Below are 57,014 nucleotides of genomic sequence, written 5' to 3'. Positions count from 1 at the left end.
CCGGCGGCGAAGGGAGAAGCGCGGGAGTCCTCGCCGGAGGACGAGCTCGCCGGAGGCGCTGCCAAGGGGGCGCTCGTCGGAGGCCTCCTCGGAGGCGCCAGCGGCGCGGCCGTGGGCGGCGCGGCCGGCCTGATCGGCGGCGCGCTCGGCGAGGACGAGGGGTCCGGCTGGTGACCGGCGTCAGCCGCCCGCGTCGGTCGCGGGCGGCGAGCCGTGCGCCATTTCGCCCCACCCCGGGCCGTCGATGAGGCGCGCCACCACCATGCAGCTCACGTTGTCGCCCACGGCGTTGACCAGCGTGGCGGGCGGGTCCACGAGGGCGCCGACGGTGGAGATGATCGGCAGCGCCTCCATCGGGAAGCCGAACAGCGACACGATCACCAGCTCTCCGATGAACCCGCCGCCGGGGATCCCGCTCATCACGGTCCCGCTCAGGATGGCGACCCCCAGCACGGCCAGGTAGGTGTCCACCCCGCCAAACTCGCGGCCGAAGAGCCCGAACAAGAGCGAGGTCTTGAGCACCGCCGACAGGCACGATCCCTCCATGTGGATCGTCGCGCCGATCGGGACGATCACCTCCGCGATGTCGTCGGGCACCCCGGCGCGCCGCGCCGCCTCGAGGTTCGACGGGATCGCCGCCATGCTGCTCGACGTCGCGAGCGCGGTGAGCGCCGGCGGCGGGATGTTCCTCCAGAACGCCCTCACCCCGCGCCCCCGGCCGGCGAGCCACGCGTACAGCGTGAAGGCGACGAAGAAGTACGCGATCGCGATCGGGTAGAAGAGCCCGAGCGCGCGGACGTACGACGTCAGCAGCGCCGGGCCGAAGCTCCCGACCAGGTGGGCGAAGTAGGCGCCGAGGCCGATCGGCGCGTAGACCATCACGAGGTCGACCACCTTGAGCATCACCTCGTTGGCCGAGGCGAGCAGCCGCGCGAACGGCTGGCCGCGCTCGCCGGCCGCCGTGGTCCCGAGGCCGACGAGGAACGCCATCACGATGAGCGGCAGCACGTTCTTCCGCGAGAGCAGCTCGCCGAAGTCGCCGACGCTGATCGCGCCCACGAGCTGGTCGCCCAGGCGGACCGGCGCGACCTCCGGCGCGCCGGGCAGCGTGGCCGTGAGCCCCTCCGCGGGCGGGTAGAGCTTCACCGCCACGAGCATCAGCGACGACGCGACCAGGCCGGTCGCGACGAAGACGCCCAGCATCGCGGTCACGATGCGCCCGAGGCGCCGCAGGCTGCCCATGCCCGCGACCGCCGACGAGATGGAGAAGAAGATCAGCGGCACCACGAGGGTGAACAGCAGGTTGAGGAAGAGATCGCCGAGCGGCTTGATCACCGCCGCGCGCTCGCCCAGCGCGAGGCCGAGCCCCGCGCCGGCGGCGATCGACCCGAGCAGGATCAACGTGAAGCGGTAGGTCGTGAGCAGGGTCCGGAGCGTCCTAGCCATCGCGCCGGCCAGCATGCCGCGACGGGCCCGCGGCCGCCGCTGCCCGCCGCGAGCCCCGCGGCGCGGCGAGGGCCGAGATCACCCCGACGCCGTGCGCGACGACACGTCGGTCGAGCCGAGCCGCCCCGCCGGCCGCGTCACTCGGGCCGCAGCGCGGAGAGCGTGGCGCGCGTGAAGATCTCCGCGATGAGCCCGATCGCGCGCTCGTCGAGGTCGAAGGCGTGGTGGTGGTGCGGCGCCGCGGTCGGCCCGCCCGCGCCCACCGTGAAGAGACAGCCCGGGACGCGGTCCGTGAACTCCGAGAAATCCTCGCTGACGGTCAGCGGGCCCGGATCCATGACGTCGGCGCGGCCCGTCTCGCGGGCGGCGGTCGTGATCAGGTCCACGGGCGCGGCGGCGTTCGCCGTCACGGGCGAGGTCGACACCACCTTGAACTCGCACCCGGCGCGCAGCGCCGAGCACACGCCCGAGGCGATCGCCTGGACGCGCTCGAGCGCGTGCTCGCGGCTCTCGCGCGAGAACCAGCGCACCGTGCCCTGGAGCGTCACGCGCTCCACGACGACGTTGGCCGCGTTCCCGCCGGAGATGGCCGAGATGCTCACGACGACCGGCTCGCCCGGCTTCACCTCGCGCGCGACGATCGACTGGAGCGCGGTCACGACCTGCGCGGCGGCGTAGATGGGGTCGACCGACATGTGCGGCAGCCCGCCGTGCCCCGCCTTGCCGACGACGGCGATCTCGAAGGCGTCGTACCCCGCGAAGAACGGCCCGGTCCGCGTCGCCACCACGCCGAAGGGGAGGGGCGATATCACGTGGGCGCCGAGCGCCTGGTCGACGCCGTCGAGCGCGCCTGCCTCGATCATCCCCAGCGCGCCGCCGGAGAGCTCCTCCGCGGGCTGGAAGACGAAGCGGACCCTGCCGGCGAGGCGGCCCCGGCGCGCTGACAGCAGCGTGGCCGCGCCGAGGAGCGCGCTGACGTGGGCGTCGTGGCCGCACGCGTGCATCACCCCCCGCGTCTCGGACGGGAAATCGTGGCCCGACTGCTCGACGACGGGGAGCGCATCCATGTCGGCGCGCAGCAGCACGGTGCGGCCGGGGCGCTCGCCCTCGAGATCGGCGATGACGCCTGTCCCGGCCACGCCCGTGCGCACCGAGAGGCCGAGCGCGCGCAGGCGCTCCGCGACGAGCTGCGACGTGCGCAGCTCCTCGTAGCCGAGCTCGGGATGGCGGTGCAGGTCGCGCCGCACGGCGACGAGATCGCGATCGAGGAGCGAGACGTCCTTGCTGAGATCATCGGCCATGCGGCGATGCTAGAACACCGATCACGTTAAAACCCGGAGAATTTTCACAGGGAGGCGGGGAGGCGGGGAGGAAGAAGAAAAATGAAGTTCTTTCTCTTGCCGTCTCTCGCTCCCCGCCTCCCCGCCTCCCCGCCTCCCTGTGAAATTCCTGCTTTCTCTCGTGGTTTCAACCCGTTTGTCGGTCTAGCACCCGGCGTCGCGCCCCGGCGCGTGAAGGTCGGAGCCGCTCTGGACTCGACATGTCCAGGCGAAGATCGATGTTCGCGAGGTCGCGTCGATTGACCGTCGGTGGTCGTGAAGCAGGATGTTCGATCCGGTGCAACAGAGCCGATGGGGTAAACGTGAGAGTCGATTCTGCGTCGAGGCGGCCCCGCCGCCCTCGGCGGCGATCTCGCGCCCGGTGACGATTTCCTGAATCCTCCGCCCCCCGCCGGGGCTTCTCCGCGTGAATGATGCGAGAACGATGGAGGACCCCATGACCCCCGACGACACCGTGCTCACGGCGGCGGCGCGCGGCGACGACGGCGCGCTCGAGCTGCTCGTCCGCGCCTACCACGACCGCGTCTACCGCTTCGGGCTGCGCGCGTGCCGCGACGCCTTCGACGCGGACGACGCCGTCCAGGAGGCCTTCACGAAGCTCGCGCGCCGCCCGGACGTGGCGCGCGACCCTGGCGCGCTCTCGTGGCTCATGACGGTGGTGCGGAACGCGTGCCTGCGCATGCTGCGCCCGTTCGCGCGGGAGCGCGCGCGCGCGTCCCGAGGCGCGCGGCTCGACGACGCCGACGCGGCGCCCTCGGCCGAGCTCGACCCGCACGCGGCGCTCGAGCGCTGGCGGCTCGTGCGCGCCGTGCACGAGGCGATCGCCGCGCTGGAGCGGCCCTACCGGGAGGTGCTCGTGCTGCGCGACGTCGAGGGGATGACGGGCGAGGAGGTGTGCCAGGCGCTCGGGCTCGGCGAGGCGGCCATGAAGAGCCGGCTCCACCGCGCGCGGCAGCTCGTGCGCGGGGAGATCCTCCGGCGCGAGGGCGCGCCCCGGGCGCGGTCAGCGCGGGAAGGGGGCTGAGCGCCATGTTCGCCAGCAAGAGCCTCCTCGAGCACGTCGCCCGCGGGATCGTCGGCCTCGGGGCCCTCGTGGCCGCGGCGCTCCTCGCGCCGGCGCACCCCTGGGCGGCGCTCGCGCTGCTGCCCGTCGCGCTCGTGGCGCTGCGCGGCTGCCCCATGTGCTGGACGCTGGGGCTGATCCAGACGGTCAGGGCAAGGGCGGCCCGGGCGCGCGGGGAGGAGCCCCCCGAGGGGTCGTGTCGGTCGTGCGAGCCCGGCAGCGCCGCGCCGCCCGCCCGGTCGCGTTGACAGCCCGGGGAGCCCGCACTAGTAGCCGACATGGCATTCATCTACGATGAGCCGAGCAGGACGTTTGGCGAGTACCTGCTCGTCCCGAACCTGACGACCAAGGACTGCGTCCCTGCGAACGTCGACCTCACGGCCCCCGTGGCCCGGTTCAAGGCCGATCCGGGCGTGAGCCCGCCGGACCCGAAGCAGGCGCCGCTCACGATCAGCGTCCCCATCACCAGCGCGATGATGCAGTCGGTGTCGGGCGCCGATCTCGCGATCGCGCTCGCGCGCTGCGGCGGCCTGTCGTTCGTGTACGGCTCGCAGGGCATCGAAGAGGAAGCCGCCATGGTGCGGCGCGTGAAGAACTACAAGGCCGGGTTCGTCGTGAGCGACTCGAACCTGCGCCCCGACGCGACCCTGGGCGACGTGCTCGAGCTGACCGACCGCACGGGCCACTCCACGATCGCGATCACCGAGGACGGCACGCCCACGGGCCGGTTCGTCGGCATCATCACGAGCCGCGACTACCGGATCGGCAAGACGCCGCTCAGCACGCCGGTGCGCGAGATCATGACGCCGTTCAAGTCGATCCACTGCGGCAAGGTCGGCCTGGATCTCCAGGAGGCCAACGAGCTCATCTGGCGTTACAAGCTCAACACCCTGCCGGTGATCGACGAGCGGCAGCACCTGCAATACCTGGTCTTCCGCAAGGACTACGAGTCGCACCAGGCGCACCCGCTCGAGAACGTGGATCGCGAGAAGCGGCTGATCGTCGGGGCGGGCATCAACTCGCGCGATCACCGCGAGCGCGTGCCGGCGCTGATGGAGGCGGGCGCCGACGTGCTCTGCATCGACTCGTCGGACGGCTACTCGGAGTGGCAGCGCGAGACCATCGCGTTCGTGAAGTCGAACTACAAACACGGCTACATCGGCGCCGGCAACGTGGTCGATCGCGAGGGGTTCCTCTACCTGGTCGAGTCGGGCGCCGACTTCGTGAAGGTCGGCATCGGCGGCGGCTCGATCTGCATCACGCGCGAGCAGAAGGGCATCGGCCGCGGCCAGGCGTCGGCGGTGATCGAGGTGGCCAAGGCGCGCGACGAGTACTTCCAGAAGACCGGCATCTACGTGCCGATCTGCTCCGACGGCGGTATCAGCCAGGACTACCACATCACGATCGCGCTCGCGATGGGCGCCGACTTCGTGATGATGGGCCGTTACTTCGCGCGCTTCGACGAGTCGCCCGGGCGCAAGGTCCGCGTGAACAACCAGTTCATGAAGGAGTACTGGGGCGAGGGGAGCAACCGCGCGCGCAACTGGCAGCGCTACGACCACGGCGACTCCAGCAAGAAGAAGGATCAGCTCGAGTTCGAGGAGGGGGTCGACAGCTACGTGCCGTACGCCGGCAAGCTGAAGGACACCCTCGACGTCACGCTCGCCAAGGTGCGCTCGACGATGTGCAACTGCGGCGCCCTCTCGCTGCGCGAGCTGTACATGCGCGCGCGCCTGACGGTCGCCTCCGCGGTCAGCATCCACGAGGGCGGCGTCCACGACGTGATGCTGAAGGACACGCGCAGCAGCCCGCGCGAGGCCTGATCGCCGGGGCGCTGTCGCGGGGACGCGCGAGGCGCTGGTCCCGGCGGCGCGCCCGGCGTATGGACACGGCCATCATGCATCGGGTGTTCATCGACGGGCAGGAAGGGACCACGGGGCTCCAGATCCGCGAGCGGCTGCAAGGCCGCCGCGACCTCCAGGTGCTCGAGATCGACCCGGAGCGCCGCAAGGACCCGGCGGCCCGCCGCGCGCTGATCAACGAGGCCGATGTCCTGATCACGTGTCTTCCCGACGACGCCGCGCGGGAGTCCATCGGGATGATCGAGAACCCGAGGACGCGCGTCATCGACCCGAGCACCGCGCACCGTACGGCCGACGGATGGGTGTACGGTTTCCCGGAGCTGCGCGCCGGGCAGCGCGACGCGATCCGGGGCGCGCGGCGCGTCGCCGTGCCCGGGTGCCACGCGACCGGGTTCCTCGCCCTCGTCGCGCCGCTCGTCGCGCAGGGCCTCCTGCCCAGGGACGCCCGCGTCGTCGCCCACTCGCTCACCGGCTACAGCGGCGCCGGCCGCAAGACGATTCAGGCCTACGAGCAGGCCGACGCCGCGCGCCGCCGGCAGATGAGCGGCCCGCGCCCGTACGCGCTCACCCTCCAGCACAAGCACCTGCCGGAGATGCGCGCCCTCGCCGGGCTCGACAGGGCGCCGTTCTTCGAGCCGGTCATCGGCGACTTCTACAAGGGCATGCTCGTCTCGGTGCCCCTGTTCGCCGACGCGCTGAGCCGCCCGGCGACGCCCGCCGCGGTGCACGAGCTCTATGCGTCCTGTTACGCGGGCGAGCCGTTCATCCGGGTGATGCCGCTCGGCGGCCAGGGCGCGCTCGACGAGGGGTACCTGAGCGCCCAGGAGTGCAACGACACGAACCGCCTCGACGTGTTCGTGTTCGGCAACGCGGACCAGATCCTCGTCGTGGCGCGCCTCGACAACCTGGGCAAGGGCGCCTCCGGCGCGGCGGTGCAGAACATGAACCTGATGCTCGGCGCGCCGGAGAACACCGGCCTGGACTGACCGGCGCGCGCGCCCCGACGGGAGGCGCCGCCCCCGACGGGAGGCGCCGCGGCGCTCACCTCTTCGCCCGCTCCAGCTCGGCCTCCGCGGCCAGGAACACGGGGGATCGCAGGAGCGCGCCCATCAGCCGCAGCGTCTCGCGGGCGTGAGCCGCGGAGACGTCCACCTCGTCCGGATCCGGCGCGGCCAGATCGTACAGCTCGGGGGCGCCCCACTCGAGCGGCAAGACGAGCTTGTAGCGCCCATCGAGCACGCCCACGCGCGCGATCTGCTGCTCCGAGACCGCCGCCGCGAGCAAGGGCAGCCGGCGCGGGGGAGGCTCGGGATCGAGGAAGCCGAGCAGATCCTCGCCGTGGTAGCCGTTCATGGGCGGATCGGGGGTGAGCAGGCGGGCCATCGTCGGCGCCACGTCGATGAGCGAGACGACCTCCTCGACGGCCATGGGCGGGACGCCGGGGACGCGCAGGACCAGCGGCACCCGCAGGAGCGACTCCCACAGGAACGTCGAGTGCGGCCAGTACCCGCGGTAGCCGAGCGCCTCGCCGTGATCCGACACGAAGAGCACGACGGTGCGGTCGGCGAGATCGAGCTCCTCCAGGCCGCGGAGCAGCCGCCCGAAGTGCTCGTCCAGGCTCCGCGCGACCACCCGGTAGCGCCAGTTCCAGCGGCCCTCGTCGGGCACGTGGTAGCGCTCGGCGGCGCCGTCGACGTACGCGCCGTCGAGCTCGTGCCAGTTGTGGACATCGAAGTTGAAGATCCACGCGAAGAACCGCTGCGAGCCGCGCTGGGCGAGCCAGGACAGGACCTGGTCCACCATCGGCCCCGCCGTCGGCCGATCGGCGCCGTAGCCCCAGACCCCCCCGCGGGCGTGGTCGGGCACGCGATACGTCTCGCCGAACGCGAACCCCGGCAGGAGCAGGGAGATGAAGTCCGCCGCCGAGGCGGGGATGAACAGGCTGCTGGGGACCTCCAGGCGCCTGGCCAGGTCCAGCAGGCTGCCCGGGCTGCGCGCCAGGCCGTCGTAGTTGCCGCCGAGCAGCCCGGGCAACGCGCGCAGCGTGTCGGAGCCCGTCGAGTACGCGCGCTCGAACCGCACCGCCTGGCGCGACAGCGCGGCGGCGTTCGGCATCACCTCCTCGTCGTAGGCGACGTCGCTGCGGAGGCTGTCCACGTAGTAGATGAGGACGTTGAAGTCGGCCGCGAGCGCGCGCCCCCCCGAGCCGGCGGCGCCCGCGCCAGGCCGATCGGGCCAGGCCGCGTCCCAGCGGGGGTCGCGCGTCGGCTGGTCGACGTCGTACCGCTCGCGCAGCTCGTCCAGGCGGCTGGCGTGCATCTCGGCGCGGTCCTCGCCGCGCAGGAGGGCCTGCGCCAGCTCGAGGCGGCGCAGCATCCGCCCGACGTAGACGGGGTCCCGGCCCGTGTGCGCCAGCGCCTCGACATGCCAGCCTCGCAGCCAGGGCGACGACGCGAGGGAGAGCGCCCACACCGCGGCGGCCACGGCGGCCGCCCGGATCGCGGCCCGCGCCCGCGCGCGCCGCGCGAGGCGCGTCAGCCCGGAGAAGCAGGCGCACCCGAGCAGCGCCGCCCCGCAGAGCTCCAGGGCCGTGTGCAGGCGCCTGTAGATGGCCACGAGCACGGTGAGGTCCACGATCACGAGCGCCGCCCCGAGGATCGCGAGCGCCGCCGCCGTCGCCGCCGCGGAGCCGCCCGCGCGCCCGGAGGCCGCCGCGCGCAGGGAGCGGCCGTGGACGAGCGCGACCGTGGACGCGGCCAGGCCGACGGCGGCCAGCGTGAGGTAGGGGCCGAGGGCGCCCAGCGCGCCGGCGTGCGCGACGCGCCCGGAGAACGCCCAGAAGGCGGTGCTCGAGAGCGCCGCGACCGCGAGCGACCCGTAGGCCGCCGCCCGCGCGACCTCGGCGGCCCGCGGCGCCCGCCGCTCGAGCGGCGTCGCGAGCAGGCGCACGAGGGTGGCGAGCGCCCACGCGACCAGCCCGGCGCCCGCGCCCACGGCGACGTAGAGGCCCACGGCGGCCCTGAGGTGCCCGGCCAGCGCGACGCCGGCGGCGCCGTGGCGCACGGCGGTATCGGCCGCCACGGCGCCGAGCCCGACCGCGACGCCCGACGACACGCACCGCGCGAGCGCGTCGCCCGATCGCCTGCACCTCGCGGGGAGACGGGCGAGCCGCGGGGCCCGGTGCCGAGCGGCGTGGAGTGATGTCCGAGGCACGCCGCCGCGAGGGTAGAAAACGGCGCCGGCTTCATCAAGCGGCGTCGCCTCCCGGGCCGCGCGCGCTCTCCCTGCTTTCCACGGTGCCGTCCATCGCCCGCCCACCGCGCGCGCCGCGCCGCGCTGTCCGGCGTGCCCCCTCGCCGCCGCGCGTCGAGGTCAGCGAGCGACCCAGTACGCCTGCGTCCAGGCGCGGGACCCGTCCGGCGCCGTCACGCGCGCGCGCACGTACTGCTCGGGGCCGCGGAGCCGGTAGCTCGCGCGGTGGGCCGCGCCCGACATCTCGGCCTCGGCCGTCGCCGGCGCGGCCTCGAGCAGCGCGCCCCACCGATCGATGAACTCGACCATCACGTCGGGAGGATCGACCCAGAGCGTCATCGTGTCCGACGTGACGGCGAGGCGCGTGAGCCTGGGCCCCGACGAGGCGTAGAGTCGACCCGCGCTCAGGGCAGCGCAGATCGCCTCCTGCGACGCCTCCTCGGCGAACACCTCGACCCACCCGGTGCCGGGCGCCACCTGAGGCACGTGCTTGTTGGCGCCGGTGAGCGAGTGCATGTCGTCGACGGCGACCGCGGCGATGGGCTGGCCCGACGACAGCGCCTGCTCCCACTTCTCCTCCGCGGAGGCGTGGGTGGCGTCGCCGTCGCTCCGCACGTGCGGATGACCGCTGAAGATCTCGACGAGCTGCGCGCCCTCGGCGTACGCGATGTCCTCGGCCTCGAGGGCCCAGTGGAAGTTCGGGTGGTTCACGAGCGCCACGCCCCCCTGCGCCAGGATCTCCGACGTCGCCCAGGCGACCGCGGCCCGCGCGGTGCGGAAGGTCCCGCCGCCGATCCGCCGCTTCGTGCAGAGCGCGTTGACGTGCACCGGCTGCCCCGCGGCGGCCATCGTCACCTCCTCGCCGGGGATGACCAGGAGATCCTGCACCTGCGAGGCAGGAGGGCGCGTCACGTCGAGGTAGTTGTTGTGATCCGTCAGCGCGAGGAACTGGTAGCCGTGGTCTCGATACCAGGCGAACACGAGCTGCGCCGGGCTGTCACCGTCGGAACGGGCGGAGTGAGCGTGGAGGTTGCCGCGCTGGAACACGCTGACGTCCAGCCGCTGGACGAAGCTCGGTGACCGGGCCGGCAAGGGATCCCGCGAGATGTCGAGTGGTCCCGCCGGAGCGGCGTCCTGGCTCGTCCCCGCGCGCCAGAGCACCGCCGCGAGCGCGGCCGCGACCGTCGCCGCCGCGGCCCATCGCGCGCGTCGCCGCGCCGTCGCGGGTTTCACCCCCAGGTCGGCCATCCTCGGCGTCGGGTCGGAGCCGCGCGACATGGGGCCTCGGTATAGCACGGGAGGGTGACTTCCTCGAATGGGCCTTCAACGCAGCCGCCACCGCCTGGCTGGCGCTGAAGCGTCGACGGCGCGCTTCTGGCGCAGCGCGCAGCGCGCGGGGCGCAGCGATTTCACCGCGTCTGCAGGCCTTGCGCGGGCGACGCCGGCGTCGCGTCCGTTCCGGGGCGCGTCCGGGGCGCGGGAGCGCGCTGGTCGGCCTTTTGCATGCTCCCTGGAGCGGGCGCAAGGGAGCGGAGCTCGCAGCGACGGCAGGCATGCTCATGCGCGCCGAGGGCGCAAGGAGTCTGTTCGATGAAGCTCAAGAAGAATCGCACCGTCGAGGATTACATGAGCACGGCGGTCATCTCGCTGAAGGAGGCCGACACGATCAGCGCCGCCAATCTCGAGATGAAGCTCGCGGAGATCCGGCATATCCCCGTCGTCGACGCGAAGGGGCGCGTCGTCGGGATCGTCTCCGATCGTGACATGCTCCGCCACGCGAGCAGCCTCGACGGCGAGCCCATCCCGATCGCGTCGATCATGACCCGGCGCGTTCGCACCGTGCGACCGGCGACCCCGGCCGCCGACGCTGCCCAGCTGCTGCTCGATCACAAGATCGGCTGTCTGCCCGTGGTCGGCGACGAGGAGCAGCTCGTCGGGATCATCACCGAGACCGATTTCCTCAGCATCGCCCAGCAGGCGCTCCGAGGCATCGACGTGACCCACGGCGCCGTGGAACGCTAGTCGTCTCCCTGGAGGGGGCGCGACGCGATCCGCGGGAGCAGCTCCGCCTGCAGGGGCGTCCTCGCCGTCGCTCCGCGATCGCGCTCGCGCGCTCCCCGGGCGAGACTGGCCACGTGAGCATCGAGAACATCGACGATCTGCGCGTGCTGGTGGAGACAGCCCGCCGCGGGACGCTGACGGCGGCGGCGCGGGCCCTGGGCGTCACGCCGGCCGCGGCCAGCGCCATGCTCAAGCGGCTGGAGACGCGGCTGGGTGAGCGGCTGTTCGAGCGGTCCACGCGCGCGCTGCGCCTGACGCCGGAGGGCCAGATCCTCCTGGACTACGCCTCCCGCGCGCTCGAGCTCCTGCAGGAAGGCGAGGCGCAGCTCGCGTCGCAACGCCGCTCGCTCGTGGGCACGGTGCGCGTGGCGGCGCCGTCGGATCTCGCGCGCAGCGTGCTCCTGCCCTGGCTCGACGAGTTCGTGGCGGCCCATCCGGGCGTGCGCCTGGCCCTGTCCGTGACCGATCGCGTGCAGGACGTGATGCGCGACGTCGTGGACCTGGCCTTGCGTTACGGCGAGCTCAGCGATTCCCGGCTGGTGGCCCGGGCGCTCTCCACGACCCGCCGCGTTCTCTGCGCTTCCCCCGCGTACCTCGCGCGGCGCGCGCCGCCGCGCTCGCCCGAGGACCTGGCCCAGCACAACTGCCTGACCTTCCACGTCAACCACAAGCGGCACGTGGCCTGGCGCTTCGAGAAGGACGGCGCATGGACCGAGGTGCGCGTCGACGGCGACCGCGACACGGACGACGCGGCCATCGCCCACCAGTGGGCCCTCGCCGGCGCCGGCCTGCTCTACAAATCCGAGCTGGATCTCGTGCACGACCTGCGCGAGGGCCGCCTGGTTCGCCTGCTGCCCGGCTGGCAGGGGGAGCACTATCCGCTGAACGCCCTCCTGCCGAGCCATCGCTTCGTGCCGGCGCGGGTGCGCGCCCTCGTCGACTTCCTCGCGGCGAAGCTGCGCGAGCTCTCGCCTCAGAAGCCCGGCGCGCCCGGCGCCAGGGGCTTGAAGCGATAGACGAGGTAGGGCGCCTTGTTCCTGGCCACCCCGTCGGCCTGGAGCGCGCTGGTGAGGGACAGCTGCGCCGCGCCGGTGTACATCGCGCCATCGCTGTTGAAGGTGACGCCGTCCGGCCAGACCATGTCCGGGGCGCTGACGAGGCGCTCGTATTTGCGGGTGTCGGAGGGGATGACGCCCACGGCGCGCTCGCCGACCTCGGTGAGGTACAGGTTGTCATCCTCGTCGATGGACAGGCCGCCGTTGAACGGCTTGTCCGCGTAGGTCTCCACCTTCGCACCGAGCTGCGCGGCGGTGAGCGACGTGTCCAGAAGGTCGCTCATCCGGATCCGGTACATCGTGTAAGCGTTGAGCGGGGCGAAGTAGAGCCACTCGCGCTTCTTGTCGAGGGCGATGCCGTCGACGCCCACGTACAGGTCGACGGCGCCGCTCGTGGGTCGACCCACGTCCCAGCGGATGGGCTCTTTCAGGGGCATCACGCTGTGATGGCCTTGCAAGAGGCGCCGGCTCTCGCCGGTGGAGAGGTCCACCACCACGAGAGCCGCCTTGTCGCCGACGCCGCCCGAGCCTTCGCCGATGGCCTCATCGGCGATCACGATCACGTCGTGCTTCAGGTCCACGACGAAGTCGTTGTGCTGCGACTCGGTGAGCGTCGCTTCCGGCGAGATGGGTAGGACGCGCTCGAGCTCGTTCTTGTGGGTGTTCCACCCGACGAGCTTGGGCACGAGGCCGGCGGGGCGCCCGGCCGCCTTGTCCGTGGATCTGGCCGAGTCCAGCAGCCACAGGACGCCGTTGCGATCCGTGTGCAGGCCGAGCACCCAGTCCAGGCAGGCGTTGAAGTCCGGTTTCCAGCTGCCGTCGGCGTTCTTGCAGCTTTGCCACTCCATGCTCGGGTACGGTGTCGTGGACTTCCGGTCCGGGTTGAGCAGCGCCACCTGCACCTCGGGATTGTAGAACGGGTGAAAGCCGATGATGACCCGGCCGTCGGGCATCTGGGTGATGCCGCCGACGCCGGTCGCGTCGAGCCGGGCATGGACCTCGAGCGTGGCCTGCGGCGGCCGCGCCGTGCTTGTGCTGTCGCCGCAGGCCGCCGCGCCCGCAGTGAGGGCCGCGCCCGCGGCCAGACTTGCGAGCTTGAGATTGAGATGGGCAAACCGATGCATTCTCGTCTCCTCGTCGTGGTGGTCCTCCATGCTTGAGGAGCGCGCCCTGACGGACAAGCGACGACGCGTGGAAACAGTTTCAGCGTTTCGTTGAAGATGGCTCGACCCGGGCTCCCATCTCATCCCCGGGGGCGACGGCGCCGCTCACGCCGCGCCGGCAAGCGCGCGCGCGAGACCGCCCAGGAGGGCGGCGCCGTCCCCTTCGTACGCCCGGCCGTGCATGCAGGCGAGCAGGCGGGGAGACGTGGCCGCGAGCTTCTCGAGGAGCCCGGGCGCGTCGCGGCCGTGCGCGTAGTAATCGAGCGCTCGGCGCATGGCCTCGCTCGGCTCGAGGATGTCGTCGCGCGTGAGCGCCGGGTGGACGGCGCCGGGCTGCGTGAAGAGATCGCCGCAGAGCAGCGTGGCAGTGGACTCCTCGAACAGGTATCCGCACTCCCAGCCGTGCGGCAGGTGGGGCGCGTCGAGCCAGCGCACCCGGCGCCGGCCCAGGTCGAGGGCCTCGCCGTCCTCGAGCGCCCGCGGCGCGCGGTCGAACAGGTCCCCGTCGACCATCGCGGCGATCCGCCCGCACACCGGCGCCGCCTGCGGGGCGGCGGCGAGGAGCTCGTTCATGGAGCCGCACTCGTCCGACTCGCAGTGGGAGAACGCCACGTAGCGCAGCCGCTCGACCGGCATCACCCGCGCTATCGCCGCGCGCACCGCCGGGAAGAGGCGGCGCGGGCCGGTGTGGAAGAGCAGCGGCGCGTCGTCGACCAGGAGATACTGGTTGAACGAGAACCCAGCTTTGCCCTCCCCCACCGGGGTGTGGAGCTGGTAGATGCCATCGGCCACCTCGGTGACCCGAGCCTCCAGCGATGAATCGGTCATCTGCTCCTCCTCTCCAGCCGTGGTGGACGCCGCTCTGCGACGCGCGGCCAGGCCTCGCGCCGCGGGCGGCGCCTCACGCATCGTCGCACGGATTCAGCGTCCTCCGCCACGGTCGCTCGACGAACTCGCATCCTCAGGCGGACACGGCGCGTCCGAGCAGGCGCTGCCGAAGCTCGGGGTTGCGGATCCAGCCGGTGATCGCGAGCAAAGCGAGCACGATGACCAGCGGCAGGTATTCCGGAAGCGTGAAGCCGCGGGTCATGTTCGTGGCCAGAGCGGGGCGGCGGATCACGGGGCGACCGACTCGGACCCCGGCGAGCAGTCCCCCGCGAGCGAGCTGCAGGTGAGCCGGTTCTGCATGAAGCTCACCCGCCGCGGGATCTCGACCTGCTTGACGAAGCTCGAGAGGACCCCGGTTCCGTCGGGGCCGGGCGTCGCGAACGGCGCCACGTGATAGAAGGTGGCGAGCTGCTCGGTCTCGGCGTTGTGGCACCCGTTGCAGGTCTGGCCGGCGAACGCGTGGCGCAGCGGCTCGTCCGTGTTCGAGAAGGCCCACGTCGTGGCGGAGGGGACGATGTTGCCCTCCGCCTCGCCCCCGAGGAACCGAGGGTCGAGCGGCGTGACGCCGGCGATGATCCCGGTGCGGTTCGCGAGCAGGAAGGCCTCGAGGCCCGGGTCGCCGTTGAGCTGCTGGTCCGGCGTCTGCGCGGCCTCGACGAGCCGCAGGAACGCGCGGTAGCCGGTCGGCTCCGGCACGAGGTGGAACTCCCGCCACGACCAGGGGGCGCCCATCAGGTCCTCGCTCGTGCGGAGCTGGCCGAGCGCGCTGGCGTTGGGGTTGCCCGGCGTGCTGCGCGCGGCGCCGCGCTGCGTGAACAGGTCGGTGATCTCCTGGAGCTCCGCGTTGTACTGGGGGCCGAAGGCGTGCTGCCCCAGCGCGTGGAACCGGGTGATCCAGTTATGCCGGTCCGTCACGACCGAGTTGTTCGGCAGGCGGTACTCGAAGATCACCGTCATCCCGCCGATGAAGTGGTTTGGCGGGATGATGCCGAACACGAGCCGCGCCTCGCCGCTGCCGTCCGCGTGCAGGTCGGTCCGGTTGAAGATGCCGCGGAGCTGAAACGGCGCCTGCGCGAGGTCGAGCTTGCCATCCGGCCGCGTCGGCCAGAGGTTCAGCAGCGACGTCGTCGCCCGCGTCGACGTGGGATAACCGTTGACCGTCAGCGGCTGGAGCCCCTCGAGCCACTCCGCGACGAAGTCCGCGGGATCGACGCCGGAGGGGGTCATCTGCTCGATCAGGTACCGGAAGCTCCACGGCCCGCCCGTCGCGTTCGAGGCGCGCGCGTCCTGGGTGACCGAGGGGTCGATGATCGCGATCTCCTTGTAGGGGTCGACCGCGGGCCCCGCGCCGCAGGCGCCGGCACAGGTGAAGTTCTGGATCTGGTCGGCCGAGACGTTGCCCAGGTCGACCGAGCTCGGCGTGATCGTCGCGCTCGGCTTCGAGGGGGTGAGCGTATAGGACCCCACGGGCAAGCTGGTGAAGAGGAAGTTGCCGTGGCTGTCGGTGACGGTTGACACGGTCACGGGACCGGTGAGCTGCACGGTGACGCCGCTCATGCCCGCGTTCGACGCGTCGTTGCCGACGTGCCCTGCGATCGCGACCGAGCCGCCCAGCGCCGCCTCGTCGCTGTCGAACGAACGTTGCTCCTCCGGCGGCTCGGCTCCGCAGGACGTGGCGGTGAGGGCGGCGAACGCAAGCAGGCGGGCGGTGAGGCGGCGAGACCTGGTTTCCATCGACAAGGATCCTTTCACGACAGGAGAAGACGCGCGCGGCTGCGCGCGCCCGATTCTGCGCCGTGAAGGAGGCTGGGCGATGGATCGTTAAAACGATTTCACATTAATTCACGGATACATCACGAGGAGGTACGTCGGCGCGCGCCCCACGAACGTCTTGTCGTGAGCGGTGGGAGGCCACGACGGAAGCGCCGCGCTGAGCTCGGCGGGCGGGATCCGCGGCGGCGTCCGAGCCTCAGGCGAGCGCTTCAGCGATGAGGCCCGAGGCCGTCGCTCGATGACGATGGAGGAGATCTGGTCCAGCGGTGTCGGTGCAAGCGTGTTGAGCGAGTTGTCCGTCACGTCGGGAATGACGCCATCGAAGCCGGCACCGCCGAGCAACACCGCCTCCTCCCCGTCGGTACTCTGGACCGTTTCATCCGGATGCAAAAATCCGCTCCCGCGGTTGCTCCGGGATGCACCACAAAAAAAGCGAGTGAACGCCTCGATGTGGTGACCGAAAGCCAGCACCTCATCCCACCTACCCGTCGAGCTCTGGAAGCGGTGATCTCGGACGTTCCGTGGCGGCGGCTCAGCGGCCCCTCGGTTGCTGCGTGATCCGCGACCAGCTCACCCGCGCCACGCTCTGGCAGCGTCGGCGTCGGTGTTCGGCTTTTTATCGATTGGCTTGAAAGGCGAGTACTACAATGAGAGGCATTGCGTACGGGACCATGGCCCTGGTCGTGGCGGGAGCCCTGAGTGCGTGCAGCGGGTCCGAGTCGGGCGACGACGGTTCTGGTGGCGCTCCGAATGCAGGCGGCGCATCGGGGCAGGCGTCCGGCGGCGCGTCGGGGCAGGCGTCCGGCGGCGCGTCGGGGCAGACGTCCGGCGGCTCGTCGGGGCAGACGTCCGGCGGCTCGGCGGGGCAGACGTCCGGCGGCTCGGCGGAGACGTCCAGCGGCTCGTCGGGGCAGACGTCCAGCGGCGCGTCGGGCGGGGGAGCACCCGGCACGGGCGGCACCGACAATCCAGGCGACTCGATCTGCGGTGTGACGCCGGCCGCCGCGACTGGCCACGTCAGGCTGGAGAACCTGTGCCGCGGCGTGGTCGCCGTGCGGTCGGGCGAAGGCAACTTCATCAGCTGGCGCTTGATGGGCTACGAGGATCCCGGGATCGGGTTCAACGTCTACCGCGACGGCACCAAGGTGAACGACACGCCCATCACCAGCTCGACCAACTACCTCGACTCGGGGGCCCCCGGGAGCGCAAAGTACACTGTCCGCGCCGTGATCGATGGCGCGGAGCAGGGCGACTCCGCCAACACGCGTGACGGGGAATCGGGCACACCCACGTGGGAGCGAAACTATCTCACCATCCCGCTCCGAACGCCCGACGGTTACGAAGCCGGGGACGCCTCTCCGGGCGATCTCGACGGCGACGGCGACTACGAGCTCGTGGTCAAGGAGCAGAACACCCCGCGCGATCCGTCGCAAGACGGCCGCACCGGTCAGCCCAAGCTCGCGGCCTACGACACCGACGGCACCTTCCTGTGGCGCATCGATCTGGGCATCAACATCCGCGAGAGCGAGCACACCACGCCCTTCGTCGTGTACGACCTCGACGGCGATGGTCGCGCCGAGATCGCCGTCAAGACCGCGCCCGGCACACGCGATGGGAAGGGAGCGTTCCTGCACACCGGTCCCGCCGCCGACGATGACGACTCGCGAGACTACCGCAACGGTGCGGGCAAGATCATGAGCGGGCCGGAATATCTCACGATTTTCAGCGGCGTCGACGGCTCGGAGCTCGCGACCATCGCGTACCACGCCCCCATCACGAGCGGCAGCTTCGGCGACAACAACGGCAACCGCTCGGATCGCTACAACGCCACGCTGGCGTTCCTCGATGACTCGGGCCAACCCAGCGTCGTCATGCAGCGGGGCTACTACGCCCGGACGACGTTCGGCGCGTACAACTACCGCGACGGGAAGCTGAGCCTCATGTGGAGCTTCGATTCGTCCGCGAGCGGCAACGGCGCTTACGCCGGCAAGGGCGTTCACAGCGTCATGGCGGCGGATACGGACGGCGACCTGAGGCAGGAGATCATCCCTGGCGCCGCGACGATCGGCCCCGACGGCAAGGGCAAGTGCGCCGTCAACTTCTACGGACACGGCGACGCGCTTCACATCGCCGACCTGGTCCCCTCGCGCCCCGGGCTCGAGGTGTTTCAGCCGACCGAATCTGACGGCGTGCCCTCGTACTTCGTCCGGGATGCGGAGACCTGCGAGATCCTGTGGCGCGGCCCGAACAGCGACGGCGAGGGACCGGGCCGCGGCGCTGCCGACGACATCTCTCCCGACAACCCCGGAGGTGAGGCCTGGACCAACACCGCCGGCCTGTTCGATGCGGAGAGCGGTCGCAACATCGGGGCCCGTCCCCGCCAGGTGAACTTCCTGGTCTGGTGGGACGGCGACGAGAGCCGCGAGCTGCTCGACGGCAACACCGTCACGAACTTCGACGGCGAAGGTCGGGGCTTCACCGCGAACGGCTGCACCTCGATCAACGGCACCAAATCGGTGCCGACGCTCAGCGCCGATCTGTTCGGCGACTGGCGCGAGGAGGTCGTGTTCCTGTGCGGCGACAGCCTGCGCATCTACACCACCGATCAGATCACCGAGCGCCGCATCTACACGCTGATGCACGATCCGCAGTACCGCGCCAACGTGTCGGCGCAGAACGCGACGTACAACCAGCCGCCGCACACCAGCTTCCACATCGGCGACGGCATGAGGGAGCCCCCCAGACCCGACATCACGGTGCGGTGATGCCGGCGTGCGATCGTGCGGCCGATGGGGCGCTCTCCCCCCCGGTCCGATCGGAGGAGCCCAGGGTGCCGTTGCGGCTGCCGAGATCCACGAGGGCGCGGAAGGCGTTGACCGGGCGCCCGGCCGCTGGGACGTTCGTGACCGAATGATCACCCCCGATGCTCCCCCCGGCTCTCCCACCGCGCCCGCGCAGCTCCGGCCCGCGGGGCTCGTGCCGCTCGAACGCCCCGGCTTCGGCGCGGGCCTCAAGGCCATGCTGGGCGGCTACGGTTACCTCTTTCGCACGCCGGACCTCTGGCCGCTCGCGCTCGTCCCCACGGGCCTCGCGCTCGTGCTCACGGTCGCGCTCGCCGTCGCCGGCGTGAAGCTCGCGCCGTCGCTCGTCGAGCTGATCGTGAAGGAGCCGGGGGCGGGGGCGCTCTGGACCGCGCTCATGGTCGTGCTGCGGATCCTCTCGCTCGCGGTGGTGCTCGTGGCCGCCCTCGCCGTCTCGTTCGGGCTCGCGAAGCCGCTCTCGGGGCCCGCGCTGGAGCGGATGGTGCGCAGGGCCGAGGCCGACCTCGGGGCGCCCGCGTGGCCGGAGGTCGGCTTCTTCGCCGACATGTGGCGCGCGCTGCAGTCGTCGCTCGTGGCGCTCGCCTTCACGCTCCCGATCCTCATCGTCCTCGGCGTCGTGGGCCTCCTCTTCGCGCCGGCGAGCGTCGTCGTCGTCCCGCTTCAGCTCGCGGTGACGGCGCTCGCGGGGGCCTGGGACCTCTGCGATTGCCCGCTGTCGATCCGCGGCGTGCCCGTGGCGGCGCGGATCGCCTTCGTGCGCCGGAACCTCGCCGCGGTGATGGGCTTCGGCTTCGGCCTCGCGCTGCTCTCGTTCTTGCCTTGCTCGCTGCTCATCGTGCTCCCGGCCGGCATCCTCGGCGCGGCTCGGCTCGTCGTCACGCTGGAGCAATGGGAGGCCACGAAGCGAGCGCCGCGCTGAGCTCGGGCGGGCGGCGCGCGTCCGTCGTTGCCACGGGCCGCTCGAGCCGACGGGCGCGCCGTTGACGATGGCGAGTCAGCTCGCCGAGGGCTGGCCCGCGGCGGAGTCCGCGCCGCGGGCGAGCGCTTCAGCGATGAGGCCCGAGGCCGTCACTCGATGACGATGGAGGAGATCTGGTCGTTCGTCGCGCCCAGGGCTGGCGCGTCGGAGGTGTACTGCACCGACGTACCCGTGAACCCCGCGTCGTGGTACACAGTGACCGTGTAGCCGGCGGGCACCTGGATCGAGGAAATCCAGTCGTTCGCGACCGCGCGAGCGCGCAGGTCGATCAGGTCGTACTCCCCGCGGTCGAGCATGACCGCCCTGCCGCCGAAGCCGGCGTGCTCGTACACGGTGATGCCCGAGGTGGCAGGCGGCGGAGCGTTGCCGTTCGAGTACTGTTGCCACAGGGTCTCCAGGTCGTGGCCCGTCAGGTCGACCCACGTGGCGCTCGAGTACGGCCCGGCACGCAGGATGTCGTCGAGCGCGTCGACCACCGGCGGCAGCCCCACGCGGTACGTCGCGTCCATCCACTTGAAGAAGGCGGCCGCCTCACCGTAGCCGAAGAGGTAATGCGACCCGTACGTCCACCCGCTCGGGATGGACCATCCGGCGTCGCCGTTCCTGAGCCCGTAGGCGTCACGCGCGTAGTCGGCGCCCCCCTCGATGATCCAGCCGGGGACCCCGCTCACGTACCCGAGCTGGACGACGTGCATGATCTCGTGCACGACAACGTCCGTGCCCAGCGGGTTGTCGAGCATGAACTGCCGGTTGTAGAACGTGTTGGTGTCGGACGCCCAGGCGACGCCCGGCGTGTTGGTGATGTGCAGGCCCACCGTGGTGGCCGCGGCCGGGTTGAAGCGCTGCACGAGCTGCGGGTACACGGCGTGGAACGTGCACATCATGTCCTCGAGGATGACGCTGTCGAAGCCCGGGACGGTGGTGACGTCGAGGGTGTAGGGGCTGTCGTCGTCGCAGGCCGGATCGGGGATGCCCCCCTCGAAGTTGAGGTTGTCGAGCACGGTGAGCGCGCCGTCGTCGCTCGGCAGGCTCAGCGCCAGCGTGATCCGGAGATCCGAGTAGCTCTGTTGAAGCGCGCTCTGGAGGTAGGCGGGAACGTCGAACGAGAGCGTGCTCCACGTGTTGGCCGACACCTTCTCCAGCGAGGCCAGGTCCACCCAGGCCCTGTTCAAGTTCAGCGTCGGGCTACTCAAGTACATATGCACCTGACCCCAGGGCGCGACCTCGGGGATCCGGATGTCGAGCGTGATCTCGTCCGTGACGCCCGAGAGGGTGGAGAGCGGCGAAGAGGTCAGCTCCGCGTACATGAAGTCGCGCACCCCGAGCGCGGCCGCGCCCTCCGTGTGGTCCGCCGAGGACTCGAGGGTCCCGGCCGACGCCGTCCACTCGGTCACGTTCTCGAACCCGAAGACCGAGTCCTGCGTCAGCGCGAGCTCGGCTGTCTCGACCGGGTCCTCTTCCTGAGGCTCCCCGGCAACGGCGCAGGCGCTCAGCGCCCAGCACGTCAGCAGAAGACTCCCTCGGCCCAGCAGCTTGTGTGTGGTGTGGTGAATCGATCGTAGCATATTCCTCGATGCGCGCGTGTAGGGGCGCGCCCGCGCGGGCGAATCGCTGAATCTCGCTCTCGCTGCGAGCGCGCCAGGACGGGGCCATCGCGCCAGGCTCCCGCCAGCCAATCAATGCTGCCAGGGATCGTCGGTTCAAGCGCGGTTTACACTAATCAAGCGCTGTTTACACTTGTTCACACGATCGCCGTCGCGCTCCGGCGTGGTCGACATGCTCCGCCGAGCGGGGAGGGGGGATCCGCCGCAGAAGCGCGCTCCGCCGATGGCTTGAATGGAGACCTGTCATGGATGACCGGCGATGTCTGCGCGAGGTCATCGAGCGGGCGGCGGTAGACCGACGCGGACGCTACGACGCTTATGTGCGCGCGGCCTGCCGCTGCATCTCGGCGAACCCGGCCGCGGCCTCCTGGACGTCGGCGGGGAAGTCCGAGAACTCCTGCACCTGGCGGATCTCGATCACGCCGTCGTCCGAGCAGGGGCAGCGCGACGCCCACGCGATCGCCTCTTCCTTCGACTTCACGTCGATCATCCAGTAGCCGCCGAGCACCTCCTTCGCCTCGGCGAACGGCCCGTCGGTCACCTGGGGTTTCCCCCCGGGGAACGCGATGCGCGCGCCCATCGAGGGCGGGTGGAGGCCGTCGAGGGCGAGCAGCACGCCGGCCTTCTGGAGGGATTCGTTGTACTTCATCATCGCGGCGACGGCCTTCGCGTCCGGCATGGTGCCCGGCGCTGCGCTCTCGTACCCCCTCGGGATCATCAGCATCATGAACCGCATGGTCGTGTCTCCTTCTCTCGCTGGAAGCTCGGCTTCGGGGCGGTCGCGGCGGGGGTGAGCCCCGCCTCGATGGGACGACGAACGGGGGCGCGCGCGATCGACACGCCACGCGACTTTTTTTCGGAAAGCGTCGCCGCGCCCCGAGGCCGCGCCCCGGCGCCGACGGCGCCCCTCACCCGGCGCGGCGATGGAGCCGGGGCGCCGAGCCCTCGAGCGCGGTCACCAGGCGCTCCGCGGCGTCGGCCGACGCGCGCCGGTACGCGATCCGCCAGGGACGGCGCAGCGGGCCGGACGACAGCCGCTTCACCGCGAGGTCGCCGCCGTCGAGGTACCCGTCCGCCATCCACTCCGAGAGGACCGCGATCCCCATGCCGGCGCGCGCCGCGTCGATCACGGCCTCGGTGAGCGGAAAGCGCAGGAACTCGAGCCTGGGCTTCCGGCGGCCGAAGACGGTCGTCATGAACCAGCGCGCCTCGGCCGGCGGCGTGTTCGACGTGATCAGCGGGCTCTGCCGCAGGTGGTCGCGCGTGATCGACGCCCGCGCGGCGAGCGGGTGCGCGGTCGACACGACGAAGACGACCTCGTCCGAGAAGAGCGGCCGCTCCACGAGCGCGGCGCGCGCCTCGCGGGCGGCCGGCAGCGCCGCGGTGGTGAGCAGCGCCACGTCGATGTCGCCCCGGGCGAGCGCGCCGACCGGATCCTGGGTGTGCTCCACGGCGAGCTCCACCTCGAGGCGGGGCAGCCTGCGCCGGAGGTTCGCCATGGCCGAGGGCAGCCAGCGGTAGGCCGTGTAGCACTCGCACACGAGGCGGACGCGCGTCGTCGCGGCGGCCGGCGCCGCGACCTCCCGCTCGAGCTCCCGGAGCTGCGCGAGCACGAGCCCGGCGCCCGCGATGAGCCGCTCTCCCGCCGCCGTCGGCGTGACCCCGCGCGCGGTGCGCTCGAACAGGCGCGCGCCGATCCGCTCCTCGGCCAGGGCGAGCGCCCGGCTCACGGCGGACTGCGTGATGTGCATCGCCGACGCGGCGCCCGCCGTGGTGCCGGCGGCCGCGAGCGCGAGGGCGAGCTCCAGATCGCGGACCTCGAGCTGGGGCCGCGGCGCGAGCGATGAGGGCGCAGGCAGATCGGTTATGCGTGACACGCATCGATCCTATCACGACGATGCGTTGGACGCACAGGCCAGGGAGAGGCACGTTCGTCGTCGTCAGGAGGTGCTGCTCATGAAGCTCTATTTCTCCCCGCTCGCATGCTCTCTCGCCTCGCGCATCGCCCTCTACGAGGCGGGCGCCGAGGCCTCGTTCGTCGAGGTCGACCCGAAGACGAAGCGAACCGAGGACGGCGCGGATTTCCGCGCGATCCACCCGCTCGGCCTCGTGCCCGCGCTCGAGGTCGAGGGCGGCGAGCTCGTCACCGAGAACGCGGCGATCTTGCAGCTCATCGCGGACCGGTATCCGGAGGCCGAGCTCGCGCCGCCGGATCCGCTCGGTCGGGCGCGGCTCCGGCAGTGGCTCTCGTTCATCGGGACGGAGCTCCACAAGGCGCTTTACGTGCCGCTCCTGGACAGGGCGGCGCCGGCCGAGGCGAAGTCCTATGCGCTCGCGAAGGCCGACGCGCGCCTCGGCTGGGTGGCCGGGCGGCTCGCTGGGCGGGAGTTCCTGCTCGACCGCTTCTCGGTGGCGGACGCCTACCTCTTCACGGTGCTCAACTGGTCGCAGGTCACGCCCGTCGACCTGAAGACCTGGCCGGCGCTCCCCGCGTACCACGCGCGTCTCCAGCAGCGCCCGGCCGTCGCGCGCGCCTTCGCCGAGGAGCGGGCGCGCTACGCCCGGGAGATCGAGCGGCACGCGAAGGCCGCTCCTGCGCGCGCGTGATCTTCGAGAACGACGGCATCGAGCTGCTCTGAGCTCGCGCGCCCCAAGATCAAGCGTTGCGGGGCTACCTTCGTCCGGTGTTGCCTATTGATCTGGAGCGGTGAATTCCTGCTCTTGCTTGAGAATGGATACGTGTTGATTTATACGGACATGTCTCGGTCGGCGCCGCCAAGGGGGGACGCGGCGCTGGGACGAGCTTCATTACGCGACACCGCAGAAGGAGATCTGTGTATGCAATGGCGATCAGCTCTGCTCGGCGCATTCGTGTGTGCATCCATCTTCACTCCCGGCTGCTACGCGCCGGACGAGGGCGCCGCCGAGGTCGTCGGCGAGGCGGCCGCGCCGCAGCTCGATCCGGACGGCAGGGCCTGGCGGCTCTTCACGCTGAAGCTCGGCGGGATGCCGTTCGCCAGGACGCTGGTCATCGGCGACGCGAACGTCGGCAATTACAGCGCGGCGACCGAATACTGGTACGTGAACACGCAGGCGCTCTCGGCGCTCGGATCCGAGAACCTCGTGCTGTCTCATGTCAGCGGCGAGAGCTCACCGCCCCAGCAGAGCGGCGCTCAGACCTTCGCATTGCCCAGGGACGTGGCCTGGGCGCCGTTCTCGGGCGATCCGGTGAGCGGCGGAGCCCTCTACAAGCAGGGCAACGTCTACCTCCGCATCACCAAGAACGCGAACGGGCTCACGCGGCTCACGTGGTATCAGATCCTCCCGATCGGCGCTCCGGCCGATAACATCGTGCCTTCCGGGACGTTCACGCCGGTCGCGGGGAAAGTGACCGTGCCGGGCGGGCACACGGGCTTCTACATCGATCAGGGGATCCAGTAGCCCCGCCGCGGGACGCGCTGGCGCCGGTTCAACCCCCGCCGCCGGCGCCCTGGGTCGGGAGGCCGAGCAGGTAGAGCTTCCTGGCCTTCCCGCGGATCACGCCCTTCTCCCACCGGTAGCCCTCGTCGCCGAGGCCCTGCAGCAGCTCGTCCAGGTCGCCGAGCGTGTAGGTCCTCGCGTTCGAGACCGCGCCGTCCCACGCGAAGCACAGGGGGATGATCGGGACGAGGTAGGTGAAGACGAGCTGCCGCGCGGTCATGGGCCTCGCCAGCGGCGTGATGAGCAGGCACATCACGAAGCTGACCGGCAGCGCCGTCCACCAGAGGAAGCGCGGGAAGCTGTTGTCGCTGATCTCGAAGATGCAGATCGGCTGCCTGCTCCGCTGGGCCGACTCCAGGATCTTCCTTGCGACGTCCGGCTTCATGTGATGGAAGCTGCTGACCATCGTCCGGAGCCCCGCCGTCTCGCCGTCCACCTTCGTGGCGTCCAGCGGGTCGAGCCGGTACGAGACGTTGCTCCCTTCCTGGCCGTTGATGCGCTGAGCGGCTTCCGTGTTGGGGTACAGATCGGTCAGCGTCAGCGTGACCTGATCGAGCCCAGGCTTCGTGTTCAGGGTCCGCAGGACGTCGGGCATCGGCCCGCCGCTCCCGGAGCACAGGTCGATGATGCGCGACGCGCCCGACGCCGTGAGCGCCCTGGCGATCAGCTCGGCCAGCTCCTCGCTCGATCCCAGCGCCCTGTGCATGGTCACGATCAGGCGCGTCATGCAGGTCCGCAGCCAGCCCGGGAACCAGGGGAAGTCTTCCAGCTCGAAGAGGTGAATGCGCTTCATCTCGTCTCCCGGAATCCGGCGTTGTGCCCGTCCTTGTCCGGCTCGTCCACCGTACCCAAACGCGGAACCATGAGGTTTGAAAATGAACATGCCGTGAGCCGCGCGCCGGGCGCCGGCGCTGCGCGCGCCCGCGCCATGACCGGGCGAGGCGCTTCACCGTGTCGGAGCGCCGGGGACCGCCCCCGCGAGCGGCGTCACTGGGCCGCGCAGGTCTTGCGGAGGGCGCGCGCCCTGTCGATGCACGCCGCGAGGGCGTCCTCGGCCGGCTCGTCCGGGCACGCGGCCTCGAAGGCGCGGATGGCGTCGCGGAGCCCCCGCACGGCGGGGCTGCCGACACCCAGGTCGAGCTTGCGCTTGTCGTCCTCGTCGTCGTCGCCACCGGCGAGCAGGAGCGTCCCGACCACCGCCCCCACGACGACGACCCCGGTGAGGACACCCACCACGATGACCCCTGTCTTGCCCTCCACGTCCGGCGGCTCCGCGTCCGGGAGCGACGGTGAGCCCGGCGGCGGCAGCGGCGGCGCCTCGAGGCCCGCCGCCAGCACCGTGGTGGCGACGCCCCCCGCGAGCCCGAGGCCGCCGATGACGAGGCTCGACAGCGTGAGCGCGCTCGGCCCCGCCCCCACCTCGGCGCGCGCGCTCGCGCTCACGCTCGCCGACAGGCGCGCCTGCGCCGCGTTGCACACGGCGTAGGCGTCGAGGCGGTGGATCTCGAGCGACGCACGCGGCGCGGTCTCGGGCGGCAGCTTCGCCGCGAGGATGATGTCGTCCGCCGAGCGCCGGAGCGTGATCGGCTCGGGCGCGGCCGCGGCCTCCGGCGCGGCCGCGGGTCGCGTGGAAGCCTTGCCGCAGCCGGCCAGTCCACACGCGATGATCAGGAGCGTTGTGCAGGAGAGGGCGTGATCGCGTCGCAGGGGCATGACACCACGCTACGCCGAAAGACCGCAGCTTCGTCGAGCGAAATCGATGTCATCGCGGGCAGGCGGGCTGAGCGTGGGATGACGACGCGGCGTGTACGGCGCGCGGAGGAGCTCGAGGAGCGATGTAGGTGGGCCCTTTGACGGTGTTGAGCGTGAGCTTCACCGCATGTCCGATGACGTCGCTCGTGAGCGCGATGAGGGCGGGCTCCTCCCTGGTGAGCTTCTCGGCGTCGATGCGGTAGAGCGAGCCCGCGCTCCGGGGCATCCACAGGTTGCCGGCCTCGTCGATGGAGGGATCGGTCATGAGCGCGAGCTCGTCGATGTCGAAGGGTGCGCGCGACGCCCACGGCGAGGAGGCCCTTGAACGGCGAGGTCCTCAACACCCCTCCGGGCCCGCCGGGCCTCCCTTGCCCTTGCCGAGCTTGCGATACCCCGGGTGAACGCCGGCCGTGAGCCCTTGCTCGGCCGCGATCCGCCCGAGGAGCGCCGCGAGCTGCGCCTGCTCCGCGTCGTCGAGCGCCGCGCAGAGCGCCTGCCGGTGCTCCTCTGCGACGCGCCCGATCCGCTGCACCATCTCCTGCCCCGCCCCGGTGAGGTGGAGCGCGTAGGAGCGGCGGTCCTCCGGGCTGCTCCGCCGCTCCAGGAGCCCGCGCTCCTCCAGCGCGTCCAGCAGGACGACCAGCCGGCTCGGGAACATGCCGAGCCGCTCGCTCAGCGCCGCCTGGCTGATGCCGTTCGCCTGGCCGATCGCGCGCAGGATGCCGGCGTGCGGCGGGAGCAGCTGCAGCGGCGCCAGCCGCTCGGCGAACCGCGCCGCGGCGTGAGCCCCCACCTGCGCGAGCAGGAACGCCAGCTCCGCGCCGGGGGGCGAGGGCGGGTCAGACGATCGCCCCGAGGTCATCCGTGCTTCTCCCAGATAGTTATCTACATGAATGATTCATGGAGTTAACTATGTTGCCTGGGTCCCGGGTGTCGAGCCGGAGCCCTTCGTCCGCGCTGGTGCGGGCCAGGGAGGGCGGGAAGCGCCGGCGCGCCTGCTGGATCTCACGGGAGGAACCCTATGACGGACTCCAACGACCCGAAAGCAGCAAGCGGCAGCGTCCACAGGGCTCCGAACCCCGGCGCCGTCGCGGCGGTGTTCACGCTGCTCTTCCTCGCGAGCCTCGTGCCCGTCACGCTCCTCGCGGGTGACACGCACTTCCCGTCTCCGCTGCAGGCGCCCGGCGAGGTGGTGGCCTATTTCCGGGGCGACGTCGGGGCCAGGGTGCGCCTCTGCGCCTTCCTGCAGTTCTCCGCGGCGATCCCGCTCGGCGTCCTCTCGGCCACGCTGGTGAGCCGCCTGCGGTTCCACGGCTCGAGCGCCGCTGGCCCCTCGATCGCGTGGTTCGGCGGCCTGGCCGCCTCGACGGCGATGGCGCTCTCCGCGCTGATCCAGTGGTCGCTCGCGCTGCCTGGCATCGCGGACGACGCGGCGCTCACGCGCGGGCTGCACTTCATGATCTTCGCCGTCGGGGGCCCTGGCACCACGGTGCCGCTCGGCCTGCTCGTCGCGGGGATCTCCGTCCCCGCGCTCGTCATGGGGCTCCTGCCTCGCTGGCTCGCCGTGTCCGGCCTGGCGCTGGCGGCGGTCGGCGAGCTCAGCGCCTTGAGCCTCGTCGTCCCGGGGGCGTTGTTCCTCATCCCGCTCACGCGGTTTCCCGGCTTCGTCTGGCTCATCGTGGCGGGCTTCCTGCTGCCGCGCGCGCGGCGAGGCGAGGTGCCGCCGGCCGGGATCACCGATCGTCGCCCCGCGGATCGCGGCGTCCAGGGCGGGGCAGGGGATCTCTCCCCGACGCCCGGCTGACGTCCCGGCTGCGCGAAGGCGGGGCCTCCTCGAGCCCGCAGCGCCCGCGACCGCTCATCCGAGCTTCAGGGCGGCGCTCTCGAAGGAGATCTCGACGGTCGCGCTCGCCGTGCTCCCGGTCGAGACCTTGACGACGCCGAGGCGCCTCAGCTCGAGCGAGAGCAGCTCGTCCCCCGCGGGGTCGAGGTAGGCGAGGCGGCCCTGCTTGTTGCGGCACCCGTCGCCGTCGCCGCAGGTGCCTTTCTCGCTGCAGGCCACGAACTCCTCGTACCAGGCCCTGAACGCCCCGAGGTCCGCTGCGTCCACGGTGATCCTGAGGTGGGGGAGCTCGAGCTTCGTGGATCCGGCGGGCTGCTCGCCGCCCTCGCCCACCGTATCGACGACGGTCTTCTGCTCGAACGTGAGCGAATCGACCTTCGAGATCCTGGAACACTGCTGTTCCAGGCCATCGATGGCGAGCTTGAAGCGCGACGGGTAAAGCGGCCTCAGCTTCTTCTGCTGCGGCGCCGGGAGGACGCCGCCGTCGCCCTTCTGCTCGCGCACGGCCGAGGGCGAGACCGTCACGACCACGAGCGCGGTGCGCTGCGCGGCGGCGGTGTCACAGGCCGGGAGCGTGATCCCGGTGATCCTCGCGTCCTCGAAGGCGCGGACCACCGGGGCCGCGCGCCCGTCGCCCGCCATCCTGAGCACGCCGCTCTTGCGCGTCGGCTGCCCTCCGAGCGCCGACTGGATCCAGTCCATCAGGGGGGCGCCCATCCCGACGCCGATGTGCACCGTCAAGGGATCGTGGGGCACCGAAGCGACCTTGCTCCGGGCGCCGCCGCTCCCCTCGAGCTTGTGGATCGGGCCGCAGTCGACGCCATCCAGGACGAGCTGCGCGAAGGCGTGAACATCGGTTGAGTCGCTCATCGAAGCACGTATCTCCCCGGCGTGAGTCCGCCACGAGGGCTGCCGGCCGGAGGCCGAGCGAGCCGTGGTCCAAGGGCCCGCGCCGGTCGCCAGCGAGGCAGACGAGCGGGGCCGTGGTATTCGGCCCTCGTGGTGGGGCGCAGTCAACCGCCGGGGCCCGCCGCTTCCGTGCCCGGCTACCGATCGGTGCCGGTGCGCTTCGCGCCGTGCAGGCCGCGGAGCCGGTTCCAGAGCTCGTAGTCCGTGTGCTTCTTGGCCACGATCAGGTCGTCGGGCCGGGTCACCTTCTCGCCGGTGACGGTGAACTCGCCGCGCTCGCGGTCGTTGAGGTCGATGTACGTCGCGTTCTGCTCGAGGCGCCGCCCCGGCCGGATGATCCGTAGAGCCCGCAGCTCATCGTTGTCGAGCTCGGGGAGCAGGACGTGGGTTTCCTTGAGGTCGACGGCAGGCATGGTGTCGTCCGCCGGCGAGGGCGCGCCGATGTTCTGGCCCGCCATGGCGTTGGGGTTCAGGTCGCTCTCGTACTCCGCCGGGTGCTTGTCCGGCGTCTCGGCTTGGTGTCTTGTCATGGTCGTTCCCTCGCCGGCCGTGTGGTGCCCGCAGGGGCCGACCGCAAGCGCCGCCGGCGCCGGGCTGGCGGCGTTCCTGGCCTTCTTTTTGTGGCTCATGACGGCGTGACGGACATACGCCGTGAGGCGCCCGCGCCGGGCTCAGCCTGGGTCGACCAGGGGAGAGGCGAAGACCCGCAGCAGGAGGTCGCGCTGCGCCCGCAGGTAGCGGATGTCCTCTTCGTAGAGCGCCGGGTGGCCCGCGGCGATGTGCGCCAGCGACGCGGCCTCGCCGGCCGCGGCCCGCGCGCGCATGGAGGCGAGGAGCGCCGCGAGCCGGTCGGTGACGGCGTCGAGCAGCGAGGCCCCGGGCTCGACGCCGTAGGCGCGGCAGAAATGGGCCACCCGCCGCGCCTGCTCCGCCGGGCTGCCGGCGCTGTCCGGGTTGGTCGGCGCGTGGAGCGGGGCGAACCGATAGACCGCGTAGGCCAGATCCCACAGCCGCGGGCCCGGGTGAGCGACGTCGAAGTCGAAGAAGCCCACGACCCGGCCGTCGCGGACGACGCTGTTGTAGGGCGCGATGTCCCCGTGGCAGATCACCTCGGCCGGCGACCGGGCAGGTAGCTGCCAACGATCGTCCGGCCCGGGCACGAACGTCGCGCTCGCGTCGTGGAAGCGGCGCAGCAACGTGGCGGCGGAGGCCAGGAGATCGGGAGTCCGCAGCTCGGCCGGAAGGGGGTTGTGCACGTCGCCCTCGAGGAACGAGAGCACCTCGTTGCCCTCGTCGTCGTACCCGAGCGGCTCCGGCGCCCCGTCGAAGCCCGCTGCCCGCAGGTGCCGCAGCAGCCGGTGGATGGCCGGCGCCGCCGCGCTCGCGGGCCGGTGGACCCTGTCGCCGCGCCGGCGCACGGTGTTGATCCCGCCCTGGAATACCGTCTCTTCCTCCACCTTCGCGGCCATGCCGCGCCATCCTCTCACGCGCGGGCGGGCTGGTCGAGAGACGGTGTCGAGGCCACACCGCGCCCGGCGCCGATCAACGGCCACCCTGGCGCGGCGCCGCCAGCTCGAGGCGGAGCAGCCGCTCGGCATCGAGTACCACGTGATGGACGCCGTGAACGCCCGCGACCTCGGCGCGTTCGACGTGGTCACCGCGACGTACCTCCTGCACTACGCGCCTTCGCTGGCGATCGTGCGCGAGATGTGCGCGAGCCTGCACGCGGCGCTCTCGCCGGGCGGACGGCTGGTGTCCATCTGCATGAGCCCCGATATCGAGCTCGCCGATCCAGGGTATTACCGGAGATACGGCTTCGAGCTGATCTCGCGCGGCAGGGAAGGGGACAAGGTGACGCTGAAGGCCGCCTGGCCTGGCGTGGAGCTCTCGATCGACGCTTACCACTGGACGCGGCCCAGCTACGAGGCTGCCCTGCGAGGCGCCGGCTTCCGCGACATCGTCTGGCACGCGCCGCGGATCTCGCCCGAGGGCATCGCCTCGCTGGGCGCCGACCACTGGGCGGACTACCTCCGCCGCCCACACGCCGAGGTCGTCTCCTGCGCGAGGTGACGGAGCGGTCCACCGCGAGGGCCCCGCCGCGATCGCCGCGTGAGGGCTCGCTGTAGCCAGCGCTCCAGGGTGGCCCGGTCCCGGGCGACCGCGAGGGGCGGCGTCTTCGAGATCGTGGCAGGGAGGTCGGAGGCGGGGAGGCGGGGGCGGGGAGGCCGGCGGCGCGGGCGGCGATGTCGCGGGGGCAGGCCTCGGTCGAGGCCTGCTCCCCGCGCGCCCGCTGCCGACTGGTCAGTTGGGGATGCTGTCGAACTGGCAGGTCAGGCTGCAGCCGTCGCCGCCCATGCGGTTGCCGTCGTCGCACTCCTCGTAGAGGCTCTGCAGCCTGCCGTCACCGCAGTACGGGCCGTAGACGCACCCCGGCGCGCACTTGCCGTAGCCGCCGGTGTTGTTGCCGTCGCCGTCGTCGCACTGCTCGGTGCCGTTGCGGATGCCGTCGCCGCAGCGCGGGCCGAGCTGGCACCGCGGGCCGCACTCGCCGTAGCCGCCGTCGTTCACGCCGTCGTCGCACTGCTCGCCGGCCTGGACGACGCCATCGCCGCACTGCGCGCCGAGGCGGCAGTTGTTGCTGCAGCCCGTCGCCGCGTTCGGCGGATCGCACTGCTCGCCCCACGTGTCGTCGACGCGGTTGTCACCGCAGCGCGCCGCCGGGGTGCAGTTGGGCAGGCAGCTCCCGTAGAAGCCGTCGTTCACGCCGTCGTCGCACGTCTCGGCGCCGCTGATGACGCCGTCGCCGCAGTACGGCCCGTACGTGCATTCCACGGTGCAACCGCCGTAGACGCCGCTGTTCATCTCGCCGAGGTCGCAGTCCTCGTCCTCGGGCTGGACGATGGCGTCGCCGCAGCGCGGGCCGAGCAGGCAGCTCGGGCCGCACTGGCCGTAGCCGCCGTCGTTGATGCCGTCGTCGCACTCCTCGCCGAACTGCGACTGGGTCACGCCGTCGCCGCAGTGCGAGGCGAACCGGCAGCTCGCGCAGGTCGGATCGGCCGCGTTGTCGCACTCCTCGCCCCAGTCCGCGTCGACGCGGTTGTCGCCGCACCTCGGCGCCGGCGTGCAGCCCGGCGCGCAGGTGCCGTACGTGCCGTCGTTCACGCCGTCGTCGCACGCCTCGGAGCCGTTCCTGACGCCATCGCCGCAGTACGGCGCGTACCTGCAGGTGGGCGTGCAGCCGCCGTAGGCGCCGGTGTTGCGGCCCTCGCCGAGATCGCATTGCTCCTCGCCGGGCTGCACGATGCCGTCGCCGCAGCGGGGCCCGTACACGCACGACGGGCCACACTGGCCGTACCCGCCGTCGTTCACGCCGTCATCGCACTCCTCGCCTTCACCCGGCTGCACGACGCCGTTGCCGCATTGCGGGGCGAGCTGGCAGTTGACGCAGTTCGGGTCGGCCGCGCTGTCGCACGCCTCGCCCCAGTCCACGTCGACGCGGTTGTCACCGCACCGCGGCGCCGGCGTGCAGCTCGGGTTGCAGGTGCCGTAGGCGCCGTCGTTCACGCCGTCGTCGCACCCCTCGCTGCCGTTCCTGACGCCATCGCCGCAGTACGGACCGTAGCCGCAGGAGCGCGTGCACCCGCCGTAAGCGCCGGTGTTGCGCCCATCGCCGAGGTCGCAGCTCTCCTCCTCGGGCTGGACGATGCCGTCGCCGCAACGAGGCCCGTTGACGCACGAGGGGCCGCACTGGCCGTACCCGCCGTCGTTGACGCCGTCGTCGCACTCCTCGTCGAACTCCGCCTGCACGACGCCGTTGCCGCACTGCTCGGGGATCCGGCAGTTGACGCAGTTCGGGTCGGTCGCGCTGTCGCACTCCTCGCCCCACGCCTCGTCCACCCGGCCGTCGCCGCACCGCGGGGCGCGCGTGCAGTTCGGGTTGCAGGTGTCGTACGCGCCGTCGTTGATGCCGTCGTCGCACTGCTCCGAGCCGTTCACCGTGCCGTCGCCGCACGACGGCCCGATCTCGCACGACGTCGTGCAGCCGCCGTAGCCGCTGGCCGTGTTGCCGGCGCCGAGGTCGCACGCCTCGTACGGGGCGTTGACCGCGCCGTCGCCGCAGCGGGGCGGGGCGACGCACCCCGGCGCGCAGGCGCCGGACGCGTTGGCGTACGTGCTGTTGTTGACGCCGTTGTCGCACGCCTCGGGGCCGTTCCGGAGGCCGTCGCCGCAGTACGGCCCGAGCTGGCAGTTGTTGCACTTGCCGTAGCCGGTCCCGTTCGCGCGGCCGTCGTCGCACTCCTCCCCCGGCGTCACGACCGGCGGGTCGACCCCGCACTGGGGCTCGCAGACCGACCTGCCGGCGCTGAAGCCCGCCAGCGTGAGCTGGTAGTTCGACCCGGTGACGTGGCGCTCGGCCTGGAACACCGCGATCTCGTAGACCTTGCCGTTCTCGAGGTTCAGGTCGATGACGTAGGGCGCGCGGTCCACGCAGTTGTCCTCGTCGCAGGGGGTCACCCGCGCGTCGCCGTTGTCGAGGATGGTCACGCTCTCCTGGTTGCGCTGGTGGATGCCGCCGATGTCCGCGGTCAGCGTGTTCTTGATGAACACCCAGACGTCGTCGTCACCGAAGAACGTGAGGACAGGGTCGGGCGCCCCGGGGTCCGAGTTGAACTGGAACCAGTAGCGGACCTCGCTCGTGAAGTAGAAGTTGTGCCTCTGGCCTGCGTCGCCGTTCTGCTGCAGCTCCAGGCCGCTGGCGACCAGGCTCTCGAGCACGGGATCCCCGCCGGGCGGGTTGAGGTCCAGCGGCCAGAACGGCTCCCGCTCGTACACGAAGGTGCCGGGGCCCATCTCGAGCAGATCGATCGTGGTGATGAACGTCCTGTTGAAGTTGGGGTTGTCCCGGTACCACCACTGGAAGTTGGTCTGCCCCGTGGTCCAGCCGTTCCCGTTGCCCGGCGTGAGCGGGCCGGCCCCGCGGACGTTGAAGGGCTTGCCGTCGTCGTCGAGCGTCGTCCGGACGGTGCCGTCGATCTGCGCGCCGTCGGGGCTGATCTCGAAGTCGAGGTGCCCGCGGAGCGCGTCGCTCTGGTTGGCGTCGCAGGCGGCGTTGGCCGTGGCGCTGAAGGTGTTGGTCGTCGGGCAGTAACCGATGAAGTCGCGGAGGACCATCGGCAGCCGCATCTCGGTGGTCTCCACCGTGCAGGTGTAGCCGGCCTCGATCTCGCACTCGGCGGAGCAGCCGTCGCCGCTCTCGTTGTTGCCGTCATCGCACTGCTCGGTCGCGTCGCCGGGCAGGAGGATGCCGTCGCCGCACTCCGAGATGCACGCGCCGGCCGGGCAGGTCGGCTCGCGCTTGCAGTCCGGCGTGCAGCCGTCACGCCAGGTGGTGTTGCCGTCGTCGCAGACCTCGGTGCCCTCGGGGATGCCGTCGCCGCAGACCGAGAAGCCCAGACAATCCTGGGGCTCGCCGTCGTCGCACACCCGGCCCGGCTCGATCTTGCAGGTCTCGTCGCAGCCGTCGCCGGGGAAGAGATCGCCGTCGTCGCACTGCTCGGCGCCCATCCTGATGCCGTCGCCGCAGACGGTCTTGCAGGGGAAGCCGACGCGCGAGCAATCCCACCCATCCTCGATGAGCTGGCAGTCGGCGCTGCAGCCGTCGCCGTCGGCCGGGGGCTCCTGGCCGTCGTCGCACGACTCGGTGCCGCCGATCACGCCGTCGCCGCACACGGGCGGCGCGGGCGGGGTGCAGCGGCCGCCGGTCGGCGGGCACGTCCAGCCGAGCTCGAGCTTGCACTGCGCGGTGCAGCCGTCGCCGCCGACGGGGCTCGTGTCGCCGCCGTCGTCGCACTGCTCGCCCGCCTGGACCGCGCCGTCGCCGCAGAACGTCCGCCGCGTGCAGGGCTGGCCAGGCCGGCAGATCCAGCCGTCCTCGAGGCGGCAGTCCGCCGAGCAGCCGTCGCCGGACGCCGGCGGATCGTCGCCGTCGTCGCACTGCTCGGCGCCGTTCACGCGGCCGTCGCCGCACCGGTAGAGGAGGGTGCAGGCCTCACCCGGCCGGGGGCACGCATAGGACGCCTCGATCGCCTTGCAGTCCGCGCTGCAGCCGTCGCCGTTCGCGGTGTTGCCGTCGTCGCAGATCTCGCCCGGGTTCACGACGCCGTCGCCGCACCGGAGCGTCAGCTGGCAGGGCCGCCCGGGGGTCGTGCAGGTGTAGAACGCCTCTTGCCGGCACAGGCTCGAGCAGCCGTCGCCGCCGGCGGTGTTGCCGTCGTCGCACTGCTCGCCCGTCTCCCTGGCGCCGTTGCCGCAGACCGGGAGCCGGGTGCACGGATGACCCGGCCGGCTGCACTGATACCCTTCCTCGCGCGTGCACGTCGCGCTGCAGCCGTCGCCGGACGCGGGCGGGTCGTCGCCGTCCTCGCACTCCTCGCCGTTGTTCACGCGGCCATCGCCGCATCGGAAGGGGAGGGTGCAGGGCTCGCCAGGCCGGGCGCACACGTAGGGCGCCTCGACCGCGCCGCAATCGGCGCTGCAGCCGTCGCCGCTCGCGGTGTTGCCGTCGTCGCAGATCTCGCCCGGGTTCACGACGCCGTCGCCGCACCGGATCGTCCGCTCGCAGGGCTGTCCCGGCCTCGGACAGGTGTAGAACGACTCCTGCCGGCAGAGGCTCGAGCAGCCGTCGCCGCTCGCGACATTGCCGTCGTCGCACTGCTCGCCGCTCTCGAGGAGCCCGTTGCCGCAGACCGGCAGGAGCTCGCACGCCTGCCCCGGCCTCGGGCACACGTAGCCCGGCTCGCGCATGCACGTCGCGCTGCAGCCGTCGCCGGACGCCGGCGGGTCGTCGCCGTCCTCGCACTGCTCGCCGTTGTTCACGCGGCCATCGCCGCAGCGGTAGAGGCGGATGCAGGGCTCACCCGCGTCGGGGCACACGAAGAGCGGATCCAGCACCCGGCAATCGGCGCTGCAGCCGTCGCCGTCCGTTGTGTTGCCGTCGTCGCAGAGCTCGCCGGGGTCGACCGCGCCGTCGCCGCACCGGATCTGCAGCTCGCAGGGCTCGCCCGGGGTGGGGCACGTGTAGAACGACTCCTGCCGGCAGAGGCTCGAGCAGCCGTCGCCGCCCGTGGTGTTGCCGTCATCGCACTGCTCGCCGCTCTCCTTCACGCCGTTGCCGCAGACCGGCTGGCGCTCGCAGGGCTGCCCGGGCCGCGCGCACACGAAGCCCGGCTCGCGCGTGCACGTCGCGCTGCATCCGTCGCCGGAGGTCTCGTTGCGGTCGTCGCACTGCTCCGAGCCGTTCACGCGGCCATCGCCGCAGTCGTAGAGCAGCGTGCACAGCTCGCCCGGCTTCGGACAGACGTACGAGGGGTCGACGAAGTAGCAGTCGGCGCTGCATCCATCGCCGTCGACGGTGTTGCCGTCGTCGCAGAACTCGCCCGGATCGACGGCGCCGTCGCCGCACGCGATCGTCAGCACGCACGGCGCGCCGGGCGTCGGACACTCGCAGTAGGGCTCGATCTCGCACAGACCGGAACAGCAGTCGCCGGGCAGGCTGTTGCCGTCGTCGCACGCCTCGCTGGCCTGGTTGATCTCGCCGTCGCCGCAGGCTGGCTCCTGCGGCAAGTTGCACTCGTCGGGCGGGTTCTCGCCCTCGCAGGGGTCGGGCCTGTCGCCCCCGGCGCCGCTGGTGGAGCCGACGCCGACACCGAAGTCGCTCCCGCCGCCGCCGTCGCCGGTGTCGCCGGTGCCGCTGGAGACCGCGCCGCTCCCCGCGCCGCCTACGCCGCCTGTGGAGGGTGCATCCCCTCCGCAGGCGGCAGTTACTTGAAGTAAGCCCACCGCCAAAGCCAGATAAGACGTTCTCAAACTCACGACACACCTCGACGAACACGAGCGAATGCGCTCGGGCAGGAAGTCGACGACCCTCGGCCAGGGTAGATCGGGCGCGCCTCGCACCTCTAGCCGAAAATCACTCCATCCTGCGCCACTCGGCGCATCCCCACGACGTCTCGCCACGGCGTCTCTCCACGGTGGATTCCACCGCGCGCCACGGACGAATGACGCGCCTTGCGCGACGCGGCGAGGCCGGACTCGGCAGCTTTCTCTCCTCTTGGGAGGTCACCTGAGGGGGATCCGCGGCCACAACCCGGTTCGGGCTTGACAGCCAGGCGTCCGCCGGGCGTCGAGAAATAGTTTGTGTGCAAACGATAAGGTGACCGAGGAAGGACACGCGGAGACGCGTGCGCCCCGGCGCGCGGGAGCGCCCGGCGCGGGCGTCAGCAGCCCCGGTTCACCCGGGCGTCGGCGTACCTCAGCGCTTGCCCTTGTCGCCGCCCGCCCTGGAGCCACCGCCGCTGCTCCCACGCGCGTTCGCCTTGTCGCCGCCGCCATGGTGCTTGTCGTGGATCATGACCTTGCCGCCGCCGCCATGGTGCTTGTCGTGGATCATGACCTTGCTGCCGCCGCCATGGTGCTTGTCGTGGATCATGACCTTGACCTTGTCGCCGCCGCCATGGTGCTTGTCGTGGATCATGACCTTGACCTTGTCGCCGCCGCCATGGTGCTTGTCGTGGATCATAACCTTGACCTTGTCGCCGCCGTGGTGGTGATCGTGCACCCTCACATCCACGTCGGCGCGCGCCCCGGCGTGCGCGTCGACGTCCGGCCCATCGACGAAGCCCTTCACGAGGATGTTGACCCGCGGCGCGCGCGCGGCCGTCGCGATCACGCGCACGCCGGGACGGTGGCCCCAGAGCGCCACGCGCGTCGTGCCGCGGAATCCGAGCGCGACCGTCAGCCTGAACGGGTTCACCGCCGCGGCGAGCTTGCCCGCGAAGTAGAGCCCTGCAGACGCCGGCGCGAGGACCAGGACCTCCGGTCGCTCGGCCACGAGACCCAGCTTCAGGGTTCGCCCCTCGATGGGGACCGGCTCGAGGTGGACATCGAGCACGTAGACGCGCACCTCTCCCGTGGCCTCGTCCGCGACCATCTCGATCCGGTCGTCGCCGACCACCTGGATGGCGCCGCCGTGGGGGCCCACCGTGACCTCGGACAGCTTGCTCTCCGCGCTCACCTTGGCGCTCGCCGCGAGCTCCGCGGTGCCGCCCGCCGGCACGTGCAGCGCGCCGCTCCAGGGCTTGCCCGAGACCGTGAGCGTGTAACTGATCTCCGTCAGGTCCGCCTCGAGCTTCGGCCCCGCCGCGACCAGGAGCCCCGTCCTCGCGTCGACCGCGAGCGGGATCGTCCGCGCCTCTCCGGACGGCAGCTTCCAGACGAGCGTGCCGCCGACGTCCTCCTTGATGCGCGCGCCGGAGCTGGCGGTGATCGCGGCCTTCACCTGGCCGTCGCCGTCGATGCGCCACGCGACGTTGCCCTCGTCGTGCTCCTCGACCAGCGCCGCGGCGCCGAGCTCCTCGTCCAGGGCCATCTCGGCCTCGGCCGTCGCCGTGGCCTCGCCGCAGGCGGGCACGAGCGCGAGGGTGAGCGACACCAGCGTGATACGAGCGAAACGGGTCATCAGTTCCTCCGCCGCCATCCTGGGCCTCGCCGGCCAGCGCCGGCGCGGTCGTGGCGTGATCTCGACTTCCTGCACAGCAGTGCGCCCTCGGCGGCGCCACGGCTCAACAAACTCGTGGTGGGGATACGTGCGCACCTGCGCCCTCCACCGCGCGAGGGCGACGACCTGCCACCATGGGTGCCGCGATCGGCGACGTGCAGGATGGCGGACACTTCTTGATGCGGGAGGAGCCGGGGTACGTGGACCAGCACCTCAAGGATGCGTTCCTGCGCTGGGAGGTGCGGCTGACGCCCACCGGCGCGCGAGCGGGAGCCCAGTGCCACGCTGTTCGGCGGATCACTTCACCGGATTCGCGCCGGCGCCACCATCTCTGCACGGCCACGGCCCGTCGCACAGCGGACCCAGATCGGTCCAGCCGTGCGTCCTCCAGCGCTGGATCTGGCGCCCCTCGCCGTCGTAGAGGTGGGTATCGAGCGCGCCGTAACCCTGATGGCCGATCAGGAACCGTCCCGGCGCGGCTATCGCCACGGTCGTCGTGGGTGCACAAGGAGTCTGCCAGATCAGCCGCCCGCTCTCGAGGTCGAGGCCATAGGCGCAGCCCATACCGGTGTTTGGCATGTCCAGATCGGACTCGATGGATATGGGCGCGAGCGGGGTTGCCCAGCGAACACCGCCACCCTCGTCCAGGCGCTCATCGATTCCGGGGGACCGCGGCGGTGCTCTTGCGCAAGATCAGCTCGGCCTCGACCACGACGCGCGAGCAGGAGCGGCGGCCGCTCTCGATCTGCCCGAGCAGCAAGTGGAGGCACCTGCGCCCCAGCTCGGAGAAGTCCTGGCGGACGGTGGTGATCGGAGGCGTGAAGTAGGCCGCCTCCGGGATGTCGTCGAAGCCGACGATGCTGATGTCCCGCGGCACCGCGCGTCCGATCTCGTGGAGGTAGCGGAGCACGCCCAGCGCCATCTGGTCGTTGGCCACGAACACGGCGGTGGCGCCCGGCGTGCGCGCCAGCTCCGGGGCGAGCTCGTAGCCCGAGCGGGCGCTCCAGTCGCCGCGCAGGAGAGGCGGCGGCTCGACGCCCGCGGCCTCCAGCGTCGAACGCCAGCCGTCGATGCGCTGCTCGGCCTCGAGCGAGTCGATCGAACCGGCGATGTGCCACACCGTCCGGTGACCCAGGTCGAGGAGATGGCGCGTCGCGGCCGCCGCGCCGCCGTGCTGGTCGACGGCGACCACCGGGACCGAATCGTCCGGCCCACCCTCGACGGCGACCACCGGCACGTCGGAGGTGACGTGGCGGAGCGCGTCCACCGCCGACCGCAGCGGGGCGATGACCATGATGCCGTCGGCGCGCTGATCGCACAGCCCCTTCACCGCATCCACCATCGGCGCGCGGCTGAGCGATTTCAGGCTGACGACGCTGACGCCGTACCCGGCGTCGTGCGCCGCCGTCTCGAGCCCGTGGAGCGTCGACGCCGGGCCGTAGTGCGTCGTGTCGAAGCTGACCACGCCGAGCGTCCGCGAGCGCCCGGTGACGAGCGCCTGCGCCACGGAGCTCGGGCGGTAGTCGAGCTGGCGGATCGCGTCGAGCACGCGCTCCCGCGTGTCCCGATGCACGTGGGGGTTGTCGTGCAGGACCCGCGAGACCGTCTGGTACGAGACGCCGGCGAGCTTGGCCACATCGACCATGACCGCGGCCCGGCGCCCGCCTCTCTTGATGCGCCGCTCGGGAGGAGAGTTGCCGTCCATCGGGGCCAAGCTTAGTCGCGCGCGCGGAGAATGGTATCGACATCCACCACGACCGCGGCCCGGCGCCCGCCTCTCTCGATGCGCCGCTCGAGCGGCGCATCGCCATTGGCCGGGCCAGATGGGTTCAGCTTCGATGCAGGCTTCGTCTGGCGATGGAAGCGGGCCCCGGGGCGCGCGCTTCGATCAGGCGATCTCCAGGCGATCGCCGGGCGCCGGGATCACGACCTCGCCGTGCCCGCGCGCGCGGAGCAGGCGCGCGAGGACCTCCTGCGGCCGTGGGTCGCCGTGCACGAGCGCGATCTTGCCGAGCGGGCCGCGCTCGCGGCAGCGATCCGCGTAGCGGAGCAGGTCGCCCTGATCCGCGTGCGCGCTGAAGCCGTTGAGGACCACGACCTCGGCCCGCCGCTCCCGCTCGACGCCGAAGATCTTCACCCGCGATCGCTGCTCGACCAGCCTCCGCCCGAGCGTGTGCTGCGCCTGATAACCGACGATGAGCACGGTGCTCTTCGGATCCTCGATCCCGGACTTCAGGTGGTGAAGGATCCTGCCCGCCTCGCACATGCCGCTCGCCGCGAGGACGATCGAGGGCCCGGGCTCGGCGTCGATCGCCTTCGAGTCCGCGACGTCCTCCACGTAGCGCAGGTCCTCGAAGTCGAAGGGCGAGCCCGCGCTGCGGAGGAGCGCGCGGGTCTCGACGTCGAAGCACTCGGGGTGGAGCCGGAAGACGTCGGTGATCTTCACCGTGAGCGGCGAGTCGACGTAGACCGGGAGCTGAGGGATGCGGCCGGACCGGCGGAGCTTCTTGAGCGCGAAGATCACCTCCTGCGCGCGCTCGAGCGCGAACGTGGGGATATAGAGCTTGCCGCCGCGCTCGGCCGTCCGCCGGACGACGCGCGCGAGATCCTCGTCGAGCTCATCCGTCCCCTCGTGGAGGCGATCGCCGTAGGTGCTCTCGCAGACGAGCAGGTCCGCGCGCTCGGCGACCTCGGGATCGCGCAAGATCGGGCGCCCGTGGCGGCCGAGATCACCCGTGTAGGCGACGCGCTTGTGCGCGTCGCCCTCCACGACGTCGAGCAGCGAGACGGCGCTGCCGAGCACGTGGCCCGCGTCGAGGAAGGTGAGCCGCACGCCCGGCGCGATGGAGATCGGCTGATGGTAAGGCGCGGCGATGAAGCGGGCGATCGCCTCGACCGCGTCGTCGTCGTCGTAGAGCGGCTCGACGCGCGGCGCGTCGCTCCCCTGCTCCTCGGCGCGGCGGTTGAGGTAACGCGCGTCGGAGACCTGGATCGCGGCGGCGTCGCGCAGCATGACGGCCGCGAGGTCGCGCGTGGCGGGGGTCGCGTAGATCGGGCCTTCGTAGCCGCTCTTCACGAGGCTCGGCAGGGCGCCGGAGTGATCGATGTGAGCGTGGGAGAGGACGACGGCGTCGATCTCGTGGACCGGGAGGGGCAGGTGGCGGTTGCGCTCGAAGGACTCGGCGCGTCGGCCCTGGTAGAGGCCGCAGTCGAGGAGGACGGTGGCGTCACGCGTCCTCAGGAGGTGCATGGATCCGGTGACGGTCCGGGCGGCGCCGATGAACTCGAGGTGCACGGGGCGATGATAGTGCCGGCGAAGCCGAGAAAGCCCGCTGATTCGACGCGTTGAAGCTGGATTGCCACGTCGCAGGCTTCGCCTGCGCCGCCTCGAGGCGGGTGCCCTCGGCGGTCGATGTCACCCGCTTCATCGCGCCGGGCGGCGCGCGCTCTCCCGGAAGAGGATCGCGGCGCCGAGCGCCGCGGCGGCGGGGACGAAGAGGTCGCCGGAGGCCGACCGCTTCAACGGGAACCCGTTCTCCTCCAGCAGATGCCGCGCGACGCCGATGTCCCGCACCGCGACCGCGTAGGCGACGAACGCCGGCAGCGCGGGCGCTCGCTCGCCCGGCAGGATCGCCTCCAGGTCGGCGTCGGCGACGAGGGTGACCCGGGAGCCATCGAGATCGAAGACGCGCGCCGGCCCGTCGGCGCGCGCGGGGCGGCCGAGGTACTTCTCGTAGCGGCGCTCGACCTCGGGCAAGGCGGATCGGGCGACGCAGAGCACCGACTCGACCAGATCCACCGCGCCGTTCGGATGATCGATGTCGGGCTGCGCCTCGAGCAGCGCCGCCGCCGGGTTCTCCGCGATCGCGATCCTCCCTTCGGCCACGCTGACTGCCCCGGTCTCGTCCGGGGCGGGGCTGTCGAGCTCGAGGAGCCGGATCGGCTCCATCCGTGTCCCGTTCGCGGTGTCCACCGGGCGTCGCACGGTGATGACGCCCCCGTGACGGACGCCCTCCGCGCTCAGCCGGCCGGCGGCGGCGTCGGCGTCGGGGGTCTCGAACACGAGGATGTGCAAGCCCTGGAATCGAGCGAGGCACGCGACGAGCCTGGCGACGGTGCTGCGGATGGACTCGGTGATCCGCGCCAGGTGCTCCGGGGGAGCCTGGAGGGGGATGCGCTTTGCGTCGCTCGGGAGGCGGTCGGGATCGTCGTTGTCGATGCAGCTCACGAGCTCGACGAAGCTGCGCGGGAAGTTGGCGTGGGTGTTCGTCGCGCCGAACGGACGGGGAGGCTCGCCCTCCCTGGGAGACAGCATGGGATAGGCGGGCGGCGACAGACGGAAGCCGAGCCGCCGGTAGAGCGCGAGGCCTTCCTCCATGTCACGCACGATATGGCCGACGTGGTGCAGGTGATCGATGTCATGACGCATGGCGGGTCACCTCCGGTTCCGGGCGCTCGGTACGTTGCCACCGTCGTCGGAGAGGGGCAAGCCCGGCAGTCCGTCGATGCTCGTCGTGTTCTTCTCGAGGCGGTAGCGCGAGAGGCCCTCTGGCCCCTTCCGCTCTGCCCATTTCGACAGCGTGTCCCGCTCCCCTCGTACGCCATGTGCGGCACGGCGTAGCCGCACGACGTGGCGATGCGCTCGAGCGCGACGCGGATCACCGACCGGACGCCTTGAAACGGCGGGAACAGGCCCGCCAGCGCGTCGAAGCGCGGATCGCCGGGGAAGACCGGCTCTCCGCGGCCCTGGAGGCGCAGGACGGACGATGCAGCGGCGGCCATGGCTTGCGACCGCGTCACCCGGTGCTGTAGGGCGCGCGCGGCGCCGAGGGGAGGGGGTAGGCGGGGGGGCCTCCTCACGGAGGGCTCCGTGGCAGCATGCGGCGGGCGGCGGCTGATGAACCGTCCCAGCGTGACCCGATCGCGGCGCTGGCCAGACGTCTGGCCACGGAGAGCCAGACGTCTGGCCACGGAGAGCCAGACGTCTGGCCACGGAGAGCCGGATCATCCATCCACGCCACACAGCACGTCGAGGCCCGGTCGTGGAGAGCGAGACGTCGGTGTCAAGGAGCATACGACGGAGGCGCCTTCTTGGGCGGCGCCGAGGTGGGCATAAGGGCGAGAACCAACGAGGATCGCTGCTCTCGCGACAGGACGCGAGTAGCGAACAGGCCTGAATTTTTCTTGACCGGGCTCCGCGCCAGGACCGGTAGAATTCGGTCTGGAGCTGCAAGAAGAGTGTTCGAAGCGCGGTCCGGTGTTCCCGGTGGGGGAGACGCGGCACGACCGTTCGAGCACGCCCATGCCGAGCCCTGTCGACCCAGCGAGGCCAGCGATGCCCTTTCGACCGATCACGTCCAAACTGCTCACCGGAACCGCCTTGCTACCGCTGCTCGTGGCGTGCGGGTCAGGCACCTCCGCCGGATCGTCGGACGCGGGCGGCGGGGCAGGCCCGAGCACGGGGAGCAGCGACTCCCCCGCGAGCGGTCCGGGCGCGGGCACAGGCGGTGATGAAGGAAGCGGGGGCGTGGGTGGAAGTGGATCCGGCGGCGCCGACGGGGTCGGCTCCGTCGAGGACAGCGGCGCGCGCTGCGCAAAGCCGACGTTGCCTGCCGCATCGGCTCTCCCGGCGTACGAGACCCATCACGATCCGTTCCTGATGCTGGACGGCTCACGCATCACGAAGAGGTCGGAATGGGCGTGTCGACGCGCGGAGATCAAGGCGCAGGTCGAGGAGTATGAGTCCGGGCCGAAGCCCTCAGTCGCCAGGGAGAACGTCACGGGCGCGTTCTCGGGCAAGACGCTGAGCATCGACGTCAAGGAGGGCGCGAAGAGCGTCTCCTTCTCGATCGACATCAACGCGCCTGCCGGGGCGCCTTCCGGCCCGATCCCGCTCCTCATCAGCCTCGCGGGCTTTGGCTTCATCACCCTGGACTCGAGCGTGTTCAGCTCGAACGGCGTCGCGACGGCGGTCTTCAACAACAACGAGATCGGCGCCCAGAGCGGCGGCGGCTCGCGCGGAACGGGCAAGTTCTATGACCTGTATGGCAAGGATCACCCGGCCAGCTCGATGATCGCGTGGGCCTGGGGGGTCAGCCGGATCATCGACGCGCTGGAGAAGACCCCGGCGGCCAACATCGACCCGCGGCGCATCGCCGTGACGGGGTGTTCGCGGGATGGAAAAGGCGCGCTCACGGCGGGCGCGTTCGACGAGCGCATCGCGCTGACCATCCCCCAGGAGTCGGGCGCCGGAGGCTCGGCGAGCTGGCGCGCCTCGCAGGCAGCGAGCAACGCGGGGGAGAACGTGCAGACCCTGTCCCATGCGGCCGGTGAGCAGCCCTGGTTCCGCGCGGACTTCGGCGCGAACTTCGGCAGCAGGGTGAACAATCTCCCCTTCGATCATCACATGGTCATGGGGCTCGTCGCGCCGCGCGCGCTGCTCGTCCTCGACAACGAGATCGATTGGCTCGGCATCGACAGCACCTTCACGGCTGGATCCATCGCCCACGCGATCTGGGAGGGGCTCGGCGTGCCCGACATGATGGGCTACTGGCAGCTCGGGGGCCACGAACACTGCCAGTTCCCGGCCGCGCAGCGGGCGATGCTCGAGGCGTACGTAAGGAAGTTCCTCGTCGGGGGCGGCACCGACGACACCCACGTGCTCGAGAGCGATGGGGCGACGGCCGACCTGGACCGGTGGATGGAGTGGACGCCGCCGAGCCTCGAGTGAGCGCCCTGCTCGCTCTTGCGTCGTGGACCCGGCGCCTGAGCTCGCCGCAGCTCGGCCTTGGTCTCCCCCAGGGCGGCCGGCGGCCTCCAGGGGGAGCGCGTGCCCGCGCCCGCCACGCGCGCGGGGACGTTCTGCGCGTCGGCGGAGGCCGGCGTGACGCCCGGCCTCGGACCGGGTAGACCGACGTGATGCGCCGAGCGGTGACGGGCTACCATCAGGACGACGCGAGCGACTGGGTCGCCGAGCTGGGCTGTGGCCATGGCCAGCACGTCCGTCACAACCCGCCCTTCTTCCTGCGCCCCTGGGTGCTCACGCCCGAGGGCCGCGCGTCCATGCTCGGAACCGAGCTCGACTGCGTGCGCTGCGATCGGCTGGAGATGCCCGACGGGCTGGTCGCGTACAAACGAACGGCAGAGTTCGACGAGGGCACGATCCCGGGCGGTCTGAGAAAGAACCACGCGACAAAGCCCGGTGTGTGGGGCGTCATCCACGTCGTCTCGGGGCGGCTCCGCTATCACATCGACGGCCTCGGCGGTCGAGAGATGCGGCTGGACCCGGGATCCCCCGGGATCGTCGTGCCCGAGGTGCTGCACCACGTCGACCCCGACGGTCCAGTGCGGTTCTTCGTGGAGTTTCACCGCAAGGGAGGGTGATCCGCTCGGCCGGGGGGCCGGCGGAGCGCTCAGGCCCGCCCTGCGCCGCGGAGGCGGAGGAGCACCGCGCAGCCTCGCGCGAGACGAGCTCCAGCGGGTGTGGCCCGAAGAGGGCCCCGTCGATGCGCTCGTCGGTGCACGCACCGATTCTCGATACATCGTTGTTTTTCCAGGAGAGTGAACGGGCCTCACACGGTTCCACGCCCGAGCCCATGCGCGCAACGTGACTGTACGCAGCTGCCGGGATGACTTGCTTTTTGCGGCTGCGCATCCAGGTTCCGCTTCCTTTCTCTGGTGTAGGCCTCTGTCGCGCCGGGGGTTCGCATGTGAGTCCATCTCCGACGATCGTCGTGGTTGCCGGGCATGGGGTCGGCGCAGGCCCGCGAATGCAGCCGTGATCAAAAGCGAGGTTGCCGGGAATCTTGGACTCTAACCATGGCTCGGTGGCGCTCGCAGGCGCTTCGCTTGTTGATCACTCCGTTTCGAGTAGAAGCCTGCGGCTCGACCGACCTTATCCTGGAGAATCTTAATGCGCGTCACTCGCCTGCTTGGCTACATGTCCGCTTCGTTGGCCTTCGGTATGCTCGCGTGCACCGTCGAGCCCATCGAGGATGAAGAATTCGACCTGCTGGACTCCGCCGTGCTCAGCGCGGACGGCTCGGTGGATGCGGTGCTCGCGATTCAGTCGGATTGGGGGAGCGGCTACTGCGCGAACGTGAAGGTCACGGGCCGCAGGGCCGTCACCGGCTGGAGCGTGGTCGTGGCGCTCAACGGCTCGACGAACAGCACGCCGTGGAACGTGAACGTCACGCCGGGGAGCGGGCAGTTCACTGCGAGAAACGTGGCCCACAACGGAACGCTGGCTGCGGGCCAGACGGCGGAGTGGGGGTTCTGCGGCAGCGGCTCAGGGCGGCCTTCGATCGCATCGGTCAGCGGCACCGGCGGCACGGGCGCTTCCTCCTCGTCGAGCAGCAGCTCGAGCGCGTCGTCGAGCAGCAGCTCGAGCGCGTCGTCGAGCAGCAGCTCGAGCGCGTCGTCGAGCAGCAGCTCGGGGACGGGCGGCGGCGGCGGCGCGGGCGGGGCGGGCGGCTCCGGCGGCGCGGGCGGCTCCGGCGGCGCGGGCGGCAGCGGCGGCGCGGGAGGAGGAGGAGGAGGCGGCGGCGGCGGCTCAGGCGCCGTCGAGGACAGCGGCGCGAGCTGCCCCAGGCCGACGCTGCCTGCGGCGTCGTCCCTCCCGGCCTTCGAGACCCATCAGGATCCGTTCCTGAACGTGAGCGGTTCGCGGATCACGAGGAAGTCGGAGTGGGCATGCCGACGCGCAGAGATCAAGGCGCAGGTCGAGGAGTATGAGTCCGGACCGAAGCCCATGACGTCCAAGGACAAGGTCACGGGTGCGTTCTCGGGGAGGAGGCTGACGGTCAACGTCAGCGAGGCATCGAAGAGCATCTCCTTCGGCATCGACATCAACCGGCCTGCCGGGGCGCCCTCGGGCCCGATTCCGCTCGTCATCGGCATCGGCGGCAACAACCTGGACACGAGCGTATTCACCTCGAACGGCGTCGCGACGGCCGACTTCAACAACAACGAGATGGGCGCCCAGAGCGGCGGCGGCTCGCGCGGGACGGGCAAGTTCTATGACCTGCACGGCAGCAGCCACGCGGCCAGCTCGATGATCGCGTGGGCCTGGGGTATCAGCCGGATCATCGACGCGCTCGAGAAGACCCCGGGAGCCAACATCGACCCGAAGCGCATCGCCGTGACGGGGTGCTCGCGGAACGGCAAGGGCGCGCTCACGGCGGGCGCGTTCGACGAGCGCATCGCGCTGACGATCCCCCAGGAGTCGGGCGCCGGAGGCTCGGCGAGCTGGCGCGTCTCGCAGGCAGGAAAGAACGCCGGGGAGAACGTGCAGACCCTGTCCAGCGCGGCCGGCGAGCAGCCCTGGTTCCGCGCGAACTTCGGGTCGAACTTCGGCAGCAGGGTGAACAACCTCCCCTTCGATCATCACATGGTCATGGGGCTCGTCGCGCCGCGCGCGCTGCTCGTGCTCGACAACAAGATCGATTGGCTCGGCATCGACAGCACCTTCACGGCAGGGTCCATCGCCCACGCGATCTGGGAGGGGCTCGGCGTGCCCGACAGGATGGGCTACTGGCAGCTCGGGGGGCACCAGCACTGCCAGTTCCCCTCCGCGCAGCGGGCGATGCTCGAGGCGTACGTGAAGAAGTTCCTCGTCGGAGGCGGCACCGGCGACACCAACGTGCTGAAGAGCGACGGGGCCCGGGCCGACCTGGCGCGGTGGATGCGGTGGACGGCGCCGCGCCTCGAGTAACGCTCTCGGCGCAGGGTCGCCTGGCCACGCAGGCGACTGGACGATCGGACCTCCGGCCGCGGCGGCCAGCGGCCCTCGCCCCCTGATGGCCGGCGTGCGCTGGCGCCCCGCCGGCGCACGCATCGCAGCGGCGCGCACCCGAGGGGCGCCAGCGGCACAATCGGCTGGCCGGCGCCGGCGCGCCAAGGCGCACGCTGGCACAACCATGGCACACACACCCGCTCGGCGACGCTATTTGCCGCGGCTTCTCCCTGCCTCCAGGTTGGCGCTGGTCCTGCATTCGAGGGCACCATGACCAGACTCATCTCGATGCTTGGTGTCCTGGTGCCCCTCCTGCTGACTGCCTGTGATGTGACCTTCATCGATGGCGGCACGAACGAGGGTGGCGCGACCGATCCCGTCGACCCGTCCGGCGAGGACGGCTCGGCGGTCCACGCGGGCTGCGGCGGCTCGGATGGCGGCGCTGTGCCGGGCGATCCGCTGCCGGCCATCGCGCTGACGCGCGCGCAGCAGGACGTGCTCTGGGACGAGTACTGGGCGAGCCAGGATGACGTCGGGACGAGCTCGAGCGCCGGGGGCGGCGACGCGGAGCTCGATCCCAGCGACCTCTTCCTGCGTGTGTCGGATCTCGGCGAGTCGTGCGGCTCGCCGATGGCGCGCCTGACCTGCGGCGGGCACTGGGAGATGCGTATCGTGCTGCCGAGCGCCTACCAGCATGTCGGGGTCTATGACCTGGAGGATCCCGGGCTCATGTACTACAGCGGGATGAGCGTGACAGGCGAACCCCACGCTCCGGGGTCGGACGAGTGCGGCGGGGGAGGTGGGTCGATCGGACCGGGCACGCTCGAGATCCTCGCCATCGACGAGGCCGAGGTGCGGTTCCGGGTCACCTTCAACGGGTTCTGGGACGTCGATCCGAGCGGCGAGTACACCGCACCGCGCTGTCCGTGAGGCGCGGCGGGCGACACGGTGAGCAAGTCGCCGTCGAGCGCGAAGACCCAGAGCCTCCACCGAGGCGAGCCCTCCGGCGGCGACCTGGATGCCGCCGCCTATCTCCTGGTGATCGACGGGTCCTCGTCGCGGCGGTGCCCGCTGCCCAGGGAGGGGGTGCTCTTCGTCGGCCGCTCCACCGACGCGGAGATCTGCGTCACCGCCGCCGCGGCGTCGCGGCGGCACGCGAAGTTCCTCGTCGTCGACGGCGAGGTGCAGCTCGTCGACATGAAGAGCCACGTGTGCTCTCGATTCACCTCCGCGGCGCCGGTCGGCGCAGGCAGGCTGGCGCGGAGCGCCTCGAGCTCCGAGCGCTGCCGCCCGCCATCCACGATCTGAACGATGATCGCGCCGCCCATCAGGGCCAGCGCGACGGGAACAACCCATGTCCTCATGACGTCCTCCGCGCTCCGAGGTTGAACGGGGCGCGGGGGCGACCGCGCCCCCGCGCCCCGTCGATCACCACCCGACCACGATCACCACTCGACCACGTTCAGCCGGCATAGGTCACCGTGCCGTAGGACGACAGCGAGAAGCAGTTCGCGTCGGTGGCCAGGAGCGGCTTGCCATAGGTCGCCGGGGCGGAGCGGGCCGACGCGGGCTCGGCGGCGGCCGCGATCGCAAGGATGGATGCCGCTGCAATGAAGCAATTCTTCAGGACTCGTCTCATGGAATACCTCTCGGATCGGCCTCGTGAGGCGGCGAATCGCCCCCGAGGAGCGCCGTCCGCCAGTACACGGCTCGTGCGAGTCCCGGACGCACGCGGCCGCAGCTCGTTTCAGCAGCGGTTCGAGGGGGCCGCGCGGTTCCGCGCGTTGCGTCTGTTGCGCCCGTGTTGCGCCTGCGCAGACCGGTGTTGCGCTCGCCCGACGCCGGCGGCGCGGGCGAGCGTCGAGCGTGCAACGACGTTGCGTTCGTTGCTCCGGGCGTCGTCCATCAGGGCGATCCCCGGACGCGCCCTCGTCCAGCCGCCAGAACGAGGCCCTGCGCCCGCGCTGGGCGACGGCAGGGGAGTTTCTCCGTTCTCCTGGGAAAGCGACGCTGTATCAATAACTCCCCCGTGCATTGAAGGAGCCGCGTCCCGCGCCGGGCGAGAAACGGGTAGCGCTGGAACCCTGTGTGTCAGTAGGATGACGAAGTCTTGAACTTCGGATGAGGCCAACTGTGGAAAATATCATCTTGGTCCGACGCGCACGCTTTGCCGGGCTTCACGGATCCATCTCGGTCGCGATCCTCGCGCTGGGCGTTGCATGTGCCCCAGCACCGGAGGCGATACCGCAGGAGGGCGCCGGAGGCGCGACGGTGGCAAGCTCATCGAGCACCTCGGGCGCGGTGGGTGGCGGCTCCGCGTCGTCTGGCGGCCTGGGCGGCGGGGCCGCGGCAGGGACCGGTGAGACGACCGGGACCGGCGGCTCGGGCGGCGAGACGGCCGGGACCGGCGGCTCTGGCGGCGAGACGGCCGGGACCGGCGGCTCTGGCGGCGAGACGGCCGGGACCGGCGGCTCTGGCGGCGAGACGGCCGGGACCGGCGGCTCGGGCGGCGAGACGGCCGGGACCGGCGGCTCTGGCGGCGAGACGGCCGGGACCGGCGGCTCGGGCGGTGAGGCGACCGGGACCGGCGGATCGGGTGGCGACGACACCCCATCAGAGACTGAGCCCTTGATCGGGGATGTCGCGTTCTCCACACCGAGCCAGACATTCAGGGACCAGATCCAGGTCGGGATGACGACGACCATCGAGGGGGCCGAGATCCGCTACACGGTGGACGGGCAGCTGCCGACCGCGGACTCCACGCTGTACACGGGCGAGCCGGTGATCCTCACGGCCACCACGCAGGTTCGCGCGCAGGCGTTCGTGGGGGGCGCCGCGTCGGGCGCGGTGAGCACGGGCCTCTACATCGCGCGCACCATCGACGCGACGTCCGACATTCCCATCATGATCGTGGACGGTTACGGCAAGGGCAAGCCGACCGATAAAGAAGTCTACTTCGACGCGGCGGTGATGATCTGGGAGCCGGTCGACGGCGTCGCCTCGATGGCCTCGCTGCCCACGATGGCGATGCGCGGGGGCTACCACGTGCGTGGCCAGTCGTCGCGGTCCTTTCCGCAGACGCCGTACAAGCTCGAGCTGTGGGACAACCGCAACAAGGACCTCGACTACGCGGTGCTGGGCATGCCCGCCGACTCGGACTGGGCGCTGATCCCGCCGTACTACGACCGCACGTTGATCCGCAATCCGTTCACCTACGGCCTCGGCCGGGAGATGGGCCTCCAGACGCCGCGCAACGAGTTCGCCGAGGTCTACCTGAACTACGAGGCGCACGCGATCGGCGAAGCGGATTACCAGGGCATCTACTGGGTCTCGGAGACGATCAAGAACAACAAGGTCCGCACCGATCTCAAGCAGCTCGAGGAGGAGGATCGGGAGCTGCCCGACATCAGCGGCGGCTACATCTTCAAGTTCGACCAGGCGGCCGCCGAGGAGCCGAAGCTCACGTGCACGGGCTCGGATCCCCTCCCGGGGTTCGGCTTTGGCGGCGGCGGCGGTCGTCCGGCCGGCACGTGCTGGGTCGATCTCGAGGTGGTGGATCCCGATCCCCTGAACGCCGAGCAGGCGACCTGGCTGACGCAGTACATCCAGCAGTTCCACGACGGCCTGCATCAGACGCCCATCGGTGATTACACGGCGTACATCGACGTGCCGTCGTTCATCGATTACCTGATCATCAACGAGCTGACGCTCAACGTGGACGCGTACGTGCGGAGCGCCTATTACCACAAGGATCGCGATGAGAAGCTCAAGGCCGGCCCGCTGTGGGACTACAACTTCGCGCTCGGCGGCGTGGGCGCCCAGAGCGCGACGCCGCAATCGGCGAGCGACACCGGCTGGCGCTTCAGCGGCCGGAGGAACGTCAACAACTGGTACCAGAAGCTCACCGGAGACCCGGCGTTCATGGCGCAGGTGAGGACGCGCTACGCGGAGCTCCGCGAGACGCTCCTGTCCGAGGCCGCGATCGAGCATCGCATGGATACCCTGAGCGCGCCGCTCGAGCGGGCCGTGGTCCGCGATTTCGCCAGGTGGCCGGTGTCGAGCATCATCACGTCGAGCACCGGCTTCCTCGGCGGCCCCACCGCGCCCACGTGGGAGGGGCAGCTCCAGGTCATGCACGACTTCCTCCTGGCCCGACTCGCCTGGATGGACGCCAACTTGCCGTGACACGGCGCGGGCCGACCGGGGCGTCAGCGATCACGACAAGGGGATTGCGGCCAGCGCTGTACTGGTTTGCGTGACGCCGGGCGGCCAGCGGAGAGGCTCAGGACGCCTCGCGCGGCTCCCGGCGCGCACGCTGGAACATCACGATCCCGAGCAGGACGCCGCCCGCCACGATGGCGATGTCGGCGACGTTGAACACCGGCCAGCGATGCAGGTGGATGAAGTCGATGACGTACCCGCGGACGGCGCGATCGATCGCGTTCCCGATCGCGCCGGCGACGATGAGCGCGTACGCGGCCTGCTCGGCCACCGAGCCGCGGCGGCTGCGCCACCAGCCCAGGATCACCACGCCGAGGGCGACCATCGACCACGCGAAGAGGAACGCCACCTTGGCCGGCGACTGGATGCCGCGGAGCAGGCTGAAGGCCATGTCGCGGTTCTCGGCGTAGCGGAGATCGAGCACCCCCGGCACGATCGACAGGGGCCCTCGCCGCTCGAGCGCGGCCTGCGCGACCGCCTTGGTCGCGTGATCGCACCCCACCAGGGCCACCGTGAACAGGATCAGGACCCAGCTCATCACGCGTCGCGCCATGGCCGCCGGAACGCACGGCCGCGGCTGCCTGTTCCCGCCGGTAACTGGTCGAGCGCTTGCGCCGGAGGCTGTGCCGGGCTCTCCTCTCCGCATGTTCCGCATGGGCTCGCCTGCGCTGGACCGATTCACGTTCGCCGCGCTCGCGGTCGCCGGCATCGCCGCGTGGCCATCGAGCGCGCGCGCCTACTGCGTGACGGAGACGTGCGTCTCTTCCGAGTGCACGGACGAGGAGATAGGGCAGAAGAAGCCGGGCTGCGTCACCGCGTATTACCGGTGCGATCCGATCGAGACCTGCCCGAGCACGTGCCAGTGGGGCCAGACCTGCCCGCCGCCGCCCAACGACAAGCCGTGTACCAGCCCGCCGGAGGCGAAGTGGACGTGCTCGACCATCCGGTGGAATCGCACGTGCATGGGGTACGCCATCGACGACGACGGCTCGAAGTATTTCGATCTCGAGACGATCCGGAGGACGGTGGACGAGGCGTTCGCCACCTGGGCGAACGCGGAGTGCCCGGGCGGGGGAAAGCCCGGCTTCGCCGTGCAGTACATGGGCGATGTCTCGTGCGGCGACGTGGAGTACAACGTCCGGGCGGGCAACGCGAACGTGTTCACGTTCCGCGATGCGCGCTGGCAGCGGAGCCCGGAGCAGATCGCGCTGACGACGCAGATCTTCAGCACCGTGGACGGGGAGGTCTACAACGCGGACGTCGAGATGAACACGGCGTGCTACCAGCTCAACCCGGACATCGCGTTCGATCGGGAGAGCGGCGGCAAGGACGACGGGTGCGGCGCCTCCAGGGGATCGAGCCACGATTTGCTGGCGGTCGTGACCCACGAGATGGGGCACTTTCTCGGGCTCTCGCACACTCAGCACGAAGGGGCGACGATGGTCACCTCCTTTGGCGGCGTCGACGAGCTCGCGTTCCGCTCGATCGAGCAGGACGACATCAACGGGATCTGCGCCCTGTTCCCGCCTGCAGAGATCGACCCGGTGGCGTGCAACCCGATCCCGAGGCACGGGTTCTCGCCCGAGTGTGGCGCGGAGCAGGTCACGGGCTGCAGCCTCGGGGCGATGCCCCGCGGCGGAGGCGGCCGCCCCGGCTGGCTCGGTGGGCTGAGCGCGGCGGCGATCGCGATGGCCGCGCGGCGCCGGGGACGCGGGCGAGCGACGGAGCGTTGACCCACGCTGTCCCCGTTCCGCGCGGCGCGCCGCCGCGTCCTCGACGGCGCCGTGGCGACGGGCTCAGCCGCCCGACGCCGAGGCGGCCGTCGAGCGGCTGCGCGCGGCCTCGGGGGCGGCGCCGAAGCGCGTCGCCACCAGGTGATCGCACCAGCGCTCCACGCTGGTCTGGATCGGCGGCATCGCCAGCCCGATCGCGCGGGCGTGGGCGTCGGCCGCGCGGGTGTCATAGGCGTCCTCGGCGAGGAACGACAGGCTCTCTCGCGGCACGCCGGTGAGCGCCTCTGGCAGCAGACGTACCAGGCCGACGGGCAGCACCCACCGCGGGGGGCGGCGCTTCAGGTGGGCGGCGATGCCGCGGACCAGCGCGGGCAGCCGCGGCGTCGCCGGATCGAGGACGCAGAGGTCCTGTTCCGCTGTCTCGGGGCGCTCGGGCACGCTCGCCAGGAAGCGCGCCAGGTAGTCGACGGTCACCAGCGGCAGGAAGGTGCGCTCGCTGCCGACGAGGGCCGGCAAGCGGCCCTGCCAGAGCCGCTCGACCGTCTCGCCGAGGCCGGTGAGCTGCGTTGTCTCGCCGGTGCGTGAGTCGCCGATGACGCTGCTCGGATGCACGGCCGTCCAGCGCAGCCCGCGCTCGGCCGCGAAGCGGCGCACCGCGAGGTACGACTCGTGCTTCGACGCCTCGTAGGCGCCGAGCCGGCGGTAGAGCCGGCCCCGCGCGCGCTCGGTCAGCGCGCTCTCGGCGCCCGGCCGGGTGCTCGCGTGCAGCATGCGGTAGCCGCCGAGATAGACGAAGCGCCGCAGGCGGGGCCGCGCGAGCGCCCACCCGGCCGCGTGCAGCGAGCCCTCGACATTGCAGCGCCGCGCCTCCTGCGCGCCGAGCCCGAAGGCGAAGCGCGCCGCCAGGTGATAGACGTCGCGCACCTGCTCGAAGCGGTCCGCCAGGCCGAGCGACGCCTCTTCCACGTCGCCCTCGACCACCAGGAGCCGCCGCGAATCGCCGCCGTGCGCGTCGACGAACGCGGAGAGCGCCGCGGCCCGCTGCCGCGCGCGGCGCACCGGCGCCGCCACGACCTTCGTCCGGGTCAGCTCGGCCAGCAGCCAGCGCCCGATGAACCCCGTACCCCCCGTCACCAGAACCTCGACGTCGCTCACGCTCATAGGCCGCCAGCATGCGCCGCTGGACCCATGACGAAAATGGAATGTATCTCATACGAGGTATGAGCGAGATCGATGTCCGCAGCATCAACCTGAACCTCCTCCCCGCCCTCGAGGCGCTGCTCATCGAGGGCAGCGTCAGCGCTGCGGCGCGCCGCGCCCACGTCAGCCAGTCGGCGATGAGCCACTCCCTCGCGCGCCTGCGCGAGCTCTTCGGCGATCCGCTCCTCACCCCCCTCGGCCGCGGCCTCGCCCCCACGCCGCGCGCCCTCCAGCTCCGCGCCGCCCTGCCCGCCGCCTTCGAGCACCTCCGCCGCGCCCTCGCTTCCCCGGAGCCCTTCGAGCCGCGCACCTCGGCGCGCACCTTCCGCGTCGCCACCGTCGACCAGTTCGAGCTCACGACCCTCCCCGACGTGCTCGACCACCTCGGCAAACACGCCCCCTTCGTGCGCCTGGAGATCGAGCGCTTCTCCCCCGATGCCGTCCCCGCGCTGGTCCTCGGCGACATCGATCTGGCCCTGATCGGCGCCTCCCAGCCCGTGCCCGCCGCCGGCCTCCGCCGCGCGCCGCTCTACGACGAGCCCTTCGCCGTCATGGCCCGCAAGGGCCACCCGGCGATCAGGCGCCGCCTCGACCTCGAGACCTACGTCTCGCTCGACCACGTCCTCGTCACCGTCGAGGGCCGCCGCGACGGCGCCGTCGACCGCGCCCTGGCCCGCCTCGGCAAGAGCAGGCGTGTCGCCCTGCGCCTGCCTCATTTCATGGCCGCGCCCCTCGCCGTGCGCAGCTCCGACTTCCTCTGCACGATCGCGAGCAGCGTCGCCCAGCGGGCCCGCGAGCTCTTCGGGCTACGGGTCTTCCCACCCCCCTTCGAGCTGCCCGCCGCGCGGGTCGTGGCCCTGTGGTCGCAGCGCCACGACGACGATCCGGCGCAGCGCTGGTTCCGGGACCTCTTCTTCTCGGGCCGCGCCCTCTCGCCGCACCTGCGGGCCCTGGTGCGCCGGGGCGCGGGGTGATCCGCAGTCCCGGTCCGCAGTCCCGGGAGAGCGGCTCACCGGTGTCGAAAGGGGGCTGCACCCGCGCCTGGCCAACATGGGCTCGCCGGACGGCGACGCCACGCCCCGACCGGGACGAACATCAGCCCACGTTGTCGCCGTTCCGCGCCGCAAACGCGCCTGTTCCGCACCCGGGCCGGCGCCGTCGAGAGCCTATTGCGGGCCACCTCGCTTTGGCCGCACCATGCCTCGTGCGCCGTGGGCACAGGGGCCGGCGGGGCCCGGCCCGGCATCGCGGGGGGGAAGGCATCTTGTTGATCTCGCCG

General features: G+C 71.4%; 49 protein-coding genes (1 of these 49 cut by a window edge). 21 read left to right on the top strand and 28 right to left on the bottom strand.

Annotated features, from left to right (window positions below; genetic code table 11):
• On the top strand, window positions 1–174 hold the 3' portion of the coding sequence (locus tag WME76_RS22575; RefSeq protein WP_437954360.1) for a hypothetical protein. Its footprint begins 60 nt before the window's first position; 174 of the gene's 234 nt are visible here — the last part of the coding sequence; the start codon falls outside the window, past its left edge; the stop codon is at window positions 172–174.
• A gap of 6 nt (window positions 175–180) precedes the next feature.
• On the opposite strand, the gene WME76_RS22570 is transcribed toward WME76_RS22575, so the two are convergent.
• Together WME76_RS22570 and WME76_RS22565 are read right to left on the bottom strand one after the other, a co-directional pair.
• Window positions 181–1,446, bottom strand: a complete 1,266-nt coding sequence (locus tag WME76_RS22570; protein ID WP_437954359.1) for a dicarboxylate/amino acid:cation symporter — start codon at window positions 1,444–1,446, stop codon at window positions 181–183.
• 137 nt (window positions 1,447–1,583) lie between these two features.
• Window positions 1,584–2,747 (bottom strand): M20 metallopeptidase family protein, encoded by a 1,164-nt coding sequence (locus WME76_RS22565; RefSeq protein ID WP_437954358.1) that lies wholly within the window; start codon window positions 2,745–2,747, stop codon window positions 1,584–1,586.
• Between the two features lie 463 nt (window positions 2,748–3,210).
• Between WME76_RS22565 and WME76_RS22560 the strand changes: the two genes are divergently transcribed.
• The 4 genes from WME76_RS22560 (at window position 3,211) to argC (ending at window position 6,697) form a co-directional block, all read left to right on the top strand.
• Window positions 3,211–3,810 carry an RNA polymerase sigma factor gene (locus WME76_RS22560; RefSeq protein ID WP_437954357.1) on the top strand — a complete coding sequence of 200 codons (600 nt, stop codon included), beginning with the start codon at window positions 3,211–3,213 and terminating at the stop codon, window positions 3,808–3,810.
• A 5-nt stretch (window positions 3,811–3,815) separates the two neighbouring features.
• Window positions 3,816–4,097, top strand: a complete 282-nt coding sequence (locus WME76_RS22555; RefSeq protein ID WP_437954356.1) for a hypothetical protein — start codon at window positions 3,816–3,818, stop codon at window positions 4,095–4,097.
• A gap of 30 nt (window positions 4,098–4,127) precedes the next feature.
• Window positions 4,128–5,672, top strand: a complete 1,545-nt coding sequence (locus WME76_RS22550; RefSeq protein ID WP_437954355.1) for an IMP dehydrogenase — start codon at window positions 4,128–4,130, stop codon at window positions 5,670–5,672.
• A gap of 71 nt (window positions 5,673–5,743) precedes the next feature.
• Window positions 5,744–6,697 (top strand): N-acetyl-gamma-glutamyl-phosphate reductase, encoded by a 954-nt coding sequence (gene argC, locus WME76_RS22545; protein ID WP_437962141.1) that lies wholly within the window; start codon window positions 5,744–5,746, stop codon window positions 6,695–6,697.
• A gap of 55 nt (window positions 6,698–6,752) precedes the next feature.
• Here the strand turns inward: argC and WME76_RS22540 are convergent, their stop codons facing one another.
• Both WME76_RS22540 and WME76_RS22535 read right to left on the bottom strand, forming a co-directional pair.
• Entirely contained in the window at window positions 6,753–8,825 is a 2,073-nt protein-coding gene (locus WME76_RS22540) for a sulfatase-like hydrolase/transferase (RefSeq protein WP_437954354.1), read from the bottom strand.
• 258 nt (window positions 8,826–9,083) lie between these two features.
• A complete protein-coding gene (locus WME76_RS22535; protein WP_437954353.1) occupies window positions 9,084–10,196 on the bottom strand; it encodes a CehA/McbA family metallohydrolase in 1,113 nt (370 codons plus the stop codon).
• A 357-nt stretch (window positions 10,197–10,553) separates the two neighbouring features.
• Between WME76_RS22535 and WME76_RS22530 the strand changes: the two genes are divergently transcribed.
• Together WME76_RS22530 and WME76_RS22525 are read left to right on the top strand one after the other, a co-directional pair.
• Window positions 10,554–10,985 (top strand): CBS domain-containing protein, encoded by a 432-nt coding sequence (locus WME76_RS22530; RefSeq protein ID WP_437954352.1) that lies wholly within the window; start codon window positions 10,554–10,556, stop codon window positions 10,983–10,985.
• A 113-nt stretch (window positions 10,986–11,098) separates the two neighbouring features.
• Window positions 11,099–12,040 carry a LysR family transcriptional regulator gene (locus WME76_RS22525; protein ID WP_437954351.1) on the top strand — a complete coding sequence of 314 codons (942 nt, stop codon included), beginning with the start codon at window positions 11,099–11,101 and terminating at the stop codon, window positions 12,038–12,040.
• Here the strand turns inward: WME76_RS22525 and WME76_RS22520 are convergent.
• From WME76_RS22520 to WME76_RS22500, 5 genes are all read right to left on the bottom strand, one after another.
• Window positions 11,998–13,203: an L-dopachrome tautomerase-related protein gene (locus tag WME76_RS22520; RefSeq protein ID WP_437954350.1), complete on the bottom strand. Its 1,206-nt coding sequence runs from the start codon at window positions 13,201–13,203 to the stop codon at window positions 11,998–12,000. The two genes, WME76_RS22525 and WME76_RS22520, sit on opposite strands and share 43 nt — an antisense overlap.
• Before the next feature lie 144 nt (window positions 13,204–13,347).
• Window positions 13,348–14,070 (bottom strand): MBL fold metallo-hydrolase, encoded by a 723-nt coding sequence (locus WME76_RS22515; protein WP_437954349.1) that lies wholly within the window; start codon window positions 14,068–14,070, stop codon window positions 13,348–13,350.
• Between the two features lie 133 nt (window positions 14,071–14,203).
• On the bottom strand, window positions 14,204–14,362 hold the full coding sequence (locus WME76_RS22510) for a hypothetical protein (protein ID WP_437954348.1): 159 nt from the start codon (window positions 14,360–14,362) through the stop codon (window positions 14,204–14,206).
• The gene (locus WME76_RS22505; RefSeq protein ID WP_437954347.1) at window positions 14,359–15,864 is read right to left on the bottom strand and encodes a carboxypeptidase-like regulatory domain-containing protein; all 1,506 of its coding nucleotides are present in this window, start codon (window positions 15,862–15,864) and stop codon (window positions 14,359–14,361) included. The genes WME76_RS22510 and WME76_RS22505 overlap by 4 nt, the downstream gene beginning before the upstream one ends.
• A 108-nt stretch (window positions 15,865–15,972) precedes the next feature.
• Window positions 15,973–16,374, bottom strand: a complete 402-nt coding sequence (locus WME76_RS22500) for a hypothetical protein (RefSeq protein ID WP_437954346.1) — start codon at window positions 16,372–16,374, stop codon at window positions 15,973–15,975.
• Window positions 16,375–16,550: 176 nt separating this feature from the next.
• Here WME76_RS22500 and WME76_RS22495 point away from each other — a divergent pair, with 176 nt between their 5' ends.
• Window positions 16,551–18,668 carry a rhamnogalacturonan lyase gene (locus WME76_RS22495; protein ID WP_437954345.1) on the top strand — a complete coding sequence of 706 codons (2,118 nt, stop codon included), beginning with the start codon at window positions 16,551–16,553 and terminating at the stop codon, window positions 18,666–18,668.
• Between the two features lie 145 nt (window positions 18,669–18,813).
• Window positions 18,814–19,644: an EI24 domain-containing protein gene (locus WME76_RS22490; RefSeq protein WP_437954344.1), complete on the top strand. Its 831-nt coding sequence runs from the start codon at window positions 18,814–18,816 to the stop codon at window positions 19,642–19,644.
• 149 nt (window positions 19,645–19,793) lie between these two features.
• Here WME76_RS22490 and WME76_RS22485 read toward each other — a convergent pair whose 3' ends face one another.
• The 3 genes from WME76_RS22485 to WME76_RS22475 all read right to left on the bottom strand — a co-directional run bounded on the left by WME76_RS22485 (window position 19,794) and on the right by WME76_RS22475 (window position 23,185).
• Window positions 19,794–21,269: a basic secretory protein-like protein gene (locus tag WME76_RS22485; protein WP_437954343.1), complete on the bottom strand. Its 1,476-nt coding sequence runs from the start codon at window positions 21,267–21,269 to the stop codon at window positions 19,794–19,796.
• Window positions 21,270–21,624: 355 nt separating this feature from the next.
• Window positions 21,625–22,044, bottom strand: a complete 420-nt coding sequence (locus WME76_RS22480) for a YciI family protein (protein WP_437954342.1) — start codon at window positions 22,042–22,044, stop codon at window positions 21,625–21,627.
• Between the two features lie 172 nt (window positions 22,045–22,216).
• A complete protein-coding gene (locus tag WME76_RS22475; protein WP_437954341.1) occupies window positions 22,217–23,185 on the bottom strand; it encodes a LysR family transcriptional regulator in 969 nt (322 codons plus the stop codon).
• A 79-nt stretch (window positions 23,186–23,264) separates the two neighbouring features.
• Between WME76_RS22475 and WME76_RS22470 the strand changes: the two genes are divergently transcribed.
• Window positions 23,265–23,915, top strand: a complete 651-nt coding sequence (locus tag WME76_RS22470; RefSeq protein WP_437954340.1) for a glutathione binding-like protein — start codon at window positions 23,265–23,267, stop codon at window positions 23,913–23,915.
• A gap of 231 nt (window positions 23,916–24,146) precedes the next feature.
• The gene (locus WME76_RS22465) at window positions 24,147–24,749 is read left to right on the top strand and encodes a hypothetical protein (protein WP_437954339.1); all 603 of its coding nucleotides are present in this window, start codon (window positions 24,147–24,149) and stop codon (window positions 24,747–24,749) included.
• Window positions 24,750–24,777: 28 nt separating this feature from the next.
• On the opposite strand, the gene WME76_RS22460 is transcribed toward WME76_RS22465, so the two are convergent.
• The 4 genes from WME76_RS22460 to WME76_RS22445 all read right to left on the bottom strand — a co-directional run bounded on the left by WME76_RS22460 (window position 24,778) and on the right by WME76_RS22445 (window position 27,402).
• A complete protein-coding gene (locus WME76_RS22460) occupies window positions 24,778–25,581 on the bottom strand; it encodes a hypothetical protein (protein ID WP_437954338.1) in 804 nt (267 codons plus the stop codon).
• Window positions 25,582–25,775: 194 nt separating this feature from the next.
• Window positions 25,776–26,501 (bottom strand): transcriptional regulator, encoded by a 726-nt coding sequence (locus tag WME76_RS22455; protein ID WP_437954337.1) that lies wholly within the window; start codon window positions 26,499–26,501, stop codon window positions 25,776–25,778.
• A 49-nt stretch (window positions 26,502–26,550) separates the two neighbouring features.
• Window positions 26,551–26,805 carry a hypothetical protein gene (locus WME76_RS22450; protein ID WP_437954336.1) on the bottom strand — a complete coding sequence of 85 codons (255 nt, stop codon included), beginning with the start codon at window positions 26,803–26,805 and terminating at the stop codon, window positions 26,551–26,553.
• Between the two features lie 72 nt (window positions 26,806–26,877).
• Window positions 26,878–27,402, bottom strand: a complete 525-nt coding sequence (locus WME76_RS22445) for a MarR family winged helix-turn-helix transcriptional regulator (protein WP_437954335.1) — start codon at window positions 27,400–27,402, stop codon at window positions 26,878–26,880.
• A gap of 159 nt (window positions 27,403–27,561) precedes the next feature.
• Between WME76_RS22445 and WME76_RS22440 the strand changes: the two genes are divergently transcribed.
• Entirely contained in the window at window positions 27,562–28,344 is a 783-nt protein-coding gene (locus tag WME76_RS22440) for a hypothetical protein (RefSeq protein WP_437954334.1), read from the top strand.
• A gap of 54 nt (window positions 28,345–28,398) precedes the next feature.
• Here the strand turns inward: WME76_RS22440 and WME76_RS22435 are convergent, their stop codons facing one another.
• The 3 genes from WME76_RS22435 to WME76_RS22425 form a co-directional block, all read right to left on the bottom strand.
• Window positions 28,399–29,253 carry a hypothetical protein gene (locus WME76_RS22435; RefSeq protein ID WP_437954333.1) on the bottom strand — a complete coding sequence of 285 codons (855 nt, stop codon included), beginning with the start codon at window positions 29,251–29,253 and terminating at the stop codon, window positions 28,399–28,401.
• A gap of 176 nt (window positions 29,254–29,429) precedes the next feature.
• The gene (locus WME76_RS22430) at window positions 29,430–29,822 is read right to left on the bottom strand and encodes a hypothetical protein (protein WP_437954332.1); all 393 of its coding nucleotides are present in this window, start codon (window positions 29,820–29,822) and stop codon (window positions 29,430–29,432) included.
• Window positions 29,823–29,963: 141 nt separating this feature from the next.
• Window positions 29,964–30,761, bottom strand: coding sequence for a phosphotransferase enzyme family protein (locus WME76_RS22425; RefSeq protein ID WP_437954331.1), 798 nt, complete (start codon window positions 30,759–30,761; stop codon window positions 29,964–29,966).
• Between the two features lie 43 nt (window positions 30,762–30,804).
• Between WME76_RS22425 and WME76_RS22420 the strand changes: the two genes are divergently transcribed.
• Window positions 30,805–31,362 (top strand): class I SAM-dependent methyltransferase, encoded by a 558-nt coding sequence (locus tag WME76_RS22420; RefSeq protein WP_437954330.1) that lies wholly within the window; start codon window positions 30,805–30,807, stop codon window positions 31,360–31,362.
• Window positions 31,363–31,593: 231 nt separating this feature from the next.
• Here WME76_RS22420 and WME76_RS22415 read toward each other — a convergent pair whose 3' ends face one another.
• The 6 genes from WME76_RS22415 to WME76_RS22390 form a co-directional block, all read right to left on the bottom strand.
• Window positions 31,594–36,915: a DUF4215 domain-containing protein gene (locus tag WME76_RS22415; RefSeq protein ID WP_437954329.1), complete on the bottom strand. Its 5,322-nt coding sequence runs from the start codon at window positions 36,913–36,915 to the stop codon at window positions 31,594–31,596.
• A gap of 688 nt (window positions 36,916–37,603) precedes the next feature.
• A complete protein-coding gene (locus tag WME76_RS22410) occupies window positions 37,604–38,809 on the bottom strand; it encodes a hypothetical protein (RefSeq protein WP_437954328.1) in 1,206 nt (401 codons plus the stop codon).
• A gap of 336 nt (window positions 38,810–39,145) precedes the next feature.
• Window positions 39,146–39,427, bottom strand: a complete 282-nt coding sequence (locus WME76_RS22405) for a hypothetical protein (RefSeq protein ID WP_437954327.1) — start codon at window positions 39,425–39,427, stop codon at window positions 39,146–39,148.
• Between the two features lie 73 nt (window positions 39,428–39,500).
• Complete coding sequence (locus WME76_RS22400; RefSeq protein ID WP_437954326.1) at window positions 39,501–40,553, bottom strand: LacI family DNA-binding transcriptional regulator; 1,053 nt, start codon at window positions 40,551–40,553, stop codon at window positions 39,501–39,503.
• A gap of 183 nt (window positions 40,554–40,736) precedes the next feature.
• Window positions 40,737–42,143 (bottom strand): MBL fold metallo-hydrolase, encoded by a 1,407-nt coding sequence (locus WME76_RS22395; RefSeq protein ID WP_437954325.1) that lies wholly within the window; start codon window positions 42,141–42,143, stop codon window positions 40,737–40,739.
• A gap of 129 nt (window positions 42,144–42,272) precedes the next feature.
• A complete protein-coding gene (locus tag WME76_RS22390; RefSeq protein WP_437954324.1) occupies window positions 42,273–43,277 on the bottom strand; it encodes a VOC family protein in 1,005 nt (334 codons plus the stop codon).
• Between the two features lie 1,098 nt (window positions 43,278–44,375).
• Here WME76_RS22390 and WME76_RS22385 point away from each other — a divergent pair.
• From WME76_RS22385 to WME76_RS22365, 5 genes are all read left to right on the top strand, one after another.
• Window positions 44,376–45,578: a glucuronyl esterase domain-containing protein gene (locus tag WME76_RS22385; RefSeq protein WP_437954323.1), complete on the top strand. Its 1,203-nt coding sequence runs from the start codon at window positions 44,376–44,378 to the stop codon at window positions 45,576–45,578.
• Between the two features lie 188 nt (window positions 45,579–45,766).
• Window positions 45,767–46,231 carry a DUF3565 domain-containing protein gene (locus WME76_RS22380; protein WP_437954322.1) on the top strand — a complete coding sequence of 155 codons (465 nt, stop codon included), beginning with the start codon at window positions 45,767–45,769 and terminating at the stop codon, window positions 46,229–46,231.
• Window positions 46,232–46,787: 556 nt separating this feature from the next.
• Window positions 46,788–48,560: a glucuronyl esterase domain-containing protein gene (locus WME76_RS22375; RefSeq protein WP_437954321.1), complete on the top strand. Its 1,773-nt coding sequence runs from the start codon at window positions 46,788–46,790 to the stop codon at window positions 48,558–48,560.
• A gap of 291 nt (window positions 48,561–48,851) precedes the next feature.
• Window positions 48,852–49,511, top strand: coding sequence for a hypothetical protein (locus WME76_RS22370; RefSeq protein ID WP_437954320.1), 660 nt, complete (start codon window positions 48,852–48,854; stop codon window positions 49,509–49,511).
• An 18-nt stretch (window positions 49,512–49,529) separates the two neighbouring features.
• Window positions 49,530–49,889, top strand: a complete 360-nt coding sequence (locus tag WME76_RS22365) for an FHA domain-containing protein (RefSeq protein WP_437954319.1) — start codon at window positions 49,530–49,532, stop codon at window positions 49,887–49,889.
• 154 nt (window positions 49,890–50,043) lie between these two features.
• On the opposite strand, the gene WME76_RS22360 is transcribed toward WME76_RS22365, so the two are convergent.
• A complete protein-coding gene (locus WME76_RS22360) occupies window positions 50,044–50,220 on the bottom strand; it encodes a hypothetical protein (RefSeq protein ID WP_437954318.1) in 177 nt (58 codons plus the stop codon).
• 632 nt (window positions 50,221–50,852) lie between these two features.
• Between WME76_RS22360 and WME76_RS22355 the strand changes: the two genes are divergently transcribed.
• Window positions 50,853–52,766, top strand: a complete 1,914-nt coding sequence (locus WME76_RS22355; RefSeq protein ID WP_437954317.1) for a CotH kinase family protein — start codon at window positions 50,853–50,855, stop codon at window positions 52,764–52,766.
• 97 nt (window positions 52,767–52,863) lie between these two features.
• Here WME76_RS22355 and lspA read toward each other — a convergent pair whose 3' ends face one another.
• On the bottom strand, window positions 52,864–53,340 hold the full coding sequence (gene lspA / locus WME76_RS22350; protein WP_437954316.1) for a signal peptidase II: 477 nt from the start codon (window positions 53,338–53,340) through the stop codon (window positions 52,864–52,866).
• A 115-nt stretch (window positions 53,341–53,455) separates the two neighbouring features.
• On the opposite strand from lspA, the gene WME76_RS22345 reads away from it, so the two are divergent.
• On the top strand, window positions 53,456–54,535 hold the full coding sequence (locus WME76_RS22345) for a matrixin family metalloprotease (protein WP_437954315.1): 1,080 nt from the start codon (window positions 53,456–53,458) through the stop codon (window positions 54,533–54,535).
• A 63-nt stretch (window positions 54,536–54,598) separates the two neighbouring features.
• On the opposite strand, the gene WME76_RS22340 is transcribed toward WME76_RS22345, so the two are convergent.
• A complete protein-coding gene (locus WME76_RS22340) occupies window positions 54,599–55,696 on the bottom strand; it encodes an SDR family oxidoreductase (protein ID WP_437954314.1) in 1,098 nt (365 codons plus the stop codon).
• A 59-nt stretch (window positions 55,697–55,755) separates the two neighbouring features.
• Here WME76_RS22340 and WME76_RS22335 point away from each other — a divergent pair, with 59 nt between their 5' ends.
• A complete protein-coding gene (locus tag WME76_RS22335) occupies window positions 55,756–56,709 on the top strand; it encodes a LysR family transcriptional regulator (protein ID WP_437954313.1) in 954 nt (317 codons plus the stop codon).
• Window positions 56,710–57,014 lie beyond the last annotated feature (305 nt).

Origin of the sequence: Sorangium sp. So ce119 (assembly GCF_051524405.1) — a bacterium.
In the GTDB taxonomy this organism is placed as follows: domain Bacteria; phylum Myxococcota_A; class Polyangia; order Polyangiales; family Polyangiaceae; genus Sorangium; species Sorangium cellulosum_G.
Note: the sequence above shows the minus strand (reverse complement) of the source record. Positions and strands in the feature narration are given on the sequence as shown.

Coding starts and splice junctions, on each gene's coding strand:
- WME76_RS22570 (WP_437954359.1), bottom strand. CDS start 1,446: ATGGCTAGGACGCTCCGGACCCTGCTCACGACCTACCGCTTCACGTTG.
- WME76_RS22565 (WP_437954358.1), bottom strand. CDS start 2,747: ATGGCCGATGATCTCAGCAAGGACGTCTCGCTCCTCGATCGCGATCTC.
- WME76_RS22560 (WP_437954357.1), top strand. CDS start 3,211: ATGGAGGACCCCATGACCCCCGACGACACCGTGCTCACGGCGGCGGCG.
- WME76_RS22555 (WP_437954356.1), top strand. CDS start 3,816: ATGTTCGCCAGCAAGAGCCTCCTCGAGCACGTCGCCCGCGGGATCGTC.
- WME76_RS22550 (WP_437954355.1), top strand. CDS start 4,128: ATGGCATTCATCTACGATGAGCCGAGCAGGACGTTTGGCGAGTACCTG.
- WME76_RS22530 (WP_437954352.1), top strand. CDS start 10,554: ATGAAGCTCAAGAAGAATCGCACCGTCGAGGATTACATGAGCACGGCG.
- WME76_RS22520 (WP_437954350.1), bottom strand. CDS start 13,203: ATGCATCGGTTTGCCCATCTCAATCTCAAGCTCGCAAGTCTGGCCGCG.
- WME76_RS22515 (WP_437954349.1), bottom strand. CDS start 14,070: ATGACCGATTCATCGCTGGAGGCTCGGGTCACCGAGGTGGCCGATGGC.
- WME76_RS22505 (WP_437954347.1), bottom strand. CDS start 15,864: ATGGAAACCAGGTCTCGCCGCCTCACCGCCCGCCTGCTTGCGTTCGCC.
- WME76_RS22495 (WP_437954345.1), top strand. CDS start 16,551: ATGAGAGGCATTGCGTACGGGACCATGGCCCTGGTCGTGGCGGGAGCC.
- WME76_RS22490 (WP_437954344.1), top strand. CDS start 18,814: ATGATCACCCCCGATGCTCCCCCCGGCTCTCCCACCGCGCCCGCGCAG.
- WME76_RS22485 (WP_437954343.1), bottom strand. CDS start 21,269: ATGCTACGATCGATTCACCACACCACACACAAGCTGCTGGGCCGAGGG.
- WME76_RS22480 (WP_437954342.1), bottom strand. CDS start 22,044: ATGCGGTTCATGATGCTGATGATCCCGAGGGGGTACGAGAGCGCAGCG.
- WME76_RS22470 (WP_437954340.1), top strand. CDS start 23,265: ATGAAGCTCTATTTCTCCCCGCTCGCATGCTCTCTCGCCTCGCGCATC.
- WME76_RS22465 (WP_437954339.1), top strand. CDS start 24,147: ATGCAATGGCGATCAGCTCTGCTCGGCGCATTCGTGTGTGCATCCATC.
- WME76_RS22460 (WP_437954338.1), bottom strand. CDS start 25,581: ATGAAGCGCATTCACCTCTTCGAGCTGGAAGACTTCCCCTGGTTCCCG.
- WME76_RS22455 (WP_437954337.1), bottom strand. CDS start 26,501: ATGCCCCTGCGACGCGATCACGCCCTCTCCTGCACAACGCTCCTGATC.
- WME76_RS22450 (WP_437954336.1), bottom strand. CDS start 26,805: ATGACCGATCCCTCCATCGACGAGGCCGGCAACCTGTGGATGCCCCGG.
- WME76_RS22445 (WP_437954335.1), bottom strand. CDS start 27,402: ATGACCTCGGGGCGATCGTCTGACCCGCCCTCGCCCCCCGGCGCGGAG.
- WME76_RS22440 (WP_437954334.1), top strand. CDS start 27,562: ATGACGGACTCCAACGACCCGAAAGCAGCAAGCGGCAGCGTCCACAGG.
- WME76_RS22435 (WP_437954333.1), bottom strand. CDS start 29,253: ATGAGCGACTCAACCGATGTTCACGCCTTCGCGCAGCTCGTCCTGGAT.
- WME76_RS22430 (WP_437954332.1), bottom strand. CDS start 29,822: ATGACAAGACACCAAGCCGAGACGCCGGACAAGCACCCGGCGGAGTAC.
- WME76_RS22425 (WP_437954331.1), bottom strand. CDS start 30,761: ATGGCCGCGAAGGTGGAGGAAGAGACGGTATTCCAGGGCGGGATCAAC.
- WME76_RS22410 (WP_437954328.1), bottom strand. CDS start 38,809: ATGACCCGTTTCGCTCGTATCACGCTGGTGTCGCTCACCCTCGCGCTC.
- WME76_RS22405 (WP_437954327.1), bottom strand. CDS start 39,427: ATGCCAAACACCGGTATGGGCTGCGCCTATGGCCTCGACCTCGAGAGC.
- WME76_RS22400 (WP_437954326.1), bottom strand. CDS start 40,553: ATGGACGGCAACTCTCCTCCCGAGCGGCGCATCAAGAGAGGCGGGCGC.
- WME76_RS22390 (WP_437954324.1), bottom strand. CDS start 43,277: ATGCGTCATGACATCGATCACCTGCACCACGTCGGCCATATCGTGCGT.
- WME76_RS22380 (WP_437954322.1), top strand. CDS start 45,767: ATGCGCCGAGCGGTGACGGGCTACCATCAGGACGACGCGAGCGACTGG.
- WME76_RS22375 (WP_437954321.1), top strand. CDS start 46,788: ATGTCCGCTTCGTTGGCCTTCGGTATGCTCGCGTGCACCGTCGAGCCC.
- WME76_RS22370 (WP_437954320.1), top strand. CDS start 48,852: ATGACCAGACTCATCTCGATGCTTGGTGTCCTGGTGCCCCTCCTGCTG.
- WME76_RS22360 (WP_437954318.1), bottom strand. CDS start 50,220: ATGAGACGAGTCCTGAAGAATTGCTTCATTGCAGCGGCATCCATCCTT.
- lspA (WP_437954316.1), bottom strand. CDS start 53,340: ATGAGCTGGGTCCTGATCCTGTTCACGGTGGCCCTGGTGGGGTGCGAT.
- WME76_RS22345 (WP_437954315.1), top strand. CDS start 53,456: ATGGGCTCGCCTGCGCTGGACCGATTCACGTTCGCCGCGCTCGCGGTC.
- WME76_RS22340 (WP_437954314.1), bottom strand. CDS start 55,696: ATGAGCGTGAGCGACGTCGAGGTTCTGGTGACGGGGGGTACGGGGTTC.
- WME76_RS22335 (WP_437954313.1), top strand. CDS start 55,756: ATGAGCGAGATCGATGTCCGCAGCATCAACCTGAACCTCCTCCCCGCC.